Here is a 57,121-nt window from a genome sequence, read left to right on the forward strand (position 1 = left end):
TACAAAACAAAGCATGAGCAGATGAGCTTGGCTATCGAGAAATATTTGCCAGCCAGAGTGAGTGTCATTAGCCAAGCTGCTGGGCTAATGACACTAAAATGGCAACAGGGAATCGATGAACATGAATGGACAAAGCGGGCCGAAGCTCTAGGTATCGTGCTCCGCCCAATGAGTTATTATGAGCATCCTGATTTTCAGACGCGTGATTGGCATGGAGCCGTGTTGGGTTATGGCAATGTCGCGTTGGACCAGATTGATGCACTGATCCAGCAGGTGTCTCAGTTATTTGAAGAATCTGTTTTCTGATAGGGCGTTTCTTATTGTTGAGCCGATGCTTCGCAGGTACTTGATATCACGAAAACCAAATGCGAAATCTTCTGATCGAGCTCTGTTTCAGTTGGCATAGGTTGCATATTGAATACGAGTGGCCATAAGAACAGCCCGTTAAAAATGCTCGTATAGGTGTCGGAAAGTAAATCAATATTGATGTTTCGAATTGCACCGGCTTGCTGCGCCAGCTCAAACCACGTTGTTAGTGCTTTAGAGTGATAAAGCTTAGAAATGATCTGTTGAGCCATTTCTGGTTCGCGCAAAAACTCGATCACAACCACACGGGTAAAAGGTATACCATAATTTTTGTAAAGTATCTCGACTTCTTTATGGGTAATGGTCGTTAGCTGTTCTTGGATGCTTTTATCACCATCAAATGGGTAATCGTGTGTCTCACCGATAGAAGATTTAATCACGCTAAGTACCCATTCAAAAAGCACTTCTTTGCTTTCAAAGTGACGATATAAAGTGCGCTTAGAGACCTCGGCCAATGCACACACACGATCCATGTTTGCTCCAGTAAAGCCGTGCTGAATGAACTCTTCCTTCGCGGCGGTGATGATCGCTAGGCGTTTTTTTTCTACGCGTGTCATGGAGTTCTCCTTTCTTAGACGTTCACAATCTAGCAAACAAAAATAAGTTGGTAAACTTTTGAGTTTACCGTTAACGTAATTACCTTTAAAATAAACTCCAAAGTTTACTTTTGCTTTTGTACGTAATTATTACTTAACAGTGCACCGCTCAAATAGTCGGTCACGTTTTTGGAGTGAAGCAAATATGGTCGTAGTTGAAGTTGGCCACAAGATACTTAAATTGAGTGCAATTTCTGCGCTGCTCGTGTCATCTCTTAGCCTTAGCGGCTGTGGCAGTGAGGCCACACAGTCTTTGGTCGCCCCGATGATTAAGCCGGCACTTACCGAAGTTGTACAAACCCAACACTCTGCAGATTTAAGCTTTAACGGCATTGTACGTGCGGCTGAGCGTGCAGATCTCGCTTTCCAAATCGGTGGTCGATTGACCAATATCGAGGTGAAGGAAGGTGATGAGGTGAAAAAAGGCCAGTTACTCGCTTCTTTAGATGCGAGAGATGCGAAAAATGCGTTGGCGTCAGCCCAACTTGAGCTTGAAAATACCACGCTAGAATATGAGCGTGCTCAAGTGGTATTTAAAAAGAGCCAAGCCATTTCAAGAGCCGATCTTGATGCGATCACCACACGTTACAATTTGGCGCGCAACCGAGTTGATGATGCGAAGCGTCAGCTTGAGTACACGCAGATCTATGCCCCTTTTGATGGCATTGTGGGACGCAAACTGGTTGATAATCATGTGCAAGTGCAAGCGAACGCGCCAATACTGACTGTCCATGATCTCAACGATTTGGAAGTCGTGATCCACATTCCTCATAAAGTGATGCTAACGGGTAACGACAACACACGTGCAATGGCAGAGATCTCTTCCATTCCTGGGCAAACATTCCCACTCACGCTTCGTACCTTTGCAACCGTACCAGACCAGGTTTCGCAAACGTATCCAGTCGTTCTTGGCTTTGAACAACTAAATGGGTTTCATGTATTGCCGGGCATGGCAGTAAAAGTGATCCCTGTGAGCAACAGGAACGAGGCTCAGAAGCAACAAATCACGCTTCCACTGACCGCGATTGTGCCAGATAACCAAGGCAAACAATTTGTGTGGGTGGTAAATAGTGAGAACAAAGCGCAAAAACGTTACGTCCAGATCGGTGCACTTAACAAGGATCGCATCATAGTGACAGACCACCTGTCAAAAGGTGAAAGAGTGATCATTGCAGGCGTTTCTAGTGTGAGAGAGGGCATGGAAGTACGCCCTTACACTGATGACCGCACTGGAGCGTAATGATGGACATTGCACGTTATACCATAGCCAAGCGCACCAGTGTGTGGGTGCTGATCGCGCTAACGCTGATTGGTGGCTATATTAGCTACCTCAAACTCGGGCGCTTTGAAGACCCGGAATTTGTCATTCGTCAGGCGGTGATTGTGACGCCTTATTCTGGTGCCACTGCGCAGGAAGTGTCAGACGAGGTGACCGATGTGATCGAAGGGGCGGTTCAGTCTTTGCAGGAAGTCAAAGAAGTGAAATCCGTCTCGATGCAAGGCATGTCGGAAGTGACGGTTGAGATCAAGTTGGAGTTCGCCGGCAGTACGGCAGAGCTGCAACAGGTGTGGGATAAGCTCCGCCGTAAAGTGACCGATGCTCAGCGTCAGTTACCACCGGGGGCTGGCCCGTCTATCGTCAATGATGACTTTGCCGATGTTTATGCGCTGTTCTTTGCCGTAACGGGTGAAGGCTACAGCGACAAACAGCTGCAAGACTATGTGGATTCACTACGCCGTGAAATCGTCTTGGTGCCTGGCGTTGCCAAAACCGCGACGCTGGCAGAGCAGCAAGAGACCATCTTTGTTGAAATTTCCAGCGAACGTCTGGCTGAGTTTGGTATGTCTGCGGAAAAAGTGTTCCAAGTACTGCAAAAGCAAAACTTGGTCACCGTGGCTGGCAGCATCGAAACGGATGCCATGCGAATTCCGGTTATTCCGAGCTCGAATATTGATTCTGTTGCCGACCTAAAAAATCTGCAAGTCGGCGTGGGCAGCAATAATACTGTGCTTCGCTTAGGTGACATCGCTGACATCACTCGCGGCTACAAAACGCCAGCCACAATGCTGATGCGCTACAATGGCGAGCGTGCGATTGGTTTTGGTATCTCCAACGTATCTGGTGGTAACGTTGTTGATATGGGTGACGCGGTAAAAGTACGTTTGGCTGAACTGGAAAACCAGCGTCCACTTGGCATGGAACTGAACATCATCTCCATGCAGTCGGATTCCGTGCGCGCTTCCGTGGCCAATTTTATCGATAACCTTATTGCTGCTGTAGCGATTGTTTTCGTAGTACTACTGCTGTTTATGGGGGTACGTTCCGGCGTGATCATCGGCTTTGTGTTGTTGCTAACGGTGGCTGGAACACTGTGCATCATGCTGATTGAAGACATTGCCATGCAGCGTATCTCTTTGGGAGCGTTGATCATTGCGCTTGGCATGCTAGTGGATAATGCGATTGTTGTGACGGACGGCATATTGGTTCGACTTCAACAAGATCCGAATGCAGACCGAAAAGAAGTGGTTTCCGATGTGGTGAATGCCACTAAATGGCCATTGCTCGGCGGTACAGTGGTCGGCATCTGTGCGTTTAGTGCCATTGGTCTTTCTCCTTCTGACATGGGTGAATACGCGGGCTCACTGTTTTGGGTAATTCTCTACTCAATGTTCCTGAGCTGGGTATTTGCAGTAACGGTAACCCCAATGCTGTGCCATGACTTCTTGAAGGTGAAGGCGGTTAACGCCGATCAGAAGCCAGGTCGTATGATAAGTGGTTACAAAGCGCTGCTAACCTGGGTACTGAAATATCGCATCATCAGCTGCGCATTATTGCTGGGTATGATGGCTGCTGCTATCTGGGGCGTGAAGTTTGTTCCGCCGGGCTTTATGCCAGAGTCTCAACGACCACAATTTGTGGTGGATGTGTACTTACCACAAGGTTCAGACATTAAACGTACTGAAGCATTGATCGCCAACATTGAGCAAGATGTGAAAGCGAAAGAGGGCGTTACCAGTATCACCAGTTTTATTGGTGGTGGCGGTTTGCGTTTTATGCTGACGTATGCGCCAGAAGCCCGTAACCCGAGCTATGGTCAGCTGCTGATTGATATTGACGATTATACCAAAATTGCACCGCTGCTAGGGGAACTGCAAGGTGAGTTGGAAGCAAAATATCCGGATGCGTCGATTAAAGTGTGGAAATTCATGCTAGGTCGCGGCGGCGGTAAAAAGATTGAAGCCGGTTTCAAAGGCCCAGACAGTGCTGTGTTGCGCCAACTTGCTGAGCAAGCGAAAGCCATCATGCTGGCAGATAGTAATTTAATTGCTGTTCAGGATGACTGGCGTCAGCAGGTGCCTGTGCTTCGCCCGGTTTATTCGGCAGAAGAAGCGCAGCGCTATGGCCTGACAACGCAGGAAATCAACCAATCGATTGCACAAACCCTAACGGGGCGCAATGTTGGTGTGTATCGCGAAGGTGATGATCTGATCCCGATCGTGGTGCGCGCGCCAGAAAGCGAACGTAATCACCAGCGCGCGATTGAAAATACCGAAGTGTTCAGCCCGACGGCAGGTGCTTTTATTCCAGTGAGTCAGGTGGTGGACTCTGTTGATGTGGTGTATCAGGATGCGATCTTGCGCCGTATTGACCGCATGCCAACTATCTTGGTTCAGGCCGATCCTGCGCCGGGTGTGCTGACTGCGGATGCATTTAATCAAGTTCGTAGCCAGATCGAAGCGATTGAACTGCCAGCCGGATATGAGCTGAAGTGGTACGGCGAGTATAAAGCGTCAAAAGATGCTAATGAAGGTCTGGTGATTTCTGCGCCGTATGGTTTTGCTGCAATGATTCTCTCGGTGATCTTTATGTTCAACGCACTGCGCCAGCCATTGGTGATTTGGCTGACCGCACCATTAGCCATTGTCGGGGTGACCGTCGGCTTGGTGATTTTCCAGACGCCGTTTGAATTTATGGCCATCCTCGGTTTCTTAAGCCTGATTGGTATGATGGTGAAAAACGCAATTGTATTGGTGGACCAAGCGGATGTGGAAATTCGCGAAGGCAAAACGCCTTATAGCGCCATTATCGATGCTGCCTTGAGCCGTGCCCGTCCCGTACTATTGGGTGCGTTTACGACGATATTGGGCGTAGCTCCGCTTCTAATTGACCCGTTCTTTAAGAGTATGGCAGTGACCATCATGTTTGGTCTGCTCTTCGCTACCATTCTGACACTGGTCGTTATCCCGTTGTTTTATGCGATGTTCTTCCGCGTGAAGGTAGAAACAGTATAATCAACACCCTTAATCTAAAAAGGAGCCTTGTGGCTCCTTTTGGGTTCAATCCCCCCAAAGCCAACTTAGCAACCCCCCAATTACAGCACCAATAGCAGCACCAACAGCGCCACCGATAACACCCCCAATCACGCCACCCCACATTAGCCCCTCTAGAACACCATTGACAACGCCACAAGTCATCTGTCCAGCACTGTTTACCGCACAAACCGTGGTACCGGTTCTATAACTAACTCCCGTGTCTGAATCTTGATTACCAATGACATCTATATAGGTTGGGATATCTGAAAGAGGCATCTTCCTAAGCGTATCTCTTGAAATGCCCATTTGCTTCGCGAGACTCCGAAGAGCCAAAGCAGAGTCAAATTTTCCTCCAGCTTTGTTAATAGAATCAATATATTCACCAAAGACCATTGTTGAGTCGATACGAGGGTGTTTGATATCTTTCGAAGTGGCATCAAAAATGATCTTAGCAAGCTCTATGACGCTTAATTTAAGAAGTTCCTCTTTATCTATACTTGCTACATTTTCAATCGTCGCCATCACCTTTTCAGTCGACTCATCTGCAAGCTCACTAACCACATCAACAAAATGGCTTGCCTCTCGTGAATGAAATTCTGAACCAAATGATAGAGGCGTAGTAATAAAAGGTGTGTCAAAATCACAGTAAATTGGCCAAAATGGACCAGTGCCCCATGGAAACATTAAATAACCATCAACACATTCTGTTGGGGGCATTCCAGGCCAAAATAGTCGCCTTACAAAGCCGTTATATCCACCAATTCTAGTGCCGTATTTCTCTCCACTTTCGAGTTGTTTTTTGTTCATAGCTCATTCCTTATATAGGCTCGAAGCTAAGAGGCCGCCGCCCACACAATGTAGATACTACTGCTTATTGACTCTTAGATTTGAGCTTTTGAGGCTAATTGACATCACTAAGTTTAGTCTATCTATTCCCTTGGTGCAGATAGGCAGCAAAGTGTGGTAAAGCTTCGGCATGCAAGGCTTTGACTGAGAAAGGCGAGAATATGGCTTAACCCAAGAGATAGACTCAGTTTTGATACCACATTTTGAACACTTGATACGCCGAGTCTGAACGAGTAGCTCAACGGGTATATCTAGTATCATCGCATCTTTGAGCGTTCGCCATTGGGTATCATGAATAGACTCAGAAGCTTGGCCACAAGAACAGGATGGAACTGAGTCTGGAACTAAAGTGATAGAGATCAATGAGTCAGTTTTATTAGACTTTACGAGCTGAAAGCCTTCCCTGAATGACGATAGGAAAGTACTATTTGGAATGAAAACGGTCGTTTTTATTTTCAGTTCCCGCTAACCTGCGATGAACCAAACAAAAGCCTCATGCTAGCGAGGCTTTTTTCATCTTGTAACATAGGCGCTCCACAATTTATTCGACGATCAGATTTGCTGCGTTAAAGAATGAAGTATGAATCACTATTTGACCTAACAAACGTTGGTATGTGGAGGTGTCGATCTCCTGCCGTTGTTTGAATGGCGTCTAACTTGGTCTGGTCACTCAATGAGTCTGCTTTGACTCTTTTTTATCCATTGCTTCCAAGGCAGAGAAAGCACCGCAAAAATAGTAATGGCGTACAACATTGACCAGCCCAAGCAGATAAATACAGCGGTACATAAGAGTAGTGAAATTCCGGCTAGAATCTTGCCTGCTCCTTGCAGCAATCTGTAGGCTGAAAGCATGGCCAGTAGGTAAACCAAAACAAAGATTCCGTTAGCAAGTTTCAGGAAGAACTCCAAATCTAATCCTGAGAGCGAGCCCAATACGCAAGAAACAAGCAAAATTACACCAACCAGAAGCGTCGCATTAGCGGGCACGCCACGAACCGATACGCGTGCAATGGCACTTGTTGGCTTGTACTCCCTTGCCTGTGCCCACACCATGCGAGCTAGGCTTTGGGTGTAGAGGTTGATGCTAGCAAAACATGCTGAGAAACCGACTAGGCTAATTAGCCATTTAGCATGGTCGCCAAAAAGATGCGCACTTAACCAAGGGATAGAAGCGCTGTCGAACTCGGTACTGCCATACGCGCCAAACTTTAGGATCACTACTGAGCATGCCCAGTAGGTTGTGCCAGCGATAAAGCAGCCGACGATAATGGCAATAGGGAAGTCTCGTTGTGGGTTCTTAAATTCCTCTCCCATATGTGCAAAAGCTTCAATGCCAACAAAGCACCAGAACATGACCCCGAGAGCTGCAGCAATCGACCAAGTAGAATCCATGGTGATTGCTGGCATCGTAAGATCGGCATAGCCAACATCGCCTGTCCACAAAAATGCGCTAACCAAAGCAAAAATGCTTAATGCAATAACGGTTTGCAGACGTCCTGATGACTTAGTACCAAGTAAACTAACGAAAACTAAGAGAGCGACCGTGAGAATTTGAGCGAAAAGGTGATTGCTGATTGCCTCTGGTAACAATTGTAGCAAAAAGCCTGCAGCGAGGGCGACCGCAGCAGGAACTCCGACAGGAATCACGCTGACAAACAGCCACGCCACACTACTTTCTAATTTACTGTTGAAGGCTTTACGCACGAAAAAGGCAGTGCCGCCGGCGTTTGGATAGCGTTTTCCAAGTTGTGCAAAGGTGAGGGCGATGGGGCAAATCGCGACGAACAATACAATCCAAGCCCACAGAGAAAAGTGCCCCGCAATGCCAGCAGCAATTGCCGGAATCATAAATAGCCCCGTACCCATTAACGTGGTGGAGAGTTGACCAATCCCTGATATCAGCGTGATGTCTTTTTTAAGTTCTTCCATAACGATCTCTGAATGTCAATGCGCTGCGAGTCACAAGCATAGCCAAATTCTGTACAACAAATTGGTGTTGTCGACCGTCAAAATGACGGTTGTTTTGATGAACGCCTGCAAAATGTCGGTTTTCAATAAGTTGTAATTGAGTAGAATGGAAAAATTAAGGAAAGCTTGGTGAGTTTATGGACAAATTTGATCATCAAATCATAGATCTATTACGTCAAAATGCCCGTGTCTCAATTACGGAGATCGCGGAGCACGTCAGTTTGTCACGCTCAGCGGTGACGGCTCGAATCAAAAAGCTAGAAACTGACCAAGTCATACTCGGTTATCATGCAGATATTGCTACCTCTGAAGAGCCTACTATCTGCGCGTATTTTGCTTTAAAGTTTGATACTTCTGCTTCAAGCCATAATTGCGATGCGTACGCCAATGAACTGTACAAAATCGACGGTGTGAAGTGGTGCCATGCCATTAGCGGTGAAACGGATATGATGCTGTTTGTTGAAGTGCCTAATATTGCCCGTCTTAATGAGATTCGAGATCATATTCAACGCTACCCTGAGCTTCGTAATGTGATGACGCATACTGTCCTAACGGAGTTCTTCAATACGACAGGGAATCAGTTCGTAAAATGACCGAGAAAACGATAGTTTTAAACTTCTGGAAGACAATGGAAAGTAACGACTTCACCGCAGCAGCAGAGTGCCTTTCACCAGACTGTGAGGTGATTTGGCCACTGACCACAGAAGTGATTCGAGGCCGAGCCAACTTTGCTGCCCTTAACTCGGCTTACCCAGCAAAGGGGGTATGGACATTCGACATCGAACGCATTGTTGCAGATGGTGAGCAAGTGGTAACGGATGTGGTCGTCAGTGATGGGGCACGAAAAGACCGAGTCATTACTTTTCACACCGTGCGGGATGGTTTAATTTGCAAGCAAGTTGAATACTGGCCAGAAGAATACGCAGCGGCCAACTGGCGTGCAAAATGGGTCGAGCGTCATTAACCTGAACTCAGGTTAATCGGGTGTATTGACCATTTGAGCTGATATTTTCATCCCATCGTTGGGCATAAAACATTGCCCTTACGTTCTCTTTAATTTCAATTTTTCACCTCTATTGATAGATGAAGGTCAAAGAGGAGAGGTATTTATGACACTGACAGTTTGGTTATCACTTTTTACCGTTTGTTTATTGGGGGCGATGTCACCGGGCCCGAGCTTGGCGATTGTCGCTAAACATTCCTTAGCTGGTGGACGCATTAATGGTTTGGCAACCGCTTGGGCGCATGCATTTGGTATTGGTATTTATGCGTTCGTTACTCTGATTGGCTTGGCGGTTGTTTTGCAACAAAGTCCGTTGCTATTTAAGACTATTAGTCTCGCAGGCGCGGCTTATCTCGCTTACTTGGGGTTTAATGCGCTGCGTTCAAAAGGCGGGGTTGCGGCAAAGTTGGAATCGGGTGAGCAAACGACCGTCATTCAATCGGCACGTGAAGGCTTTTTAATTTCCATGCTGAGTCCGAAAATTGCACTGTTCTTTATCGCACTGTTTAGCCAATTTGTTGCTCTAGGTAACGAGCTAAGTAATCAAATGGTCATCGTAGTGACTCCATTTATTGTGGATGGGTTGTGGTACACCTTTATTACGCTTGTTTTATCTAATTCACGAGTGGTTGATCGTATTCGTTCTAAAGCGGTGCTGATTGATCGACTCTCAGGCATCGTTCTTATGTTGCTTGCTATCCGTGTAGTAGTGACGATTTAGCGATGTAATTAAAGATAAACCCAATAATCAAAGGCGCTCGAAATGGTCGCCTTTGTTGTGTTTGTGATAAAAAAACACCCTATCCAGAATGTTGAGATAGGGTGTCAGCAAGGAATTTTGCTCAGGAACATAGGGAGTGGTTAGCAATCAGCGACGAACTTCTTCAAACTCGCCTTCAATTGCATCGGTTTTGCCCGTATTGAAGTGGTACTCTTCATGCCTTTCTTGTTGCATTTGTTTCACGCGTTTTTCAATACGTTTGCCAGTAATCAGTGCAGCTATGGTCAATGGAATCGCCATGATTAGGCTAAAAACTAAAGTAACAAAGCCGGTAATCAGTGCTAATGCTGTAACGATAATTCGATTCATATTCATGACCTCTCTTTCAATCTATGCGTTCAGATTAGCGCCCTGAACATGAATGAAATATGAACATACCATTCAATTTCACATCGATTTGTCTGAGGAATGTCAAATTGGTCTAAAAACGAAAAAACGCCTGATGGTCACCAGGCGTATAAACGGGGGAAATATTATTAGTAATGCGCGGGGCGCTTATATTAAAACAAATGCTGGGGTATTGCTCGTTACGCAGTGTGGTTAACATTGTGGAGCAAAGTTCACCTATTGAGGGTATGTTTGGTAACGAACACCCATCATTTGTTCCATACAGTGTACAACTTGACAGCTGTAACCAAATTCATTGTCGTACCAGATGTACAGTACGCAGCGCTTGTCTTGTGCAATCGTTGCTTGGCCGTCAACAACGCCCGCATGGCGAGAGCCGACTAAGTCACTAGATACAATCTCCGTTGAATCTGTGTAATCAATCTGCGCAGAAAGCGCTGAATTTAAGGCCATTTCACGCAAGTATTCATTCAATGAGTCACGGTCCACATCTTCGCCTAGGTTTAGGTTTGCGACTGCCATCGATACATTCGGTGTCGGTACACGGATCGCGTTACCCGTTAGCTTACCCGCAAGTTCTGGCAACGCTTTCGCTACCGCTTTTGCGGCGCCAGTTGAGGTAAGAACCATGTTTAAAGAAGCGCCACGGCCACGACGATCGCCCGAGTGGAAATTATCAATCAGGTTTTGGTCATTGGTGTATGAGTGCACCGTTTCAATATGGCCAGATAGGACGCCATATTTGTCATTCAGCGCTTTAAGTACAGGTGTAATGGCGTTGGTTGTACAACTTGCGGCTGAAATGAAGGTGTCGTCTTCTTGAATGACAGATTCGTTTACACCAAATACAACGTTCTTAATGTCGCCTTTACCCGGAGCAGTCAGCAGTACTTTTTCTGCGCCTTTACATGCTACGTGCTGGCTTAGACCTTCAGCATCACGCCATACGCCGGTGTTATCGACAACCAGTGCATTGTTGATACCGTAAACCGAATAGTCGACGTCGCTTGGGCTATTAGCGTAAATGATTTGGATGTAGTTACCATTAACGATCAACGCCTTACGTTCTTCATCAATTAAGATACTGCCGTTGAATTGGCCATGAACGGAATCACGACGCAATAAGCTTGCACGTTTTTCCAGATCACCTTTTTTACCGCCGCGTACCACGATGGCACGTAGTCGAAGCGGGTAGCCAGGGCCACTTTTTTCGATGAGAAGGCGAGTTAACAGTCGACCAATGCGACCAAAACCATAGAGAACGACATCACGCGATTTTAATGGGGCGTCTGCACTATGTGCACCATGAAGAGCGGTATGTAAAAAGTCATCCAGTGCAGATGTATCTTCGTGTGCTTTCCAGTACATCTCGGCAAGCTGGCCAATATCAACACGGCAAGAAGCAATACTCATGTCATTAAGGCTTTGGATGATCGGCATCGTATGTTCAAGAGACAGAGGGTTGCCAGTATAGCGCCTTGCAATACGGTGAGCTTTGAGAATGTCGATAGTCGATGCATTGATAAGTGTCTTACCAAATAGAACCACTTCGATTCCATTTTGACGATATAACTTACCAATTAGAGGGGAGACAGATTCAGCTATTGTTTGGCTCGTTTGCCAGTCTTGGAGATATTTCTCTGGACTCATTGTTGTTTTGGACCTTTCACGTTTTTGGGCTGACCGTACTCATTCGTTTGTGTTGGCAAATACCACGAGCGAGCAAACGGTTTGTGTAATTGTTTTGTAGTAATTATGTGTGCGGATTGTACGTTGCCGTTGGTTATTCTGCTAGGAAAAATAAATCCAGTTTTTCATGTTGGCTAGGGTGCTTTTTACGGCTGATTAATGTGACCAAAGGGGCAGCTTTGACGTGTTGACTTTTGAAAAACAGTGGGCTTTTTTTGTGAAGATAAAGGATGAGTTCAAATTTAACTGTTTATTAAAGTGATAATTACTTAGGTTTCGTGATGTGCGTCGCGTATATGTGGGGATTGTGATGGGGTGGGCATTGTGAAGTGCAACTTTTAATCATTCAGCGTAGATATGACTATTCAATGTTAATTACGACTCATTTTTGTTTTCAAAAATATGTAAGCAATCACAGTTTAAAACGCGAGTAGGCACGCAATGAGCATGGGCTTTACCTAGTCAATTGTCACGCTGTTTGAGGCTCTCCCAAAAAATAGGCGCGGATAGAGAGGCTCGATGAGTTATTTGAGTTGTTTAATGAACTAAAGCTTGTTTAAATCGCGAAAGGAAAGCTGTCCCCCTAGTATAAGAACGGTAATGAAAAGGAAGTAATATGTTCAAACTTGCTGTGATCGGGACCAACTGGATCTCTCAACAATTTGTTCAAGCGGCGATTCAAACCAAAGAATTCTGTCTACATGCCGTGTACTCGCGCGACGTTGATAAAGCCCGTTCGTTTGGTTCACCCTATGGCGCTGAAGCTTACTATGACAGCCTCGACGCTCTCGGAGAGGATGCGGATATTGATGCGGTGTATATCGCCAGTCCAAATTCGCTGCATGCACCACAAGCGATACAAATGCTTAATGCTGGCAAGCATGTACTATGTGAAAAGCCAATGGCGTCAAATTACGCTTTAGCCAAGGCTATGTTCCAATGTGCGGAAGAACACCAAGTGGTGTTGTTTGAGGCATTTATGTCGCCGTATACGCCAAACTTCCAAGTGTTGAAAGAGAGCTTGCCAACTATCGCTCCGCTGCGGCATGCGACAATCAGCTATTGCCAATATTCATCGAGATATCAAAAATACCTCAATGGTGAAAATCCCAATACATTTAATCCAGAGTTTTCTAACGGTTCCATCATGGATATTGGTTATTACTGTGTAGGCTCGGCGATTGAATTGTTTGGGGAACCCAAAAGCATCCAAGCCAGTGCCCATGTACTGCCTTCGGGGGTAGATGGCTGCGGTAGCGTGACATTGGCGTATGATGGTTTTAACGTCAATCTGCTCCACTCTAAAGTGAGTGACTCTTTGATCCCAAGCGAATTTCAAGGAGAGCAAGGTAGTGTGCTGGTGGATATGATTGCTACGGGACGCGGTGTGGAGCGCATCTTGAGAGGGCAAGGTAAAGAAGTGCTCACGCTGCCTCAAACCGAAAATCATATGTTCTATGAAGCACAAGCATTTGCTCAGCAACTTAAACTTGGGTTGATTGATGAAAAAATGAAGCAACGTTCGTTGACGGTTGCCAAAGTGCTGACGGAAGTAAGAAGGCAAACCGGCGTCGCTTTCCCGGCAGATCAACTGACTGTATTTAATTAAAAAACCTCAATCGTGAGGGCGTTATTTTGCTCGTTAAGCAGCGGCTTGCAGCTTTGATAGGTTGTGTATTGTTTTGCGGTAAGTTAGGTAAGCCGCAATGCCCGCGAAAATGTTACCAATACAAGCGCCAATCAATAGCCCCTGGATTCCGCCCAGTTGTGCGCCAACCCACAAGCAAGGTAGGAAGAATAAAAACAGGCGTAGTGCAGAGATGGTTAGTGCGGTGTAGGATTTTCCTAGCGCGTTACAGATAGACACCATCAGAATACATACCCCAAGCGAACCCAAACTGATAGGAACGATCACGAGGTGCATGTTCAAGACTTGCTCCACTTGAACATCACTGGTCATCAATAGCGCGAGTGGTTTAGCAACAATAAAAGTCACAATGGCAATCAACAGTTGGAAGCCGAGTATGAATTTAACCGCGATAGAGACTAAAGAACGAATATCCGTGTAGTTCTTTGCGCCCAGTAAGCGACCCACCATGGGGGGCATTGACATAGTTAAAGCTAACACTGAAACAATGGCAAAAAATTCATAACGAGAGCCTAGCGCCCAAGATGCCACCGCCGCCGTACCAAATCCGGCTAATAGTTTCGTTGCTAGCATCGATGAAAGAGGTGGCAGTAGCTGGCTAATCATTGCAGGTCCCATGATGTTACCGATAGCGGTGACACTTTTCATCACGTTTAGATCTTGCCATTGGAACGTTGCCCAGTGATTTTTCTGTACACGCGGCGAAACGACAACAATACCAACGCCGAATGCGATAATGGTGGCAATGGCCGCGCCATTAATCCCTAAATCAAAGGTGAAAATGAACAAAGGATCGAGAACAAGGTTCACACCACTGGTCACCATCATCATAGAGCCTGGCAGCATCGTATTACCATTTGCACGGCAAATGCTGTAGTAGAAATACAGCACTGCGCCTGTCCAAGAGCTTAATAACCACCAAGGCCAATAGCTGTCGATGATTGGCATGATCGTTTCTGGTGCACTTAAGAGGGAAAGGATAGGGTAACGCAGAAACCAAATGATGAAGCCCAATACAGCCACACCAATCGAGCCAATCATAAGCACTAAGCCACCAAGCTGTTTTGCGTAGTGGACATCGTTAGCTCCTATCGCTTTTGCTATCACAGCCGTAGTCGCGATGCCTAAACCTACTTGAATACCAATGACCACCATTTGCAATGGTAAAGTAAAGCCCTGAGCGGCAAGCGGAAGAACCCCGAGTTGACCAATGAAAGCACTGTCAACGAGCTGGAAGCTCATCAAGGAGAGCACACCAAAAAGCATGGGCCATGTCATAGTAAACAGCTGTTTTGCTAACGTAGGCTGAATGTCAGAAGAAATAGAAGACATAGAAAAGTTGAGTGTTTTCAGAGCGGGGTGTGGTTTTATTGTACACACTGTACAACAAAGTGACAAAAAGAAACCCCGAGCAAGATTGACTTGCTTGGGGTTGAATCTTGAAACTAATTAGGCTTATTTTTTACCGCTAGTTTGCTTGTCTTCTTCAGTCAGTTCGCGAATACGGCGGCTGATGTCACGACGAGCTTTAGAGATCTCAGCGCTCTTGATGATGTGGTCATCAACACGGTCTTCGTAATCCGCTTTCATGTTTTTGATGATCGCAAGGATTTCGTCGTGAGTCATTTCTGGTTTGATGTAGTCTAGTAGGTTCTCTAGAAGGTCTACACGTTTGCGGTTGTCACGAACTTTCTTTTCGTTATCAAGCAGCTCACGTTTTAGTTTGTTTTTACGACGAGCTTGGTTCACGATTTCAAATACGCTACTCATGGTTCCCTTTCCTAATTTGTGAATATCTGATTCGATTAAAACACAACATCTAATGGCATAACAGTCTTTAGATCAAACGTGGTGTTGAGTTGAACATTTATCAATCAATTCTGATGTGCTTTTAACACGCACAACTTGAGTGCTTTGGATTATCGTACACGGAGATGCAACGACTCGTTGTCATCGGTTTGTTGACGCTATATTATCTGCTTCATTCAAGACAATATGATGAAGCTCGAAATGAACTCTGGTAATACTGCGGAGCACGTCGAAAACCAAGAAGTAGAGTCAACCGAAGACTCTTTAGCAGCAAAGCTAAAAGCGGCATATGTTACAGCAAGAACGCAACTCGAAATTATAGAGGTTGAGCTGAACCGTTCTAAGATCATGATGATTGATGAGAATGGAAAAATGACCAAAGTGTCCATTCTATCAGAGCATTAGATTGAACCTGATTCGCAAAGGGTATCAGGTCTATGCGCTATGCTTTAGCCTGATACCCAAATTCAAATGCAAAAATAATAAGGAAATGCATGATGAAAGTTGAGCTAACGGCAATTGAAGCACGAGTAATTGGTTGTTTGATTGAAAAAGAAGTCACAACCCCCGATCAATACCCTCTGAGCCTTAATGCGCTGACTAATGCGTGCAACCAAAAAAGTAATCGTGAGCCGGTAATGTCATTGTCAGAAGGCGATGTAGTCGATGCAGTTGATGCGCTGATTGAACGTCGACTAGTCAGTGATGAAAGTAGCTTTAACAGTCGTGTAAGCAAGTACCAACACCGTTTCTGCAATACTGAATTTGGTGATTTGAAACTGAGTAAACAGGAAAAAGGGATTGTGTGCTGTATGTTACTGCGCGGTGCTCAAACACCAGGCGAAATTCGTACTCGTACTAACCGCCTAGCAAATTTCAATGACGTTAAAGAAGTGGAAATCGTATTGGAACACCTAGCGAGCGATGAAAGAGGCCCGCTGGTGGTTAAGCTTCCGCGCGAGGCAGGTAAGCGGGAATGTCGTTACATGCATTTGTTCTGTGGTGAAGTGGATATGAGTGAGTTGAGCACTTCTGCCTATACACCATCCTCTGTTGATTCTGAGCGTGTGGCACAACTCGAGCAAGAAGTAGCACAACTTCGTGAAGAACTCGATGCACTCAAAGTACAGGTAGAATCACTGCTTTCATGAGTCAGGTTACCGAGCAAAGCTGGTGTGTTTATTTGATCCGCAATAACCGCAATGCATTGTATTGCGGTGTTACGAACGATATAGAAAGACGCTTTAAGCAGCATCAAAGCGGTAAAGGCGCAAAAGCGTTGAAAGGAAAAGGACCACTCATATTAGAGTGGACATCATCGTTTGAAAGCAAGAGCACTGCGATGAAAGTGGAATACTTCATTAAACAATTAACCAAAAGGAAAAAAGAGTTACTTGTCGATGCAGGTGCAGATATCAATGTTGATGAGCATCAAAACCTGATATTTCAAATGCACAGCTAATACACGTTATATACCTAAGTAACCTCAAGATGCTTGGTTCAGTGAGAATGACTTGGTTTGAAGACGCAGCGCCCATGAATTTATAGAATGATAAACGACAAATCGCTTAAAAATGGCGGTTTATTTTTATCTATTTCAGGTATCATTTCGGTCATTGGTAACTCATAATACAGTCATGTCCTACTAGGCTTAATATCAAAGGCATTGATATAAAAAAGGGACATGTTATGGAAGAGATTAATAGAGTAAGGATGACTCGGTTAGGTTATAAAATAGAGACGCTCAATAAAAGCGAAAAGAGCAATAGATGAAAAAAGCGTTATTATTCTCCCTTATTTCGATGGTTGGCATTTCTCCGATGTCACATGCCACTCAAGTGCTGAATGGTTATTGGACATATAAAGAGTTCTTAGAGGAATTCCCTGAACAACAACAACTCACGATGGCATTGTCTGAAGCAGTACGAGAGCGTCCGGTTCACGTAACGGCAAATCAAGCTCGACCACTAAAAATCTCCGTTGTCTATCCAGGTCAGCAGGTTTCTGACTATTGGGTCAGAAATATTAAGGCGTTTGAAAAACGTTTAGATAAGCTGAATATCAGCTATCAAATTAATCAGGTATTTACCCGTCCTAATGCCGACATCAAGCAGCAAAGCTTATCACTGATGGAAGCGCTAGAAAGTAAATCTGATTATTTGATATTTACGCTAGATACCACAAGGCATCGCAAATTTGTGGAGCACGTCTTGGACGCCAAAAAGACCAAGTTGATTCTACAAAATATAACCACCCCTGTGAGAGCGTGGGAGAATCATCAGCCATTCTTGTATGTCGGGTTTGATCATGCCGAAGGCAGCCGTAAGTTAGCCACAGAATTTGGTAAGCACTTCCCTAAGAAGAGTCATTACAGTGTTCTCTATTTTTCTGAAGGTTATATAAGTGATGTAAGAGGCGATACTTTTATCCACCAAGTTAATCGCGACAATGGCTTTGAGCTACAATCCGCGTATTACACCAAGGCAACAAAGCAGTCTGGTTATGATGCAGCAAAGGCAAGCGTAGAAAAATACCCAGATGTTGAGTTCATTTATGCATGCTCAACCGACGTCGCATTAGGAGCTGTAGAAGCTCTCGCAGACCTAGGACGAGATGACATTGTTATCAACGGGTGGGGAGGCGGATCTGCGGAGTTAGATGCAATCCAAAAAGGGGAGTTAGATATCACCGTTATGCGTATGAACGATGATACAGGCATCGCGATGGCGGAGGCCATTAAGTGGGATCTGGAAGGAAAAGCCGTACCAACCATTTACTCCGGTGACTTTGAAATTGTGACCAAAAATGATTCGCCAGAGCGAATTGACACCCTCAAAAAACGTGCCTTTAGATATTCAGATAATTGATGACGACTACATCAAACACAAAAAAGCGTCGCTCACTCGCGACGCTTATTACCAGAATTATTATCCTCGTTCTTGTTCCGATTATTCTCGGGATTTTTATTCAGAGTTACTACTTTTCTAAACAGATTATCTGGCAAGAAGTGGATAGGACCAAGCAGCAAACCTCTGCTTTGATTCGCAATATTTTTGATAGCCACTTTGCTGCCATTCAAATTCATCACGATAGCAACTCAAAAAGTGAAGTTATCCGTGACTTCTATGTGAAACGTAATAATCAAGATGCACTCAACTATTTTTTTCTGAGCATCGATCAAAATGACCCAGCACATACACCAGAATTTCGTTTTTTAGCCGATCACAAAGGCATCATTTGGGATGATGGCAACGCTCACTTCTATGGTGTGAATGATCGCATCTTGGATAACTTAGCCAGCAAAGTAACCTTCAGCGATAATTGGTATAACATTAATGTACAGACCACTATTGGTTCCAAACATATATTGATTCGACGAGTGCCAGTGCTTATGCCAAAAACGGGTGAAGTACTGGGCTTTTCTTATAATGCAGTGGTACTGGATAACAATTTTGCCTTGATGGAGAAACTGAAGAGCGAAAGCAATGTAGACAATGTGCTTCTGATTGCCAACGATGCTATGTTGGCACATTCGTTGAGTGGCGATGAACATTATGATGTGGCTGAGGTTGTGGCGCGCAGAGGTTCACAGAATAAACTTGGTCAGTTGTTGATAACGGAAACGCCAATTAAAGTGAATGCGGCGACTACTGAGTTGCGCCTTGTATCAGTACAAGACAATCAAGGTGTCGTCACGTTGCAAATCCAACATATACTGGCAATGCTCGCTTCTGTTGTTGGGATGATCATGATGGCATTGCTCATTAAGGAATGGATTGGGAGCAGAGTGTCAGAGCAGTTGGAATCACTCATGTCTTATACTCGCTCTGCTAAGGAAGAGAAGGGGTTTGAACGTTTTGATGGTTCCGATATTGAAGAGTTCGATCACATCGGTTCAACGCTAGAAAGCACCTTTGAAGAGCTTGAAGCGCAGAAAAAGTCTTTCCGAGATCTGTTTAACTTTGCGCTATCGCCCATTATGGTGTGGTCAGAGGGAGGGGTTCTGATACAAATCAATCCCGCAGCACGTAAAGAGTTGGCGATTGAAAGTGCACATGAATCCATGCCGATCGTTTTTCAGAGTTTTAAAGATAAACTTAGACCTCACCTGAGCATGGCGGCTCAAGGCGCGACCCTGACTGGGGTAAATGTTCCTATTGGCGACAAAATTTATCGTTGGAACCTCTCTCCAATCGGTGTTGATGGTGATATCAGTGGCATCATTGTTCAGGGACAAGATATTACAACGCTTATTGAGGCTGAAAAGCAGAGTAATCTGGCGCGGCAAGAAGCGGAGAAGTCGGCTCAAGCGCGTGCGGACTTTCTTGCTAAAATGAGCCATGAAATACGAACGCCGATTAATGGCATATTAGGTGTTGCTCAACTGCTGAAGGATACATTAAGCACCCAAGAGCAGAAAAAACAAATAGATGTACTCTGCCATAGCGGTGAACATCTTCTTGGGGTTCTGAATGATATTTTGGATTTCTCTAAGATTGAGCAAGGGAAATTTAACATTCATAAGCACTCGTTCACCTTTGCTGACACAATATCTACGCTAGAGAATATTTACCGACCGATTTGTGCTAATAAAGGTGTGAATTTAAAGATTCAAAATAAGCTCGAACCTAATGCTAAGATTTTTACCGATCAAGTTCGTTTAAACCAGATCCTATTTAATTTAGTCAGCAACGCGGTCAAATTTACTCCTTTTGGCGAGATTTGTTTACGGGCCGAGCTTGAGCAGTTTTACGGGGCAACGGACAGTGTCTTGGTGATCGAGATTACAGATACAGGCATTGGTATTGAGTCTAACAAGCTTGAACAAGTGTTTGAGCCTTTTGTTCAGGAAGAAGCAACCACAACTCGTAAGTATGGAGGCAGTGGTCTGGGTTTGACGATTGTGAAAAATCTGGTGGATATACTAGAAGGTGACGTACAAGTTCGTAGTCGTAAAGGCGATGGCACGACGTTTATCGTAACTCTACCAGTGAAAATGCACCAATGTTCGCTTTACGCCAATGATGTTAACAATCGAGTGCTGCCGGGGGAACTGTTTGATGAAAGTTTAAAAGTATTGTTGGTAGAAGATAACCATACCAATGCCTTTATTCTTCAAGCGTTTTGTAAAAAATATAGGATGCAGGTCGATTGGGCGAAAGATGGTTTGGAAGCGATGGAGTGCCTGAAGGAGGTCTGTTACGATTTGATCTTAATGGATAATCAGCTTCCCCATATTGGTGGGATTGATACGACGTATGAGATCCGCCAACACTTGAAGTTAGGTACGCCAATTTATGCTTGCACCGCAGATACTGCAAAAGAGACCAGTGATGCGTTTATGGCGGCGGGTGCGAATTATGTGCTGCTTAAGCCGATTAAAGAAAAAGTACTTCATGAGGCGTTTGTTGACTTTAAACTTCGATTTATGGTTGAACGAACCTAAAGTGAAAAAGGTGGCATTGATGCCTGTCTCTTATACACAAATCCCTAAGCCACGGCTTGGGGATTTTTTGAACTCATTTTATGTTTCATGATCTGATCATCTAAGCAATGACAAGGATGATTATGATGATCTATATAGAGCCAACCCTTTGGGAACAAAAACAATTCGGTCAAACCCACCTCAATGACCCAAGACGAAAAAAGCGGAGCCAGTTTCCTGATTCCGCTTTGTAAACTTTTTAAGCCTTATGGGTGTTTGTATTTCGATATTTCACAGTTCCCTGTGCGTCTATCTACCTTAAATGAGAATGCTGATGAATGGTACTCTCGACCATCACACCAGATTGTTTCTCCAAAGATTTTGCATAAGTCCAAATCACTGATAGAACCGAACTCTTTAACGTGCCTAACGACTGACAGAAATTTGGCGTTAGTAGCATTAGGACATCCCTTGTTACTTAATCGATTGATAACCATGTTTGTAGCATCATCTCCAGCCAAATATGACTTTTTATTAAATTTTGTTAATGAGCAAAGTATCCAAAAACTGTTCGAAAGTAAAGTATTATTGTGACCAATATCTCTATTATTGGTTTTTTTGATTACTATTTATGCAGTAATGAGAAAGGGAACAATCCCAGTGTTAACAGGCTCAATGAGTTATATTTTGAGTCTGTTTTAAGGTCTCGACCTCTTGATCGTATAAGCCAGCCAATCCTGCGTATTGTAAAGCAAGTTGCGTATAATCTTCAGCGAGAAGGTTTGCGTTTTCTCGATACCACTCCGCACTGATTTGGTTGGCGGTTGCTCCTGATTGTTGACACAGAGCAGCGAGCTTTTGCCATCCATTTGCCGTCCATTTAGACTCCTTGCTGAGCTTTTTAAGTTTCTCTGCTTTACTCCGTAGTTCATCTCTATATTGAATGGAAGCCTGCAACTGGCCGCGGAAAATGTTTTGATTGGCTTTGGACTGCCAGAGTAGGGTGAGTTCTTCGAGGGAAAAGGTCTGGGATAACAGCTTACGTTGCTTGTGCTCATTTAACAGCGTATTGTAAATCGTAACGTATTGATTGTAGTTGGACTCTAACTGGTTGAATTGGGTAAGATTGTCATTCCATGAATTGTGGTCACACTGAACTGCTGCATGCACCGAGAGTGGAAGCAACAGTATTATTAATATCCATTTTGGCTCAATCATCATAGGTTTCGTAGCAGTCCATTCGTTTTGCATGAGTATAGCTGTTTACGACAAAAATAGTGTTAGTTCAATTGCATAAGGATCAAAAGAACATGAAAAAGGTGCTGATCGTATTCGCTATTTTGTTTTTGTTGGGCGGTATTGGTGCCGGGTGCTATTTCGTCTTTATGAAAGAAGAGCAACAAACAACGCAAAATGTGGAAGAACCTTCTGTTACGCCACCGAAAATGAACGACAAAGTACAACCTATCATGGATTTAGAGTCCCGAGTCTCAGAAGTTACGGAATATTATGTGACTGAGCGTCGAGTCAATGTCTATAACCAACCAAATCTTCAAGCGCTCGTCATTGACTCCCTGTACAAAGGGGAAAAAGTCGCAGTGTTAGAAAAAGAAAATGGCTGGTTCCGTCTGTCAGATTATATCCTGTATGAAGAAGGGGGAGAAGAGACTGCGGAGTGGGTAGATTCCAAGGGGTTATCAGATTCAGAACCTGTCATTAAAGAGCAAGAGCGGTTAGAGATTTTGGATGCTTACTTGCAAAAATCTGACGATTTGAAAGCGCATTTAGATGTGTTTCGCAACAAAACTCAGCAACTGTTGGATGATCAGGCTTGCGTCCCAAGTGATTTTGAAGAGTTGGGTGGCTGGGTGCGTTCGGTGACTTACAAGCAGGGTAACATTTATTTTATTTACTGTGGCGGCCTTGAACAAGAGAACAAAATTTACCTAGATGTGGATACAGGCAAAATATTCTCTCGATGAATACGAGGCTCTTTCATGTTGCGGGGCTGAAGCATCAGATCTGGCCGGAACGAAGACAGCTATAGAGATTTAGAACTTTTTAGTTGTGGATAATAACCAATGGGAATACTATCAAAGGGCTGAGTCAAACAATTTGGCTCGTTGTGTTTTAAGCGAGATCCCATGTCTTGGTTTTACGTTAGAAAACTGTTTTTGCTGCTACTTGCAATGGCTTTGTTGCCAGTGCAAGCCTCTGCTGTGCAAAAAGAACAGAAAACTCACGTACTTCACTTATCAAAATTACAGCCCTTCACGACGAGTGACTCTACATCCAGTCCTTCCATCGATTTTTCTGAACTGACGGAAGAAACCGCACCGTCACCTGTTTCTGAAGGACACGCAAGCCAAGACTCACTTGCCATATTTAACTCTCAACGCTGGATATCGCATCTGCGTGAGAACATCGATGACGAACATGTTGATTCGGTCACCGATTTTACAGCTCCTTTCTATGCTGATGCCGGTTATTCTTATCGCTTAATGGACATCAGCTGGCGTCAAAACCAGTCAATTTTTCATCATTTCGTTAATGATCATCGCATTGCGGGTTGGAAAGAAACCAATGCAATGTACGTCGCTCTCAATAGCCAGTTTTCCATTTAAACGCCATCAATCTGCACGCTTCGTGCGTTCTTAACATGACAATCTTTTTTGCAGGGCCTTGACTGCCCTGGGTATTCCGTACCTGAATGTGTTCAGGTGGGTGTGTTGTCGTGTCTTGAATTTAACTAATTGAGTCTTCGCTGAGCAGCGAAGGGATGATGTTTACATGAAGAAAACACCAAAACCACAAAAGACAACAAAAGTGCTGAATCATTACTCAGCATGGAAATACGTCGTCCTTGTTACGACCATCATTATTTTAACGCTAAGTGCAATCCCCACTTGGTTTGGTGAGCAACCATCGATTCAGGTGACGTTTGCGGACCGAAACAACAGTGCGATGTCGGTCGTTCAACTCGATCAACTTCTAAAAAAGCACAACATTCCCGTGTCTAAGATCATTGAGAAAGACGGGAAAACAACCATGGTTTTTGATGGGGAAGATGCACAAAGTAAAGCACGTGCTCTGCTCAATGAAGAATTAGACAAGGGTGACAGCATTACATTTTCATACGTATCGGTCGCACCAGATTGGCTAAACGAAATGGGCTTTAGTCCAATCAAACTCGGTCTAGATCTTCGCGGTGGCGTCCAATTTTTACTTAATGTTGATGTAAATAAGGCCTTTGAAGAGCAACGTGATGCGTTGATCGATGAGATCAAAGCGAACCTACGTGAACAGCGTATCCGTGGTGTGCAGGTACGTGCTGAGTCTGGCAACCATATTGCGGTTAACAGCGATAATGATGATGCTTTGAAAGCGGCTAGCCAATTCATTCGTCAAAATTACCTAGGTTGGCAAATGACGAGCTCAGATCGCGGTTTTGACCTTCAACCTAGTGAGCAGAGTATTCAAGAATTTGAAACCACGACCTTGCAACAAAACGTGAAGATCATGCGTGGTCGTATTGAAGAGCTAGGCATTACGGAAGCCATGGTTCAGCGCCAAGGTAAAGATAGTATACGTATTGAGCTTCCTGGCGTTCAAGATCCTGCACAAGCGAAAAATGTTATTGGTGCAACCGCAAGTTTAGCGTTTTACGAAGTAAAAGATGCGAGTCAAGCTCGCAGTAACCAAGACTTAGTGTTGCAAGATAATGATGACAGAACCGTGATACTGGCCAAGCGTCCATTACTGACGGGTGAGCACATTGTTGATGCGCGTGCTGGTATCGACCAAATGGGCATGTCAGAAGTGAACATCTCTCTAGACCACGCGGGTGGCAAAAAGATGAGTGACTTCTCTGCAACGCATATTGGTAAGCTTATGGCGACAGTATATCGTGAGTACAAAACCAATGACCGCGGTATGACTGAACGTAGTGAGCGCGTGATCAGTGTTGCAACGATTCAATCTCAACTAGGTAGCCAATTCCGTATCACCGGAGCGGGTAGTATGGATGAAGCACAGCAACTTGCATTGTTGCTTCGTGCAGGTTCATTGACTGCGCCAGTTACTATCGTTGAAGAACGTACTATCGGGGCTTCTCTAGGGACCGAAAATATTCAAAATGGTTTTGCAGCGTTGGCGTTAGGTATGGGCCTAACACTTACATTCATGGCGCTTTGGTACCGCCGTTTGGGCTGGGTTGCAAACGTTGCACTGTGTGCAAATATGCTTTGTTTGCTTGGTCTAATCGCGCTACTTCCTGGTGCTGTTTTGACACTTCCTGGTATCGCTGGCTTGGTGCTAACGGTGGGTATGGCGGTAGATACCAACGTAATCATATTTGAACGTATTAAAGACAAGATGCGAGAAGGCCGAAGTTTCGCTCAGGCGATTGACTTAGGTTTTGATAGTGCATTTGTAACCATCCTAGATGCCAACATCACAACCATGATCACTGCAGTGATTTTGTACGCCATCGGTAATGGTCCAATCCAAGGCTTTGCATTAACGCTAGGTTTGGGGCTGATGACCAGTATGTTTACTGGCGTATTCGCTTCTCGTGCAATGATCAATCTAGTTTGGGGCCGTGACGGCCGTCGTGATGTGAGGGTTTAATCATGGTTGAAATGCTAAAACAAAATATTCGTAAACTTCGTTATTTCACTACGGTCATTTCAGTCGCTCTGACGATCGTTTCTTTACTTGCTCTTGGGATGAAAGGGCTACATTTAGGTCTAGATTTCACTGGTGGTATGGTTACCGAAGTGAAAGTCGATAAACAATTAACCAATCCTGACCTGCTCGAAGCATTGCAGCCTAAGTTGGGGGAATCGGCATCGGTAACCCGCTCGGGTGAAGATGGTCGCTGGGTGATTCGTTACTCAGTCCCGGCAGAGGGGCAAACGTTACCAAGCGTGGCAGAGACACTTAAGCCGATCTCACACCAAGTGGAAGTGGTAAGTAACAGTATTGTTGGTGCACAAGTAGGCCAAGATTTGTTTGAACAAGGCGGTTTAGCATTGTTGGTGTCAGTCCTGACCATTCTTGGTTACTTATGTTTCCGGTTCGAATGGCGACTAGCGAGTGGTTCACTGTTCGCATTAGCGCACGATGTGATTTTAGTGTTGGGCTTTTTCGCTATCACGCAAATGGAATTTAACCTTACAGTGTTTGCCGCGATTCTGGCGATTCTCGGTTACTCACTGAACGATTCCATCATCATCGCCGACCGAATCCGTGAATTGCTGGTTGCGAAGCAAAATTGGAAAATTGAGCAGATTAACGATGAAGCTGTTTTGGCGACGTTCTCTCGTACCATGGTGACATCGGGTACTACGTTGATCACTGTTGGTGCACTATGGATTATGGGAGGATCAGCTTTGGCTGGTTTCTCTACGGCAATGTTTATTGGTGTACTGTCTGGAACATGGTCATCTATCTCTATTGGTACGGTTTTGCCAGAATGGTTGAAGCTCGAACCAAGACACTACTTACCAGTCGAGATAGACGCTACGCCATAAGGTTGAGTATTTAAGGTAAAAAAAGTGCAAGCGCCACTCGTTTCGAGTGGCGCTTTTTTATTGTGCACCGAGCATGTTTATTGTGCACCGAGCATGGTGTCAACCTAGGAGGTGAAAGTCCTCTAAGTATCTTGTCGAGCAGGTAGCGTTAGCCGATGCAAGGGTGTCCATCGTGAAGTGGAATCTGAAGGAAGCAAATGGCAAAACATAGCTTTGGCGGACAAAAATCAGATAAGTAAGCATAATCAGCTTGGGTAACCTAGCAACAGATAGAATCGCCCAAAGTCTCGAACAGAAGTGTGATTATGTAAATCAGGTAGAGCGATGGGAAAGGGTGGCATCTTACCTCGGGAGATCTTATCACTTGTCCTTGTGACTAGGCTAGCAGTGATGCTGGATGAAGATTGAGAAGAAGTCAGCAGAGGGCATAGTACCTACGAAGTAGGGAAGGCCTGAACCAAGGTTTAAGGAAACAGTTAGCAGATTCTCAGTGTTTACGGAGTCTCTGTAAAGAATAGGAATCCTACAGCTACGTTAGAAATGGCGGTGAAGTCTGAAACGGAACTGTTACTAACGAAGAGAGACAAGCCACAATGGAGTTGAAGCTAAATAGTGAACTTAAGTTAGCAAAAGTTAGCCCACCTTGGAACGGCCGTATGCGACCCACGCTAGTACGGTAGTGTGAGAGGACGGAGGCGGTGAGGCCTCCGCCTACTTGATTGAGTAAATGTTATTCATAACGGTAGACCAACACGATAATAAATATTTGTATTTGTTACATATTAGTGCGTAATGCACCAAATATAGGCAGGCAATAAATGTTTAATGTATTCATATAATATAGTACAAATGATATATGCGTCTGTTATGTTTGAGGCTACAAATGTAATTACCTAGGATGTTTATCGGTAGTTTAATATAAATATAGTTTATTTGACCGTTTTAAATTATGGGTAAATAATTTAGTTAGAGTATTTACACAAATAAATAATAGTAAGAACTCAAGTCACCAGTTGATGTAACGAATGATTTTTTATTCATAAGCGTCTGAATTTAAAGGTTTATTATTGCATTTGAAGGGGGCCATTTTAAATTTAATCTAATTAGAAACAACGGGTTGGATGTAATTAACATTTCTGTAATATTTCATTGCGAATGAGATCTACATCAATTTTATGCAAAGTGATTAGAGTTTTAATTGATATGTAATATTTTTTGGTTAATTTAAAGCGAAGGGCTGCAAAGGAATTGTTGCCGATAGAATAAAAAACACGTTAGTTGGTAAATTATTTACCTCTGTCCTACTTAGATTAATTATTAATGCTGCAAAGAATGGGGTCTACAATGAAAAAAGTGGCTTTGATCACTGGATCAAAAGGCGGAATTGGTTCTGCTATTACTTCTCAATTAGTCAATGATGGTTTCCGCGTAATTGCAACTTACTCAACTGGAAACTACGAGTCGGCTTCCGAATGGTTTAATGAAAAAGGGTTTGATAAAGATCAAGTACGCCTTTTTGAGTTAGACGTGACGAACACAATCGAATGTTCTGATAAGTTGGTACAGTTACTTCAGGAAGAAGGAACGATTGATGTTGTCATTAACAACGCAGGTATCACTCGAGATGGCGTCTTCAAAAAAATGACCGCTCAAGCGTGGAACGACGTTATCAACACCAACTTAAACAGTTTGTTCAATGTTACTCAACCGGTATTTGCTGCAATGTGCGAGAAAGGCAGTGGTCGTATCATCAATATCTCTTCTGTGAATGGTCTGAAAGGACAGTTCGGACAAGTAAACTACTCAGCAGCGAAAGCTGGCATGATTGGTTTTTCAAAGGCGCTTGCTTATGAAGGTGCGCGTTCCGGCGTTACGGTAAACGTTATTGCACCGGGTTATACCGGCACACCGATGGTCGAGAAAATGAAGCCTGAAGTCTTGGAGTCTATCACCAATCAGATCCCAATGGGGCGTTTGGCTTCGCCGGAAGAAATTGCCGCATCAGTGAGCTTTTTAGTAAGTGACGCAGGCGCGTACATCACCGGCGAAACATTGTCGGTGAATGGCGGCCTATATATGCACTAAGGAGTATCGATGATGGAAAAAGTATTTATTGTTGCTGCGAAACGTACCCCAATTGGTGCATTTGGTGGAAGTTTAAAAAATACCTCAGCAGGTAATCTTGCTGCGGTCGCGATTAAAGGCGCACTTGAGGCTGCCTCACTTTCTGCCGATAAGGTCGATGAAGTGATTGTCGGCAATGTGATTGCCGCTGGCCAAGGCATGGGGGTTGGGCGTCAAGCGGCACTCTATGCAGGTATTCCAGAAACAGTTCCAGCTTATGGCGTGAATATGGTTTGCGGCAGTGGTATGAAAACCGTCATGGATGGCGTTTCTCATATTCGCAGTGGCGATGCAGAAGTCGTTGTAGCTGCAGGCGTTGAGGTGATGTCACAAATCCCATTCATTGTGCCTAGCGTTGTGCGCGATGGTAACAAAATGGGCAACATGGAATTGAAAGACCTTCTTATCGCTGATGGTTTGACGGACGTTTACAACCAATATCACATGGGTGTGACAGCGGAAAACGTAGCAAAAGAAGTCGGTTTATCTCGCCAACAGCAAGATGAGTACGCATTAGCGAGTCAGCAAAAAGCCGTAGCAGCGATTGAAGCAGGCAAATTCAAAGACGAAATTGTACCAGTAGAAGTCACGCAACGTCGCGAAACCGTCGTATTTGATACAGATGAATACCCAAAAGCGAATGCAACGCTAGAAGGTCTGAGTAAGTTGCGCCCTGCGTTTGACCGAGAAGGTACGGTGACAGCAGGGAACGCTTCTGGCATTAACGACGGTGCAAGTGCCATCATTCTAGCATCAGAAAGCGCGGTTCAAGCGCACGGTTTGACACCGATTGCTGAGGTGGTGAGCTACGCTCAATCGGGTTTAGATCCGAAGATTATGGGTCTTGGTCCTGTGGAATCAGTGAATAAGGCGCTGCAAAAAGCTGAGCTGAAAACCAGCGATATCGATGTTTATGAATTGAATGAAGCTTTTGCTGCACAAGCGCTAGGTGTAATTCATAAACTGGCAGAAACTAACCAAGTACCAGTGAGCTCAATTCAAGATAAGGCCAACTTTAATGGTGGTGCTATCGCATTGGGTCACCCACTCGGTGCGTCGGGTAACCGTATTCTGGTTACGCTAGTACACGAACTTCACAAACAAGACGGTCAGTACGGTGTTGCTTCACTTTGTGTGGGCGGCGGTATGGGCACGGCTGTGGTTGTAAAAGCCGTTAAATAGTTATTAAAACGGAAATTTTTAATTCTTTCTTTAGGAGATAAACCATGTACACTGATTTCTTCAAAACTTTTAGTGATCAAACTGAAAAAACGTTTGAACCATACCTGAAGTTCAACAAGCTAGTGACTAAGAACGTTGAAGTTCTGACTGAACTTCAACTGAACGCTATTCGTACTTACAGCGAAGTGGGCTTAAATCAAATGAAATCGGCATCTGAAATCAAAGATGTGACTTCTCTTACCGCATTCAACAGCCAGCAGCTAGCTGTTCTGACTAAGCTTTCTCAGCAAATGATGGATGATAGCAATAAGCTGCAGTCGATCGCAAAAGAGTTCAAAGAAGACGTTGAAAAAATGACTTCGGAAAACCTAAAGACTGTTACTCCTGCGTAATTTGTCAGATTTTCGCCGCCCGTTTTCTGGGCGGCGTTGTTTTTTCCGAGTATAGGAGTAAGACTATGTTTCAACACTTCTTTTCGGACTATCTTGTTAAGCTTCAGGAAACCAATCAACAGTGGTGGCATGATCTCGAACTCAACAAGGCAGCCGTGAACTCTCCTTTGAATAAGGCCATGCAAGAAGTGAATCTTGAAGATACTGCCAAACTCTTCGAGCAAGTGGCGAATCAACCAGCTAAGCTTTTGAACTTGCAAGCGCAATGGTGGGAGCAACAGTTACAGATTTGGCAAAATGTTGCTTTGATTGGTAACCAGAATCAAATTATTGAGGCAGAAAAGGGCGACAAGCGTTTTTCTAATGAAGCTTGGCAAAACGAAGCGATGTATAGCTTCATCAAGCAATCTTATCTTTTATTTAGCAAAACCTATTTAGATACCGTTGAATCGTTAGACGGTTTAGATGAAAAAACAAAAGAACGTATCATTTTCTTTTCTCGTCAGGCGATCAACGCACTGTCTCCTTCGAACTTTATCGCAACCAATCCCGAACTACTTAAGCTTACGCTAGAGCAAAATGGCGAAAACCTTTTAACTGGTTTAGAGCAGTTAAAAGAGGATTTCGAATCGAGTGCGGACATTTTGAAAGTTCGGATGACGAATAATAACGCTTTTCGCCTAGGGGACGATGTTGCGACTACAAAAGGAGACGTGGTATTTAAGAATGATTTATTTGAATTGATTCAGTACCGTCCATTGACGGAGAAGGTCAACGCTACGCCGCTTCTTATCGTACCACCTTTCATTAACAAATATTATATTCTCGATTTGACCGAGAAGAACTCGATGGTGCGTTGGTTGCTTGAGCAGGGGCACAGTGTCTTTATGATGTCATGGCGCAACCCTGGTAAAGCTCAAGCGAATGTTGAGTTTGGAGATTACGTCACCGACGGCGTAGTTAAAGCGGTTGCCGCGATTGAAGACATCACAGGACAAGAGCAAATTAATGCGGCTGGCTATTGTATTGGTGGTACAGTGCTTGCCAGTACTGTGGCGTATTATGCTGCCAAGCGTATGAAAAAGCGCATCAAATCAGCGACCTTCTTTACCACGTTGTTGGATTTCTCTCAGCCGGGTGAAGTCGGTGCTTACATTAACGACACCATTATCAGTGCGGTCGAGGCACAGAATAACGCAAAGGGATACATGGATGGTCGTTCATTGAGTGTGACGTTCAGTCTGCTACGTGAAAACAGTTTGTATTGGAATTACTACGTAGATAATTATCTAAAAGGTAATAGCCCAGTAGATTTCGATTTATTGTATTGGAATAGTGACAGCACCAACGTAAGTGCGGCTTCACACAACTTCCTGCTTCGAGAGCTTTACCTTGAGAATAAGCTCGTTCAAGATAAAGGGGTGAAGATTGGTGGTGTATGGATTGATTTGAATAAGATCAAAATTCCTAGCTATTTTATATCTACGAAAGAAGATCATATTGCGCTTTGGCAGGGTACCTATCGCGGTGCGCTGAATACAGGTGGCAACAAGACATTCGTGCTTGGTCAATCAGGCCATATTGCGGGCATTGTAAACCCTCCAGCAAAGAATAAATATGGCTATTGGCTGAACGATAACCTTGATGATTCTGCAGATGAATGGTTCAGCAACGCAGACTACAAAGAAGGATCTTGGTGGACGCATTGGCATGAATGGCTATTGACATTCAACACGAAAGAGCAAGTTGAGCCTTTCTCTATCGGTTCTGAAAACCACCCTTTGATTGGCCCTGCACCGGGTGAGTACGTTAAGCAGACGCTGCCATTAGAAGGCGCGTAGACAGTTCCCTATAGCAGTAAGTTATTGCGGTCTTTTACGGCCGCTTTTTTATTAGTGGAAGGTATGGAGTTGGTGCTATTAACAAAAACGCCAAGTGGATGCTTGGCGTTTTTCGTCAACAAAATGGGCAAAAAGTTGACTGGTAGAGGCGGTTTAGACCTCTTTATCCTTACCTAGTGAGAGTAGCCATAGAGAGATTGCTGCTACTCCGATAAAGCCGGAAAGAATAATGACTGGCATTGCGCTGTATCCAAGGAAGTGCCAGATAAAGGATTCAAGATTACTCATTGTCTGTATTTCTCCTTATTGCCAGCCTTCAACGCCGTGCATGTCAGGCAGTTTGTGTGCGATACCTTTATGACAATCTACACAAGTTTTGTCGCCTGAAGCCAAAGCGGTTGAGTGTTGGGCCGCAGCACGTTTACCTTGCTGTGAGTAGTCCATGTAATCGAACTGGTGACAGTTACGACATTCCAGAGAATCGTTCTGCTTCATACGCACCCATTCACGTTCTGCTAGGTGTGCACGACGAGCTTGGAATTTCTCCGGCGTATCGATAGTCTTCGTTACGAAGTGTGCAAACAGCTCTTTAGACGCTTGAACTTTACGAACGATCTTATCGGTCCATTCGTGTGGTACGTGACAGTCTGAACAGATTGCACGAACACCAGAGCGGTTCGAGTAGTGAATCGTTTCTTGAATTTCAGCGACAATAGGAGCGTGACAGCCAGAACAAAATTCTTCTGTGTTGGTCGCTTCCATACCCGTGTTGAATGCGCCCCAAAACAGAAGACCACCAGCGAAGCCTAGGAATAAAACTACACCAGCGGCAGCTTTACTTGGGCTCGACAGTCTCTTCCAAAACGCTTTAAGTATTTTCATAAGTAACCTCTTAGTATTCGCGTTTCAATTATTGAAGCGAATCGACTGCCTTAAACTCGTTTTCCACTAGTGGGGTAGCACTGGTTTGTGGAACGTGACATTGCAAACAGAAGTAGCGACGTGGAGACATGTCTGCCAATACTGCGTCTTCTCGGTTAACGTAGTGCGTTACACTGATTTTGGTCGCGCCTGCGTCTTTAGCGTTTTTCCAGCTGTGACAGGCTAGACATTTGTTTGCGTTCAAAGACACTTCGTAGTTACGGATGCTGTGTGGGATCAGTGGCGGCTGATATACATAGCTGTCTGCAACGATTTGGTCTTTTGGAAAGTCTTTGAAATCATCTGCAGGACGAGTGTCTTCAAGTTGCGTGCTGCCACGTAGCGAGTCTAGACCGCCTGTGCCACCTGGATTATCCAGCTCTGCTTGTGCAACGCCTGTCAATAAAGCACCTACAGATAAAAGTGCGATAAGGTATTTTTTCATCATTTCATCTCCGCCTTATGGCTTAAATTCTTTTTAGGCCGCCGAGTAGACGGCCCTTGCATTCGTTGTTTGACGGTTAAGCAATTTTCGTGATTTTGACTGGACACTTCTTAAAGTCTGTCTGTTTAGACAGAGGGTCAGTCGCATCAAGAATCAACTTGTTAATCAAAATACGAGCATCAAAGAACGGTACGAATACCAAGCCTTCAGGTGGACGGTTACGGCCGCGAGTTTCAACGCGAACGCGAACTTCACCACGTTTGTTTGTAATCAGAACTTCTTCACCACGACGTACGTTACGTTTCTTCGCATCAGCAGGATGCATGTAAACCAACGCGTCAGGTACCGCTTTGTATAGTTCTGGTACACGACGAGTCATAGTACCTGTGTGCCAATGCTCAAGAACTCGGCCAGTACATAGCCATAGGTCAAACTCTTCGTTTGGTACTTCTGGTGGCGCTTCGTATGGTGCAGAAATGATCTTCGCTTTACCATCGGCATTGCCGTAGAAGTCCCAACCTGACCCTGCTTTCGCATATGGGTCAGATCCTTCTTTAAAGCGCCATTGTGTTTCTTTTCCATCAACAACTGGCCAGCGCAGACCACGTACAGTGTGGTAAACATCGTATGGTGCCAAATCGTGACCGTGACCACGACCAAACGTCGCGTACTCTTCGAACAGGCCTTTCTGTACGTAGTAGCCGAAGTGGTGAGCATCATCGTTCATCTCACGTGCTTCTTCTATAGGGAATTTGTCGACTTGACCGTTTTTGAACAGCATGTCGTACATAGTCTTACCGCGGTACTCAGGTGCTTTTGCAAGTAGCTCTTCTGGCCACACGTCTTCCATCTTGAAGCGTTTCGAGAATTCCATTACCTGCCATAGATCAGATTTGGCATCACCGATGGTCTCAACTTGTTGGTACCAAGCTTGAGTACGACGCTCTGCGTTACCGTAAGCACCTTCTTTCTCGATCCACATTGCGGTAGGAAGAACAAGGTCAGCTGCTTGCGCGGTTGCTGTTGGGTATGGGTCAGAAACAACGATGAAGTTGTCAGGGTTACGGTAACCTGGAAGACGTTCAGAGTTAATGTTTGGACCCGCTTGCATATTGTTGTTACATTGAACCCAGTAACAGTTCAGCACGCCATCATGCAGCATACGGTCTTGCAGTACTGCGTGGAAACCCGGTTTCGGTGGGATGGTACCTTCTGGTAGTTTCCAGATGTCTTCTGCGATCTTACGGTGTTTAGGGTTAGCAACCACCATGTCTGCTGGTAGACGGTGAGCAAACGTACCAACCTCACGAGCCGTACCACACGCTGATGGCTGACCAGTTAGTGAGAATGGGCTGTTACCCGGAGTCGCAATCTTACCGGTTAGTAGGTGGATGTTGTAAACCAAGTTGTTCATCCATACACCGCGAGTATGTTGGTTCATACCCATCGTCCATAGCGACATCACTTTCGTGTTTGGATCCGCGTATTGCTTCGCAAGCTCGATTAGCTTCTCTTTTTCAACGCCAGAGATTTCAGATGCTTTCTCCACTGTGTATGGCGCAACTGACTTTTTGTATTCTTCGAATGAGATAGGAGTCAGCTTGCCAGAGTTCGGGTTCTTCGCTGCTTTTTGCAGCGGATCGTCGTCACGCAGGCCGTAACCGATGTCTGTATCTGCTTGAGTAAAGTTGGTGTGCTTGTTCACGAAATCCCAGTTCACGGCATCGTTTTCGATGATGTAGTTCGCGATGAAGTTGGCAATCGCAAGGTCAGACTGAGGGGTGAAAATGTAGCCGTGATCTGCCAACTCAAATGAACGATGGTAATAAGTAGAAAGCACATTTACTTTTACGTGAGGATGGCTTAGACGGCGGTCAGTAATGCGAGTCCAAAGCACTGGGTGCATTTCTGCCATGTTTGAACCCCAAAGAACGAAAGAATCTGCGTTCTCGAAGTCATCGTAACAACCCATTGGTTCATCAATACCAAATGCGCGCATGAAGCCCACGACAGCCGATGCCATACAGTGGCGTGCATTCGGGTCGATGTTATTAGAGCGGAAGCCCGCTTTCATCATTTTAGCGGCCGCGTAACCTTCCATTACTGTCCATTGGCCTGAACCAAACATACCAATGCTTGTTGGACCTTTCGTTTCTAGTGATGCTTTCCATTTTTCAGCCATGATGTCGAAAGCGGTATCCCAAGATACAGGCGCGAAGTCGCCGTCTTTGCTGTATTTGCCATCTTTCATACGTAGAAGAGGCTGAGTCAGACGGTCTTGACCGTACATGATCTTAGAAAGGAAGTAACCTTTGATACAGTTAAGGCCTTTGTTTACTGGTGCTTCAGGGTCACCCTGAGTCGCGACCACTTTGCCGTTTTGTGTACCAACAAGAACAGAACAGCCAGTACCACAGAAACGACAAGGCGCTTTGTCCCATGTGATTTTGGTTTGATCAGAGCTTGCAATCAGATTGGTTGCAGAAGCCGGTAGTGTAATACCTGCGACAGCAGCAGCTGATGCAGCTGCGTTTGCTTTTACAAACGCACGTCTTGTCATTTTCATACTTCACCCTCGATTTGGGAATGTTGTGTTCCAGTGTCTTTTTCTTCCGTTTCTTCAAACCCAGTTTCGATTTGGTGATAAACCAGTACTGTGCTCAAAACATCCGGTAAATTATTAATCGCATCGATAGTGTCGGTAATGAAACCTTGGTTCTCGGTTTCTAGCACCACCACGATTTTGCCCTCAGGGCTGTCACCATAAATTTCGGCATTGTCGAACGTTTCGATTTGCGTTTTTATGGCCTCTAAATGTTGAGGGGCGACATGAACCACGATGCTTGAAATGTGCACTTCGTTTAGTGCCATAGTTATCTCTCGCTTTTTGTTGCCTAATTTTGTCCTCTTGGGCATTAGGCGGTTATATTGCTCACATTGATGGCTGACGTAGGGCACACAGAAACACATGCGCCACATCCGTTACATTCATCAAGGTCTAATTTCGGTTGTGCCACCTTGCCCAGTTCTAATTTGAACTTGATTACCATTGACTCACACACGTCACCGCAGCTACGGCACTCGACATTTTGCTTCGCTAAGCAGCTATCTGTAATAGCGGCTTTTGCTAGCCAAGGCTGCTCAGCTTCGGTTAGAAATAGCTTCTCTGGACAGGCATCAACACATTGGTAACAAAAAGTGCATTCATTAATCGCAAAATCGACCGCAGGAAATCCACCGTCGTTTTTAGTGATGATTCTTGTTTCACAAGCTTCAATGCATTTTCCGCAGCGGGTGCAGTCATCCGTAAATTGTGTTGGATTGGCTAACCAAGGAAGGCGTACAGAGTTATCCTGCTGTATTTTCTTTGCAAAGAGTCTTCTTTTCGAAAGGTCTACCACTAAGTTACCTCAACAATTGAAACCCAAATTAAGCATAATCATTTACTTTGTTAATAAACTTTCATTTAAGGACATGAAATTGTAGTTTTTGACATATTTGCATAAATACCTCTAAGGGGTTAATTAGGAGGTAATGTTGTTTTGGATCAATAAATTCAACCGCAGGTGATCACATATTGATAAAGTTAAAAGATAATGCGTGTTGTGAATACGGATGCAAGGTTATCAAATAGGCGGAGTGTCGAGTTGTTTAAAAATGTGAAAAAGTCAGTAACGCGCACAATTGCATCTGCGATGATGCTGATTTTGCTTTTATCTGTTGCAACGACGGGGTTCGCGATTGTTACGTTGGCGTCAAGCTTAAACGATGCTGAAGCCGTAAATGTTGCTGGTTCTATGCGCATGCAGAGTTATCGTTTGGCGCATGATATTCAGAGTGAATCTGTAGACTATGCATCACACATTAACTTATTTGAAGGCTCGATTTATTCGCCTTCGATGCGTGCTCTTCAACATTGGTCTGTACCAAAAGACATCACTAAAGACTATTACCGCCTTATTCTTCGCTGGCATGAGCTAAAGTTGGTATTAGAGAGCCAAGATCGGGCTCAGTATTTGGTGTTAGTTGCGGGGTTTGTGCAGCAAATTGATGAGTTTGTATTTAAGTTACAAAACTACTCAGAACAAAAGTTGATTAACTTAGCGTGGATTGGTGGGCTAGGCCTAGGCGGCATTCTATGTCTAAGTTTGTTTGTTGTGCATTTTGTTCGAATAGAAGTCGTAAGGCCATTACGAGCGTTGGTGTTTGCGAGTGAACAAATTAAGAACCGTTCGTTTGAAGTGACACTTAATGTCTCTAGCGATAATGAGATGGGTATATTAACGCGTACTTTTAATCGTATGGCGATGGACTTAGGTAAGCTGTATCGGGGCTTAGAGCAAGCGGTGGATGAAAAAACACGCAAACTGCAACATGCGAACCAATCGCTGCAAGTGCTGTATGACTCCTCGCAGCAACTAACGGCATCACGTATCAGCCAAGAGAACTTCCAAGCGATTTTGCAACACATTGCCAGCCTAGAAGGCATTCGTGCCGTTATGCTCGAAATCGACCAAATTGGAGAGTCAAATTGGATCTTGACTGAAGGAGAGCAATGCCACTACGGGTGTGATAGTGAATGCCATAGGAAAACACTCACTTTGGATGGAGAGCATTTAGGCTATCTACATTGGAAAGCGGGCTTACCTTGCCCTAATGAAGCACTAATCGATAACTTTGTGCAGATCTTATCTCGTGCGGTATATTACAACCGTGCACAGCGGCAAGCCGAACAACTGTTATTGATGGAAGAGCGTGCGACCATTGCTCGTGAACTGCATGATTCATTGGCACAAGCTTTGTCTTATTTGAAAATCCAGGTAACACTCCTAAAGCGTAATGTAAAGAGTATCCCGGATGAGCGAGCGATAGAACAAACGAATCAAGTCATTACTGAGCTTGATACGGGGCTATCGGCCGCATATACCCAGTTACGCGAACTGTTGACGACTTTCCGCCTAACCATCAAAGAAGGCAGCTTTGGTCAGGCTCTGCAAGAGATGGTTTCTACCTTAGAGGAGCAGACACCGGCTGAAATCTTGCTAAAGAATGAGTTATCTTCGACAGCATTAGATGCACATCAGCAGGTGCACCTATTGCTGTTGGTCAGGGAAGCGACAATTAATGCGATCAAGCATGCCCAAGCAAGATATATTGAAATCCAATGCCTTGAATCTGATGGAAAGATCACTGTGACGGTCACCGATGATGGTATAGGCTTTGAGCAGCAAGACGAAAAATTAAATCATTACGGTATGAGTATTATGCAAGAACGTGCGACAAGGTTGCATGGTAAACTCAGCATCGATGCATCGAAAAATCATGGTTGTATCGTAAGACTAGAATTCCAACATAGTAAGGAAGTAAACATTGGCAATGTGTAAAGTAATGCTGGTGGATGATCACCCACTGATGCGACGTGGTATTCATCAGCTTTTGAGTTTTGAGCCAGAGTTTGAAGTTATTGCAGAGGCCAGTAATGGCGCCGATGCGGTCGCTAAAGCGCATGAGCTCAAGCTGGATTTAATACTTCTTGATCTTAACATGAAAGGCATGTCAGGGTTGGATACGCTAAAAGCGCTACGTGCAGATGGCTGTGAAGCACTAATCGTAATCTTGACCGTCTCTGATAGCCCAACGGATATTGAGGCGATCGTACGCAGCGGTGCAGATGGTTATCTGTTAAAAGACACAGAGCCAGATGAACTTGTTACTTTGTTAAAGCAAGCACATGAAGGCGATAAGACGTACAGTCAAGCGGTAGCGAAGTATCTAAGTGAACGTTCTGAGCAAGAAGATGTATTTGATTCACTGACCGATCGTGAAACTCAAATCCTACAAGAGGTTGCGCGTGGCTTCCGCAATAAACAAATCGCTGACCGTTTGTTCATTTCTGAATCGACAGTCAAAGTACACATGAAAAGTTTGCTCAAGAAGCTCCAAGTGCCATCTCGTACAGCAGCAACAGTCCTGTATTTAGAACGATTTGGTGAAACCAAATAATTTGTTAGCGTTCGCAATAATATCTTTAGGTATTAAAAGAACCGCCAAGCATTGGCGGCTTTTTATTTGTCTGGGCGAATGGAATACAAATCATTGTTGTGTTTTCCGCACTCTAAATAGTAATGGAGTGCCGCTTTTTTATCTTGAGCGACCACTTTCATACTGTGCATTCTCCCCTGTTCAAAGTAGAGGATTTCGTACTCTACGCTCGTATCAAGTTGCTCTGCAGCAGACATGCTACGTCTCCTTAACCAATATTTATTTTATCACGCAAAATTAGTGCCATTTATCACATGGCATTTAGTTTAAATTGTGAGCTAAAATGTGCCCTAATCCACTTTTTTGCCGATAATTGTGATCAAAAAGCTAATTTTAAACTCTATATACTAAAAGGGTGGCAATGATCCGTTGCCCGAAGGGGGTAAGTTTGCCGCTTACAGATTGAGTATAGAACTTAATCGCGAGAAAGGGAGTGTGTAAGTGCCATGAAATTACAGTATTTTTCTAATAAAGTCGGTCGTTATGGCATAATTTTGATGTCTATTCTATTGTTCGTTGGCTGCACAAAGAAATTTTTTTACAGCAACATTGATTGGATTGTCATTGAATATTTAGACAACTATGTCTCTCTTGACGCTGAACAGGAGTCGTTACTGGAAGAGCGAATTTTGTTATTGGCAGATTGGCATAAGAAAGAGGAGTTACCAGTCTATATTGAGCACTTGAAGTCGTTAGAAGTGATACGGAAAAGAGAGGTAACGTTTGATGTGCTGCAAAAAAATCGCGACATGGTACGAGCTCATTACCAACGCCTTGTTTCCAAAGCGGCACCAGACCTTTTCTCCCTCAGCATGCAGCTCACTGAAAAGCAGCAACGAGAGTTTCTTGATAGTGTTAAAGAACGATATGAAGAAAAAGATAATAAATATGCGGGTAAGCCGGAGCAGGAATTAAGAAAAATGGTGCTCGATAATACGGAGGAGTGGATGGAAGAGTGGATAGGGGCATTGTCTAGTGAACAAAGAGCGCGAGCAAAACAACTTTCTGAAGAGGTTCTCATTAATAGCCAATTATGGCGTAACTACCGCTCTTCAATATATCAAGAACTTAAATATCTTTTTGATAATAAATCCAACCGTTCTGTTTATCAGCAAGTCTTCATGCAGTTATTGTTCGAACCGGAAAGTTATTATAGTGAACAATTGAGTAAGAATATTAATCATAATATCGCGCTCACCGATGAATTCACATTGGATATATCTAACTCGATGAGTGATAAGCAGTGGAAATATTTTCATAATAAAGTAAGAGAATGGCGCGAGTTAGCGGAAGAGTTAATGGACTGAATTATTTACAGGGTCCAATAGTTTATAATGATTCATTGTGTTCATATCTACCTTGTGAACTTTCTATACAAAAAATGATTCAAAGCAATTTCTTATTATGCTATGTGCGTAACATGCATGGAGAAAAATGTTAGATAGGCTCATCGTAATACACTGAACAGCGATAGCCTTTACGCCAAAACAATGAGAATTATTATGAAGCATTTAGTTGACCGATTTCTTCGCTACGTCACGTTCGATACCCAATCAAATCCCAATGAAACCGTCTGCCCTAGTAGCCCTGGTCAATCGGTGTTTGCGGAATATTTAAAGAAAGAAATGTTAGAGCTTGGGCTTAGTAGTGTCACGCTCACTGATAACGGCTATCTAATGGCAAAGCTACCATCCAATGTTGACTATGATGTTCCGGCTATTGGTTTCATTGCCCATATGGATACTGCGCCAGATGCTTCTGGGAAAAATGTCACTCCCCAGTTTATAGAAGATTACCATGGCGGTGATATTGCGTTAGGTTTAGGGAATGAAGTGTTATCACCAGTGCAATATCCTGATTTGCATGAGTTACATGGTCACAATCTCATCACCACTGATGGTACGACATTGCTCGGCGCAGATAACAAAGCTGGCATTGCTGAAATTCTATCGGCTATCGCTATGTTGATTGAAAACCCAAGCATCCCACACGGCGATATTTGTGTCGGTTTTACCCCAGATGAAGAGATTGGCCGTGGTGCAGATTTATTTGATGTGGAGAAGTTTGGTGCGAAGTGGGCTTACACTGTCGATGGTGGACCACAAGGTGAGTTGCAATACGAAAACTTCAATGCAGCAAGCGCCGATGTGATTTTTCACGGCGTGAGCGTTCACCCAGGCACAGCAAAAGGTAAATTGGTTAACGCAATGAATTTGGCCGCCAAATTCCAAGTGCAAATGCCAGAAGATCAAACACCAGAGGCGACAGAAGGTTACGAAGGTTTCTTCCACCTCAAATCGGGTGAACTTGGTGTCGCTCGTAGTGAACTAGGCTACATCATCCGCGATTTTGACCGTGAAGGTTTGGAAAGCCGTAAAGCTTTCATACAGAAGCTTGTGGATGAGATGAATGTAGAGCTAAAACACGGTTCGGTTGAATTGAAGCTAACAGATAACTATTACAACATGCGTGAAATGGTTGAGCCGTATCCACACATCATCGATTTAGCGAAACAAGCAATGGAAGCATGTGATGTGGAACCGCTCATTAAGCCTATTCGAGGTGGCACAGATGGTGCGCGTCTGTCGTTTATGGGCTTGCCTTGTCCGAACATTTTCACTGGTGGTTATAACTTTCATGGTATCCACGAGTTTATCTCGGTTGAGATGATGGAAAAATCGGTACAAGTTATTGTGAAAATTGCTGAATTGACGGCGACAAAACAAGCTTAACGAACTTGAGACAAGTAATAAGGCCCAGACATTGTCTGGGCCTTATTACTTTCTAGTCATTGTTTTCTTTGTCAATGATTTGATTAACGGACGTCATTGTCTTCAATCTTATCAATTGGTAACCAGTCAACTTCGACGCCTGCTTGGTCGAACATGTCTTGGCTTACTTGTATCTTATCTGCCCAGCGAGATAAGAAGTCTTCTGATTGTTCCGGGCAATGCACGCGAGAGATCCCCGTTTGGATTATTTTTGCGGCACAGTTTGGGCAAGGGAAGTGCGTAACCCAAATATCACAGCCATCCAAATCACGTTTAGAAAAGAGAATTGCGTTCTCTTCCGCATGTAATGTTTTTAGGTACTTGAGTTCCCGTTCGTCCGTATCCACACTGTCAGAAACGCCATGAGGGTAGCCGTTAAAGCCGACGGAAACAATTCGGTTCTGATTAGTGATCACGGCACCAACTTGTGTCGATGGGTCTTTACTCCAAGAGGCAACCAATTCGGCCATTTGGTAAAAACGTTTCGCCCATTTAGAAATCATACTTATCCTCTCGGTCGAAGGCTTTGAATTAGCTGAATGATAACGTATTTTTTTTAAAAAAATAGGCAAATCGCACTATGTGGCAGAGAAGTTTGCATTTTTTAAAACTTCCGAATCACGCTTTGTATCAAAACTGCTACCTCTACAGTGGAAATCACATCAGTTTCACACTGTAGCAAGAGCCTGTTTCCAAACTATTTGGCTTATAGTATCGCCAATTTATAAGTTGATTATCTGCCTTACACTTTGATACATTTTCCTTTGATTATCTTGAAGTTTTCGGACAAATACCCCTGTATGGTTAAGGTATTTTCAAACGAATCCTGTTCCATAAAGACGGTAAATACATGCAAAAGAAACCACTCGTCGCACTAATGGCGGCAACAGCTATCCTCGCGGGTTGCGGAGAAGCAAATAATGCCCAGAAGGGGTCGCAAGCTCCTCTTGTTGTGACGCAGGATGTCACAATTATTGACTACCAACCGAGTAAGTCTTACATCGGTCGCATTGAAGCTTTAGAAGATACGAATATCACGGCACAAGTCTCCGGCTATCTTGAAGCTCGTCATTTTGACGAAGGTCAGATGGTGGAGAAAGGGCAATTGTTGTACTCCATCGAACCTTCTTCTTTTGCCGCGCAAGTGGCGAGTGCAAAAGCGGCGCTAGCTCAAGCAAAAGCAGCCCTAAAGAAAGCGGAACTCGACCACCAACGTGGCAAGAATTTGTTGCCACGTGGCAGTATCTCTCAATCTGAATTCGACGCCTTGACGGCTACGTTGCTTGGTGCTCGCGCAGAGCTTGAGGCGGCAAACGCTCAGCTCAAGCTTGCAGAAGTAAACCTTTCTTACACCCAAATCCGCGCACCATTTAGCGGTCGTATCAGTGACAGTAAAGTGAGTACCGGTGATCTGCTTTCGCCATCTTCTGGCATTCTGACCACGCTAGTGAGCCTAGACCCAGTACATACTTCATTCAGCGTGAGTGAGCGTGAACGTTTGTCCCTAGGTATGGATGGCATTAAAGGTGACGGCAGTGCAGAGTCGAGCAGTGTCGAGGTGCAGTTAGAGCTAGAAAACGGCGAATACTATACGCATTTAGGACAGTTAGATTTCTTGGGCAACCGAATTAATACCCAAACCGGGACGATTGCGATGCGAGCGCTGGTACCAAACCCAGAACAGCAGCTTCTTCCTGGCCAGCATATTAAAGTCAATTTGCGTGATAAGAATGCGAAAGATGTGCTCGTAGTTCCTCGTCGCGCAGTTCAAACGGATCTTGAAGGTAACTTCGTGATGGTGATGGCTGAGGGCAATATCGCAGAGCGCCGCAATGTTAAATTGGGCTCTCAGGTAGATCAAGGCATCATCATTAGTGAGGGTCTAAAGAAGGATGAAACGGTGATTACGCAGGGTCTACAACGTGTACGTAACGGGGTAGAAGTGCGAGTTCAATCTCCTGACCAAGATAAGAAGTAGGAGGGGCAATGCTAAGTCGTTTCTTTATTCAAAGACCGAAATTCGCACTGGTTATCTCGATCATATTGACGTTGGCAGGAGCCATCTCTTTAGCGATCTTGCCGGTTGCTGAATATCCAAAAATCAGTCCGCCATCGGTGAGTGTGACGGCATTCTACACAGGTGCAAGCGCTGAGGTGGTGGAGCAAGCGATAGCTGACCCAATAGAAACCTCGGTGAACGGCGTAGAAAACATGATCTACATGTCTTCAAAGAGTGCCAATGATGGTTCTTACAGCCTGAACGTAACCTTCGATGTGGGCACTGATCCAGACATGGCTCAGGTTAACGTGCAAAACCGTGTCTCACAAATTGAGTCAAAATTGCCTCAAGAAGTGCGCATGGTAGGTGTTACGGTTAAAAAGCGTTCTCCGGACTTGTTGATGGTTCTGAACTTCTACTCACCAGACGGTAAGTACGATGATAAATTCCTCATCAACTACATCAACCTGAACGTAAAAGACCAGTTGGCGCGCGTCAAAGGTATCAGTGAAGTTAACGTGATCGGTGGTGGTGAATACGCGATGCGTGTTTGGTTAGACCCAGAAAAAATGGCTAACCTGAACCTTACTACGACAGATGTTTACTCAGCATTGGCGGAGCAAAACGTGCAGGTCGCGGCTGGTCGTATCGGAGCTGCGCCGTACAATAACCCTCAAGAAGTTCAGTTCAACCTAGTGACCAAAGGTCGTCTAGAAGGCGTGAACGAGTTTGAGGATGTGGTGCTTCGCGCCAATCCAGATGGCTCTACCGTTTATCTAAAAGACGTTGCACGAGTTGAGCTTGGTAAGAAGTTCTACGACGGTAACGGCAAGTTCCGTGGTCAAGATGCGTCTATCGTAGCGCTGTCACTTCAGTCAGATGCAAACGCATTGGAAAGTGGTCAAGCGGTAATGGCGTTACTCGATCGTTTAAGCTCCAACTTCCCAGAAGGCATGGCTTACGAAACCAGTTACGATACAACCGTGTTCGTTGCAGAATCGATCAAGGGCGTAGTGAAGACGCTGATTGAAGCGATCTTGCTTGTAATCGCGGTGACGTATCTGTTCTTAGGCAGTGCGCGAGCAACCTTGATCCCAGTTGTCGCGATTCCTGTTTCGCTTATCGGTACGTTCGCCATCATGCAGGCAACGGGCTTTACCATAAATACGGTAACCCTGTTCGGCTTGATCCTCGCCATCGGTATCGTAGTAGATGATGCGATTCTGGTTATCGAGAACGTGGATACCACCATGGCGAAAGATCCAACCATTTCTCCGCGTAAAGCAACGTTGCTAGCGATGAAAGAGGTAACGGGCCCAATCATTACCTCGACATTGGTTCTTTTGGCGGTATTCCTACCTGTAGCCATGTTGCCGGGAATTACCGGCATCATGTATCGTCAGTTTGCATTGACGATCTGTATCTCGGTAATGATTTCATCTATCAACGCGCTAACGCTGTCTCCAGCATTGTGTTCGTTGGTGTTGAAGCAGGGCGGTGGCAACACGGCAAGTTGGTTCCAAGCATTCAACCGTGGTCTTGAACGCGTCACAACGCGCTATGGTCAAATCGCGGGCTTTCTAGTGAAGAAGTCGTTGCTAGTGGTTACCTTTTTCTTCGTAGCGGTAGCGGCAGTCACTTTCTTCGCGAAAACAACCTCAACCGCATTCGTACCTCAAGAAGACAAAGGCATCTTGTTGGTGAACGTTCAGCTTCCGGATTCTGCATCACTGTCTCGAACTGAGGAAGTAACCAATAAGCTGATGAAAATGGTTGAACAAGAGCCAGGAGTCGATGGTGTCACGGTGGCGAATGGTTACTCATTCATGACAGGTGCAGCAGCATCGAACGGTGCGTCTCTGTTCATCAAACTGCATGACTGGGATATGCGTAATGGACTAGACGGCGAGCACGCAGCAAATGCGATTGCGAACCGTATTAATGGTCGTGCGGCGATGGAACTGCCACAAGCGATTGTATTCGCTATGGGGCCACCGGCAGTACCTGGTATGGGCGCGGCATCGGGGTTCGAGTTCGTACTAGAGGATACGTTAGGTCGTAGCCGTACTGATTTGTCGATGGTAATGGGTGAGATGATTCAGGCGGCAAACCAAGCGCCAGAAATTGCTTACACCTTCAGTACTTTCCGTGCAAACGTACCACACTACTATGTCGATATTGACCGTGAGAAAGCGCAGCAGTTGGGTATACCACTGTCGTCTATCTTCCAAACATTACAAGGTAATCTTGGCTCACTGTACGTGAACGACTTTACCATGTTTGGTAAGAACTTCCGCGTCACCATGCAAGCGGACAGTGAGCACCGTAGTAGCATGGGAGATCTGGCGCGTTTCCACGTGCGTTCTTCAAGCGGCGATATGGTGCCACTAAGTACACTAGTCAGCTATGAGCAAGTGTTTGAACCCGATGTCGCATGGCGATACAACATGTACCGCAGCGCGATCATTCAAGGTCAACCAGCGCCGGGTTACTCAAGTGGTGACGCAATTTCAGCAATGGAACGTGTTGCGGCTGAAGTGCTACCGCAAGGTTACACGTACGAATGGTCGGGCATGGCTTACCAAGAAGTACTGGCAGGTAACCAAGCCATTTTCGCGTTTGCATTGGCGTTGATCTTTATTTACCTGTTCATGGTGGCGCAGTATGAGAGTTGGAGTATTCCTCTGGCGATCATCCTAGTGGTGCCAGTGGCGACGTTAGGTTCCTTCCTCGCATTGAACTTGACTGGAACACCGCTCAACTTGTACGCACAGATAGGGCTTGTTCTGCTTATAGCGCTCGCGGCGAAGAACGCAATCCTGATTGTAGAATTCGCCAAGCAAGAGCGTGAAGAGAAAGAGGACGAAATTAACAGTGCAGCGGTACAAGGTGGTAAGCTTCGTTTCCGTGCCGTAAACATGACATCTTGGTCATTTATCTTAGGTATCTTTCCATTGATCTTCGCGTCAGGCGCAGGTCATGTGAGCCAGAACTCACTGGGTATCTCCCTCATTGGTGGTCTGCTCTGCGTACTTCTTGCTGGTACTTTCCTGATTCCGAGCTTCTATGCTATGGTGCAGAGAAAACGTGAGAAGATCCACGGTGGTAGCACTAAGCTGATCCCTCTGGATGATGAATAAGTATTGAGTCTACCCATAAAGAAAAGCCCGAAGCATGTGAATGCTTCGGGCTTTTTATTCTCAATTGCTGTCTCTATATCAGATTGGCTAAATCGAACTACACATTACGGGTCTTAAATACGGCAACCGCATTATCCATCTCTTGAGCTTGCGTGGAGACAGAGTTCACTTCATGCAAACACTCTTGCGCAGACTGCATATTGGTTTCTGAAATAACGTTCAATTCGGTGATGGAATCACTCACTTGGTTCATCACAATGCCTTGCTCTTCGATCGCAGAAGCAATACGTTCTGAGTTACCTTGGATGGCGTGCATGTCGGCAATGATTTGCTGCAGACTCGAATCCAGTTGTTCAGATGCTTGCAGAGTTTGTTGACCCTGATCGTTGCATTGGTCGATATCCGCAACCACCATCGACATCTGAGACTGAATGTCAGAGACCACATGCGTGATATCTTCTGTTGATTGATGAGTGCGGCTTGCTAATGCTCGAACTTCATCTGCGACAACCGCAAAGCCACGCCCTTGCTCGCCTGCTCGTGCCGCTTCGATCGCTGCATTTAGCGCAAGAAGATTGGTTTGCTCAGCAATATCTTGGATGATGTTAACTGCGCCACCAATTTTGTCTACGTGCACATTCAAAGAGCGAATGGATTGCTGGCTATTGGAAAGAATGCTCGTCAGTTGACCAACGTTTTTTACCGTTGTTTCAACCACGTCGCGACCTTGTTCAGCGTTGTTTGCGGCTTGATGGACGCCTTCGACTGCCACAGAGGTGCTCTCTGAAATTTCACCAATGGTTGCGACCATTTGCTGAACCGCCGTAGCCATTGAAGAGGTGTGATCGGTTTGAGTATTAAACTGTTCTATTACCCCCTCAAGTTCACGATGCATGTTATCTGTACTTGCAGACAGCTGAGTTGACTTCTCTTTCGTATCATGAATAAGGCACTCTAGCTTATTGAGTAAATCATTTAGATGATGACTGATGTCTCCTAACTCGTCTTTACCTGTTAATTCTGAGCGTAAGCTAATATTGTTACTCACACTGATATTTTGGATAGTGTTTAACAAAACACTGACGCGATTGTTAATTGATCGGGAGATTTGCCAGATAAGTACAACAAGCACAAGTAACACGATGGCCGTGAGTGCTTGTTTGATGATCGCCATTTGTGAATTGCGCTGCTCTGTGGCAGTGCCGATCAAAGAAGAGAAAGTTTTAAACTGTGCTTCTACCGTATGCGATAGGGAGCGAGTTTTGCCGAGCAATCCTTCTTTGTAACTCACACCAATGATTTGTTTTTGTGCTGCGACCTGTTTGGCACTATCCAACAATCCTGCAGCAGATAAACCTTGTAATAAGTTAGCATTCACCTCACCAGATTTGACGGCTGAATCGAACTCAATAAGAGCAAGAAACTGCGGATGAGTGGCACTTTGCTTAGCACGTAGCAATTGTTGTTGGTAATTGCCGATCAAGCCGCTGTCATTGTCGAGTCCGTAACGTTTATATGCTGTGGCTAGGTCTTGAAATCCACCATGGTAAGACAATAAGTCTTGCTTGAATGGCTGACTAGAAGGGAGTTCATAATGGGTTAGGATGTCAGCTAATTCTTTTTCTAAGCCAAGGAAGAGTTCCACATTCGCTTCAAATTTGTCGAGATATTTGAGGTCATTGCGAAGGAGGAAATCTTTCTCATTGCGTCGTAAATTGAGAAGTTGAATCTCCAAGTCACTGACGAGTTTAATCGCATGGTTTAATTCATTGGTCTGTTTGGCAAAGTTTGCTGACAACCCCAACAGAGCCACGATACCCAAAATGGCGATAGTGCCGAGAGAGTACAATTTTTGTCTAATAGTCATTTTTACATCCTGAATAATTGACCAAGGTAAGGAAACCATAGCCGGTCCCAATGCTAGATCTGACGTTTGCTAATGCAGCACTTTTTGGCGTTGCTGCTTTTTTGTCGCTTGCTTGTTTTTACTATCAAGCCTACGACGTTGTGAAGCACGAGTAGGTTTGGTTTTAATACGCTTTTTCTCTTGTCGGGCGGCTGATTGGATCAACGCTTGTAATCGATTAAGTGCGTCTTCTTTATTTTGCTCTTGTGTCCGAAACTGCTGCGCTTTGATGATAATCACCCCTTCCTTCGATATCCGGCTGTCAGAAAGTGCAAGTAATCGCTCTTTATAAAAGTCCGGGAGTGTAGAATGATGTACGTCAAAGCGCAGATGTATCGCAGACGATACCTTATTAACGTTTTGCCCACCATTTCCTTGAGCTCGGATGGGAGATAATTGAATTTCCCAGTCCTGAATTGTGACAGAGTTAGAAATTTTGAGCATAATTACTAGGCGCCATAAGAATTGTTGCGATGGATGATAAATTACCATCAGTGGTATATAAATAGAAGAATAGAGATGAACACAATAGATTTTAGTGCTTATAAGGGACTAATTTTCGATATGGACGGGACGTTGATTGACACTATGCCTGCCCATATGGCTGCATGGCAAGCGACGGCAGACCGATTTAATTTCCCATTTCATCAAGATTGGTTACATAGCCTAGGTGGTATGCCAAGCTTTAAAATTGTGAGTGAAGTGAACCGTGAACATGGCTTATCTCTCGATCCAAAAATCGTATCACGTTTTAAAATGGATACGTTTGCGGAAATGGAGGAGCACGGTGAAATTATCTCATGTACAAATATCGTGTTAGAAAGTTTTTTAGGTAATAAGAAAATCGCAGTAGGCACAGGCAGCCAACGCGATTGCGCTTTGCGCTTACTCGCGAAGGCAGGTATTCTGAGTAAACTTGATGCCGTTGTTACCGCTACGGATGTAGAAAGACATAAACCGTTCCCTGACACATTTTTATTGGCTGCAGAGCAATTGTGTTTAGGCGCTGATGAATGCGTTGTATTTGAGGATACAGAGTTAGGTAAGCAAGCTGCTCATGCCGCGGGAATGGATTGTGTAATGGTGGAAAGCGGCAAGTTAATTTTCCACCCGAAATAATTAAAAATAGAATAAACAAAGGATGCCGTTTAAAATTAAACGGTATTCTTTATTGTTTCATATGACGGTATCTCGATGATTTAAACTAGCCCTAAGAAGTAAGAAGATGATACTGGAAACACCAGTGTTCTTAACGACTCGCAAAGGCAATCAAACTCGCTTTAATTTGGCATTTTAAAATAAAATGGTGCTAGGCGTTGCAGCTGGCCGATACGAAGATGAAATGACGATAAGTTTGATTGCTTACTAGGTTTGGCTTGGTCTTTAGAAACTGGCAATAAAAACGCCGCAATCAATGCGGCGTTTTTGTTGGGCGATTATTGGATTTCCAACAGTTCAATATCAAAGATCAAGACGCTTGCTGGTGGGATTGGCCCCGTTCCGTTCTTACCGTAGCCAAGTGTGCTCGGTACGAATAGGCGGATTTTCTCACCCACGACCATATACTGCACACCTTCTTGCCAGCCTTTGATCACTTGATTAAGGCCAAATGAGATTGGCTCACCACGGTTTACCGAACTGTCAAAGACGGTCCCGTCGATAAGCGTACCATGGTAATGTACTTTTACTTTGCTGTTTGCCGTAGGGTGCAAGTCGGCAGTCCCTTTTTCTAGAACCAGATACTGAAGGCCGCTTTCAGTGGTAATGACGCCTTCTTTTTTACTGTTTTCTAGCAGGAATGCTTGACCCTTAGTAAAGTTTTCGTCAGCAACTTGGTGGTTTGTCCAAGTACGGTAAATGAAAAAACCAGCCAATATAAAAATAATTAGAGGAAACAGAAATTTAGACACATTTACTCCTTGTGTTATTTCGGTTGTTTAAGCAAATAGTTAATGGTTTCAGCCATCGCTTCGACAGTTTCATGTCCACCAGTGATCACTTGGTATTTACCATTGACGATAAAAGCAGGAACAGAATTGACCTGGCCATTAGTTGTGATTTCTTCCGCTTTTACAATATATTCAAACAGTTTGTCTTGCTGTGTCTTGTCGAGCTGATAAGGGCTGATGAGGTTACGAGATTCAAATGCTTTCTCTACCGCTGCTTGGCGTTCGTCTGCCGTCGCGTCTGCACTCATTTGAACGGCAGCGAAAAGATCCGCCATGAACGCTTTATCCGGGGTACCGTCAAGCTGCATTACTGCCGTATAGTAGATAATCGCACTGATTTGAGCGGTTTCATTAAATGTCACGTGTAGTTTTTCCACTTTTTGATCAGTGAGTGATTCGATTTGAGGGACGAAATCTTCCATTGAACGACAATGGCCGCAATTAAGAGAGAATACTTCACTCAGTGGCGCTAGGTTGTATTCTGCAAGAGAAACTGGCAATACCTCGAACTGCTTACCTTGTTGTGGCTGAGAATTGCCGTCATCACAAGCAGACAATGCCACGGTAGCGGCAACTAAGGCAAAAGCTTTGAAAATGGTTTTGAACATAATAACACTCTGAATATAACAGTGGAGGTTAGTTTATCGGTTAATGTGATCAACGAAAACTATTAATACGACTTGTTACACAATTGAATAATGTTTAGTTGAAACATTATCTAGGCGCACTGCCTCATTAGAGAAAGCATAGTGAGAAGCCGACGTTTGTCATTGGCATGATAGCTGCTAGAGAATAGGGAGCAAATGACTAATCATGTTAAAGTAATAACATGTTTGGTCGACATATAAGAATCTATCCTACGTTGGTATCGCTATGAAGCATTGGTTTTTGGTTATTTGTGGCATCTTAGCTGGTTGTGGCAGCATAAATTCAGAAATGGTTCCGGGGGGTAATATGTTAGATACCGCGCCTAGAACGAACTCGGAATTGATGCACCCAGAGTGGGGATACGTGGCAACACCCTACGTAGCATCAAATTGCGAGGTTCAACCCCGAACGACTCCCCAAGAAATGACGCAAGGTGCGACATCGTTAGAAATGTTCTTGAATCGACATCATATCGCTTATGAAGCGGTCAGTGGCGAGCACTTAATGGTGCGTTTAAAAGAGCAGGTTCATTTTCAAACGGGGTCTGCCCAACTTTCGCTGCAATCACAAGATTGGATTCGAAACCTTGGTCATTACTTAGCCGGAAGAAGCGACATAGACGTCGTGATTGATGGTCACACAGACAGCACTGGTCGTGCGATTTTTAATGACAGCTTGTCAGAAAAACGTGCTGAGGAAGTTGAAAAGCAATTGTTGGCGACAAACTTACCGCGTCAGCGTATTTTTTCTCGAGGGTTTGGTGAGTATGTTCCGCAGTGCAGTAACGCGACCTCTACAGGAAAAGCGTGTAACCGCCGTGTTGAACTCATGCTGATTGTTGGGCAGTAGCGAGTAATGTCTAATTCAAAGTATCTTGAACATTGAAAACAGAAAATAGAAAAGAGGCATCGGTAGGTGCCTCTTTTATATCCGCTAATGTTCTAGGGGGAACTAGGAAAATTCTTTTTCAATATAAGTGATGATATCAGAAGACTCATAAAGCCACTGTGTTTGGCCATCTTTTTCAATACGAAGACAAGGAACTTGTATTCGACCGCCACCTTGTTCAAGCTCCGTACGATGCGTTGGGTTGTTTTTAGCATCGCGCAGTTCGATATTGACAGATTGACGTTTCATCGTACGACGGACTTTTACGCAGAATGGACAAGCTTCAAATTGGTAAAGTGAATATTGCTTGGCTTTTTCGTCTATATCTCTCTGTGCGTCTTCAGAGCGTTGAATGCCTCGAGGAGAGAAAACCGCATTGAGCAATAAAATGATTTTTCCCAAAATCCAACGGATAAACTTCATAATGATCCCTTGCTGTTCAGTAGATGAGTGTCCTTATAGCTATGCAACGAGTAATGGTGCTGCACAGAAAGCGTAGTCTATCAGTTGTTTCCCTTTGACAAAACCATGGTTTTTATAGGGAAAAAAGCCGTTTTAGCCAGCCTAATATTCCTTTAGACGGAGCTGAATTTGCTTCCTTCCCTAAGTAGAAACTATGCATTAGATCGGCTCGAAATGCATCCAAATCTATACGTTTGATGATCAGTTCATGGTGCAATGTATGTTGAGTTTGCTCTGCATGGTCATGCGCTAGACTGAAATCCATATTTAGATAGCCTTGAGTGTATAGCCACATATGGGTGATAAGGGTAAGATCTTCCGCAGACTGGTTGGTAAACTTGTCTGCGTGCTCATCGCCCAAAGTATTGCTGAGTACTTGCTGCATCTGCTGGGAAGTGGTCGCGCTTTTTTCATACTGTGCGCTGGCTTCAATATGTGATTTGGTCAGCAGGCCTAACAAGTGTAGGGCAGGGGCGGTATCTGGCTTGTTTTCACATACCTTAGTGAACAAAGGCGCTTGCTCATTTGTCCAACGTCGCCTTGCCGCTTTGTGCTGTTCCATAAAGGGGATGTTCTTAAACCCCATATCTTGGATCAGCTGATTAAGAAGGGTCATGACTTTGCAACTCCTTAACCGTCACTTCGACATGCTGTTCGTTTAAATCAACAAAAATGGAAGAGCCGGTAATCATCACTGAAAGGCTAGAGCCTCGTTCAAGGTGTTGTGAAATAACGTCGATAGCGTCGTAGTCAAAGCTCGCCACGTTAACAGGTAGCATGCCAAACTTGCCCGCCATCTTCTCCCACCAGACAGATGCTTTGGTGTTGTAAGTATAGACTTTAACGTTCTTTGCTAAACGCGTTGCTTTTTTTACTCGTTCAGGTTCTGGTTCACCTATCTCAATCCAGTGCGTAATGCTTTGGTCAGCTTCAACGCACCATAAATCGGGCTCTTCAGTTGTTGAAAGTCCTTTAGTGAACGCCAAATTGTCTTGCGCATTTAGGCAGTATGCAAAAATACGTGCAAGCATACGCTGCGGTTTTTCTGAAGGGTGGAGGGCAATGGTCAGGTTTTTTGAATCGTAATAATCGTTGTTCATATCGGAAATAGCGATACGAAACTTGTAAATTGTCGGTTTAAGAGCCATGGGAAATATCAACAAATTGTAGGCAAAAAAATAGCCAGCTAATTAGCTGGCCATCATATCAAATTCTTTAAAAATTAAAGTACTTTGATTTGCTCTGCTTGAGGACCTTTTTGGCCTTGAGAGATCACGAATTCTACTTTCTGACCTTCAACAAGCGTACGGAAGCCGTCACCAGTGATTGCAGAGAAGTGTGCGAATACGTCAGGACCGTTTTCTTGTTGAATGAAACCAAAGCCTTTAGTTTCGTTGAACCACTTAACTGTACCAGTAGCTGTGTTAGACATATCTAATATCCTAAATATCTAATTTTTTGTGTAATCTTTCGCCTATTCGGCGCTTATAGCGTGGAAAAAATAAATTGCTATTGCGTACCACAGGACGGCGGAATCACAAGTAATCCAACGAAATGTGCAAACAAAGAACTTTCTTTCTAGCCGCGATCGAGTCTAGGTTAAATACGATGAGAGTCAACAGATATTAATGTTGAACGAACAAATATTTGTATTTTGTCACTTTTTACTCTGTATATTTTTGATGGAATTTCAAATAAATGGCGGGTTTGTGAACTTTTGTAGCAAAGCTTGGCATGAGTTCAATGGGTTTGACTAATTTGATGATTTATTATTCATGTGGTTGGACCATTAAGGAGGCTCTATGAAAAGCAAGTTGCCCGATCCTCTGGCAAATGAAATGGCACAAGATTTTGAATCTGGCAGAGGTGAAATTAAAGACAACACGTTGAATGCCGTTGTTACTAGCCCATTATTTAGGAGGAGAGTGGTGAAAATTAAAAAAGGAAAAGGCAGTTTTTCCAGAAAAGAGAAGCATCGAGGTAAAGAGTCCTATTCAAAATGCTCATTAATGTGGATTTTGAATAGGTTTCTTATTTTATCCCCAAGTAAGCTAGCATCTTGAAGTCACTTGGGAATACCCATCGTTATCGCTCAATTTGCGGCGAATAAATGGAATAGGCAGTAATTTGCCCGGCAACAATGGCAGAAAACATAAACAGAGCGGACAGACCAATACTTGGGATCGGTAGGATGGATTGCTCGAATACGGATTGTCCAGCACTGACCAGAACGCGACTGCCAGGTACGAGTATAATAATCCCTTGTATGATATAGATTGAACCGGTCAGTTCCATCTTTTTGGCGATCCAAGTACCATACAAAGTTATAAGAACGGTGGTTACCCAAGTTCCCACCACCCAACCGCTGTCAAAGCCGAGGTAGAGTGGCCCCCACATACCGAGTACTGCAACAGGCAGACCAAGCAAAATATCCACTGGTCGAGCGTTAAATATCACGCCTAAGCAGGCGGAGATGAAGAACAGTCCCCCGACGTGCATCCATGTTGGAACCTCATTGATATAGTCAATAGATTGTGCCTGTCCCCAGATAGATTCACCAATATTGAGCCCAATGGTGATGCCAACAAACAGCTTAATCAATGATAACGCGCACTGCCCCAATAAACTCGTGCCAGAAACCAAGTCGTTAAATGCCAAACATTCTAGCGCATTTGCAATGGATAAGCCTGGCACGAACAAAACAATAGTCGCAATGCATAATGCCCAAACGGGTATCGGCAAGCCTGTGCTTGATAGGTAGGCAACAATGATCCCTGTAAATAACGCGGCAACAAATTCTACCGCAATTGCACGACGATCACGGCAAACTTGCTGACAACCCCAAACCATTAAGCCAAGCAAAAACGCAAAGCCAATTGCTTCTAAGGTACTGCCAACCAACATTAAATATGCGGCCGGAATGCCCATATTTGCAAGAGCAATGATCCAATTTGAGTATGCGGGTGGTTCATGAACGGGTTCACTGCTGGGTTGGCTAATTTGAATGATGGTATTTGCGAGTAAGCTAAGGTTGATTGAAGCTGGCTTCAAACGCTTAAGAACGACAGCGTTGTTGTCATCGGGAAACTGGTAGTTAATCGCCGTTGGCGTGGCTTGAATCATGACATCGACACCATGCTTTTGTGCATAGTGCTGAGTGTATTTCTCTACTTTATACGGAGCACATCCGCTTCTGTGTAGTGTGTCGCCAATCTCGACGATCTTATTAATTCTGTATTGGGAAGGCATAATCTGATCGATAAAAATAATAGGGCCAAAATTGCGAGTAAACTAACAAACCTAAGCGAACTGAGCGAACCTTCAATGTGTTTTTGATTTGGTTTTGTGGACTGTGTCAGGCGTTTCTCGCCTAGGAGCCCTATGCGCAATCGGTGACGATAGATATCTCACGCGAAGCGTAATGTTTTGAGGTTCAATCAGCTTGATTAGAATTTGACTTCAACCTCGTACGACTATGCACATCACTTGCTATACTCATTTGAACTCAATGTTTTTGTTGTTATTTCTTGCTGCTTACTCATTAGCATTTGGCACTGAGGATGGTTATGCGTAAAACGGTTGTTTTTCTAATAAGTTGGTTTTGTTCTTTGACAGTTTACGCAGAAACTGCGTTTGAGATTGTCAAGAAATCCGATCTCGCGATGCGAGGAGATGCCAGTTACAGTGAAGCGACGATGGACATTATTCGTCCAGACTGGACTCGATCTATGAGCATGAAAAGTTGGACTAAAGGAACAGAACTTTCTCTGGTTTTAGTGACTGCTCCAGCGAAAGACAAGGGCAGTGCATCACTAAAGCGTCAGAGAGAGATGTGGAATTGGGTACCAAGTATCGAGCGCGTGATCAAAATTGCACCGTCCATGCTGAGTCAATCTTGGATGGGATCCGATTTCACGAATGATGATTTAATTAATCAGTCTTCTATCGTTGTCGACTATCAGCATGAACTCAAGAGAAAAGACAGTTTCGATGGCGATGCCGTTTGGGTAATAGAAGCGGTTGCGAATCCCGACGCGCCCGTAGTCTGGAGTAAGATAACATTATGGATATCAACATCGACATA

Annotated in this window: 55 protein-coding genes and 1 pseudogene (2 of these 56 running past the window's edge); 30 read left to right on the forward strand and 26 right to left on the reverse strand. The window is 44.4% G+C overall.

Translation table 11 applies throughout. From position 1 onward, the window contains the following. Positions 1–306 (forward strand): annotated as a pseudogene (locus ACVA54_RS07270) (aminotransferase class I/II-fold pyridoxal phosphate-dependent enzyme); its annotated part reaches 189 nt to the left of the window's first position; the annotation flags it as partial. Positions 307–317: 11 nt separating this feature from the next. Here the strand turns inward: ACVA54_RS07270 and ACVA54_RS07275 are convergent. Continuing rightward, positions 318–923, reverse strand: coding sequence for a TetR/AcrR family transcriptional regulator (locus ACVA54_RS07275; protein ID WP_446649493.1), 606 nt, complete (start codon positions 921–923; stop codon positions 318–320). 184 nt (positions 924–1,107) lie between these two features. On the opposite strand from ACVA54_RS07275, the gene ACVA54_RS07280 reads away from it, so the two are divergent. Together ACVA54_RS07280 and ACVA54_RS07285 are read left to right on the forward strand one after the other, a co-directional pair. After that, a complete protein-coding gene (locus tag ACVA54_RS07280) occupies positions 1,108–2,202 on the forward strand; it encodes an efflux RND transporter periplasmic adaptor subunit (protein ID WP_446649494.1) in 1,095 nt (364 codons plus the stop codon). Positions 2,203–2,204: 2 nt separating this feature from the next. Further along, positions 2,205–5,255 (forward strand): efflux RND transporter permease subunit, encoded by a 3,051-nt coding sequence (locus ACVA54_RS07285; protein ID WP_446649505.1) that lies wholly within the window; start codon positions 2,205–2,207, stop codon positions 5,253–5,255. Positions 5,256–5,300: 45 nt separating this feature from the next. Here the strand turns inward: ACVA54_RS07285 and ACVA54_RS07290 are convergent, their stop codons facing one another. The 3 genes from ACVA54_RS07290 to yjeH all read right to left on the reverse strand — a co-directional run bounded on the left by ACVA54_RS07290 (position 5,301) and on the right by yjeH (position 8,051). Next, positions 5,301–6,083: a hypothetical protein gene (locus tag ACVA54_RS07290; RefSeq protein ID WP_119464389.1), complete on the reverse strand. Its 783-nt coding sequence runs from the start codon at positions 6,081–6,083 to the stop codon at positions 5,301–5,303. Positions 6,084–6,140: 57 nt separating this feature from the next. Then, a complete protein-coding gene (locus ACVA54_RS07295; RefSeq protein ID WP_446649495.1) occupies positions 6,141–6,485 on the reverse strand; it encodes a transposase family protein in 345 nt (114 codons plus the stop codon). 303 nt (positions 6,486–6,788) lie between these two features. After that, positions 6,789–8,051, reverse strand: a complete 1,263-nt coding sequence (gene yjeH / locus ACVA54_RS07300) for an L-methionine/branched-chain amino acid transporter (protein WP_446579397.1) — start codon at positions 8,049–8,051, stop codon at positions 6,789–6,791. A 176-nt stretch (positions 8,052–8,227) separates the two neighbouring features. Between yjeH and ACVA54_RS07305 the strand changes: the two genes are divergently transcribed. The 3 genes from ACVA54_RS07305 to ACVA54_RS07315 all read left to right on the forward strand — a co-directional run bounded on the left by ACVA54_RS07305 (position 8,228) and on the right by ACVA54_RS07315 (position 9,814). Next, positions 8,228–8,683: an Lrp/AsnC family transcriptional regulator gene (locus ACVA54_RS07305; RefSeq protein WP_119464391.1), complete on the forward strand. Its 456-nt coding sequence runs from the start codon at positions 8,228–8,230 to the stop codon at positions 8,681–8,683. Beyond that, positions 8,680–9,054 carry a nuclear transport factor 2 family protein gene (locus ACVA54_RS07310; RefSeq protein ID WP_446608371.1) on the forward strand — a complete coding sequence of 125 codons (375 nt, stop codon included), beginning with the start codon at positions 8,680–8,682 and terminating at the stop codon, positions 9,052–9,054. The genes ACVA54_RS07305 and ACVA54_RS07310 overlap by 4 nt, the downstream gene beginning before the upstream one ends. Positions 9,055–9,199: 145 nt before the next feature. After that, a complete protein-coding gene (locus ACVA54_RS07315) occupies positions 9,200–9,814 on the forward strand; it encodes a LysE family translocator (RefSeq protein ID WP_119464393.1) in 615 nt (204 codons plus the stop codon). A 147-nt stretch (positions 9,815–9,961) separates the two neighbouring features. On the opposite strand, the gene ACVA54_RS07320 is transcribed toward ACVA54_RS07315, so the two are convergent. Both ACVA54_RS07320 and ACVA54_RS07325 read right to left on the reverse strand, forming a co-directional pair. Continuing rightward, positions 9,962–10,183 carry a hypothetical protein gene (locus tag ACVA54_RS07320; protein ID WP_099079102.1) on the reverse strand — a complete coding sequence of 74 codons (222 nt, stop codon included), beginning with the start codon at positions 10,181–10,183 and terminating at the stop codon, positions 9,962–9,964. Between the two features lie 255 nt (positions 10,184–10,438). Next, positions 10,439–11,872 carry a glyceraldehyde-3-phosphate dehydrogenase gene (locus ACVA54_RS07325; protein ID WP_119464394.1) on the reverse strand — a complete coding sequence of 478 codons (1,434 nt, stop codon included), beginning with the start codon at positions 11,870–11,872 and terminating at the stop codon, positions 10,439–10,441. A gap of 655 nt (positions 11,873–12,527) precedes the next feature. On the opposite strand from ACVA54_RS07325, the gene ACVA54_RS07330 reads away from it, so the two are divergent. Next, positions 12,528–13,520, forward strand: a complete 993-nt coding sequence (locus ACVA54_RS07330; protein WP_099079068.1) for a Gfo/Idh/MocA family protein — start codon at positions 12,528–12,530, stop codon at positions 13,518–13,520. A gap of 33 nt (positions 13,521–13,553) precedes the next feature. Here the strand turns inward: ACVA54_RS07330 and ACVA54_RS07335 are convergent, their stop codons facing one another. Continuing rightward, positions 13,554–14,891 carry an MATE family efflux transporter gene (locus tag ACVA54_RS07335; RefSeq protein WP_446608372.1) on the reverse strand — a complete coding sequence of 446 codons (1,338 nt, stop codon included), beginning with the start codon at positions 14,889–14,891 and terminating at the stop codon, positions 13,554–13,556. Between the two features lie 123 nt (positions 14,892–15,014). Beyond that, a complete protein-coding gene (locus tag ACVA54_RS07340; RefSeq protein ID WP_005442423.1) occupies positions 15,015–15,329 on the reverse strand; it encodes a DUF496 family protein in 315 nt (104 codons plus the stop codon). A gap of 240 nt (positions 15,330–15,569) precedes the next feature. On the opposite strand from ACVA54_RS07340, the gene ACVA54_RS07345 reads away from it, so the two are divergent. The 5 genes from ACVA54_RS07345 to luxQ all read left to right on the forward strand — a co-directional run bounded on the left by ACVA54_RS07345 (position 15,570) and on the right by luxQ (position 20,814). Continuing rightward, positions 15,570–15,773, forward strand: a complete 204-nt coding sequence (locus ACVA54_RS07345) for a hypothetical protein (protein ID WP_253252674.1) — start codon at positions 15,570–15,572, stop codon at positions 15,771–15,773. Between the two features lie 92 nt (positions 15,774–15,865). Then, on the forward strand, positions 15,866–16,519 hold the full coding sequence (locus ACVA54_RS07350; protein ID WP_099079065.1) for a YceH family protein: 654 nt from the start codon (positions 15,866–15,868) through the stop codon (positions 16,517–16,519). Next, positions 16,516–16,830, forward strand: coding sequence for a GIY-YIG nuclease family protein (locus ACVA54_RS07355; protein WP_099079064.1), 315 nt, complete (start codon positions 16,516–16,518; stop codon positions 16,828–16,830). Before ACVA54_RS07350 ends, ACVA54_RS07355 begins: the two co-directional genes overlap by 4 nt. A gap of 307 nt (positions 16,831–17,137) precedes the next feature. Next, positions 17,138–18,235, forward strand: a complete 1,098-nt coding sequence (locus ACVA54_RS07360) for an autoinducer 2-binding periplasmic protein LuxP (RefSeq protein ID WP_099079063.1) — start codon at positions 17,138–17,140, stop codon at positions 18,233–18,235. Then, positions 18,235–20,814 carry a quorum-sensing autoinducer 2 sensor kinase/phosphatase LuxQ gene (gene luxQ, locus ACVA54_RS07365; RefSeq protein WP_446649496.1) on the forward strand — a complete coding sequence of 860 codons (2,580 nt, stop codon included), beginning with the start codon at positions 18,235–18,237 and terminating at the stop codon, positions 20,812–20,814. Before ACVA54_RS07360 ends, luxQ begins: the two co-directional genes overlap by 1 nt. 651 nt (positions 20,815–21,465) lie before the next feature. Here the strand turns inward: luxQ and ACVA54_RS07370 are convergent. Then, complete coding sequence (locus ACVA54_RS07370; RefSeq protein ID WP_099079101.1) at positions 21,466–22,014, reverse strand: ATPase; 549 nt, start codon at positions 22,012–22,014, stop codon at positions 21,466–21,468. A gap of 89 nt (positions 22,015–22,103) precedes the next feature. Here ACVA54_RS07370 and ACVA54_RS07375 point away from each other — a divergent pair, with 89 nt between their 5' ends. From ACVA54_RS07375 to phaC, 8 genes are all read left to right on the forward strand, one after another. Beyond that, positions 22,104–22,775, forward strand: coding sequence for an SH3 domain-containing protein (locus ACVA54_RS07375; RefSeq protein WP_446579400.1), 672 nt, complete (start codon positions 22,104–22,106; stop codon positions 22,773–22,775). Between the two features lie 162 nt (positions 22,776–22,937). Further along, the gene (locus ACVA54_RS07380) at positions 22,938–23,417 is read left to right on the forward strand and encodes a hypothetical protein (RefSeq protein WP_446579401.1); all 480 of its coding nucleotides are present in this window, start codon (positions 22,938–22,940) and stop codon (positions 23,415–23,417) included. Positions 23,418–23,583: 166 nt separating this feature from the next. Then, positions 23,584–25,422, forward strand: a complete 1,839-nt coding sequence (gene secD, locus ACVA54_RS07385) for a protein translocase subunit SecD (protein WP_446579402.1) — start codon at positions 23,584–23,586, stop codon at positions 25,420–25,422. 2 nt (positions 25,423–25,424) lie between these two features. Further along, positions 25,425–26,327 (forward strand): protein translocase subunit SecF, encoded by a 903-nt coding sequence (gene secF / locus ACVA54_RS07390; RefSeq protein ID WP_119464401.1) that lies wholly within the window; start codon positions 25,425–25,427, stop codon positions 26,325–26,327. A gap of 1,344 nt (positions 26,328–27,671) precedes the next feature. Next, positions 27,672–28,412 (forward strand): SDR family oxidoreductase, encoded by a 741-nt coding sequence (locus tag ACVA54_RS07395; protein WP_119464402.1) that lies wholly within the window; start codon positions 27,672–27,674, stop codon positions 28,410–28,412. 12 nt (positions 28,413–28,424) lie between these two features. Next, positions 28,425–29,633 carry an acetyl-CoA C-acetyltransferase gene (locus ACVA54_RS07400; RefSeq protein ID WP_099079100.1) on the forward strand — a complete coding sequence of 403 codons (1,209 nt, stop codon included), beginning with the start codon at positions 28,425–28,427 and terminating at the stop codon, positions 29,631–29,633. Positions 29,634–29,677: 44 nt separating this feature from the next. After that, a complete protein-coding gene (locus ACVA54_RS07405) occupies positions 29,678–30,025 on the forward strand; it encodes a phasin family protein (RefSeq protein ID WP_099079055.1) in 348 nt (115 codons plus the stop codon). A gap of 65 nt (positions 30,026–30,090) precedes the next feature. Next, positions 30,091–31,866: a class I poly(R)-hydroxyalkanoic acid synthase gene (gene phaC / locus ACVA54_RS07410; RefSeq protein WP_099079054.1), complete on the forward strand. Its 1,776-nt coding sequence runs from the start codon at positions 30,091–30,093 to the stop codon at positions 31,864–31,866. A 153-nt stretch (positions 31,867–32,019) separates the two neighbouring features. Here the strand turns inward: phaC and ACVA54_RS07415 are convergent, their stop codons facing one another. From ACVA54_RS07415 to napF, 6 genes are all read right to left on the reverse strand, one after another. Continuing rightward, positions 32,020–32,154: a TIGR02808 family protein gene (locus ACVA54_RS07415; RefSeq protein WP_009841022.1), complete on the reverse strand. Its 135-nt coding sequence runs from the start codon at positions 32,152–32,154 to the stop codon at positions 32,020–32,022. A gap of 15 nt (positions 32,155–32,169) precedes the next feature. Next, the gene (locus ACVA54_RS07420; RefSeq protein ID WP_099079053.1) at positions 32,170–32,748 is read right to left on the reverse strand and encodes a NapC/NirT family cytochrome c; all 579 of its coding nucleotides are present in this window, start codon (positions 32,746–32,748) and stop codon (positions 32,170–32,172) included. Between the two features lie 28 nt (positions 32,749–32,776). Continuing rightward, on the reverse strand, positions 32,777–33,232 hold the full coding sequence (locus ACVA54_RS07425) for a nitrate reductase cytochrome c-type subunit (protein WP_099079099.1): 456 nt from the start codon (positions 33,230–33,232) through the stop codon (positions 32,777–32,779). A gap of 76 nt (positions 33,233–33,308) precedes the next feature. After that, positions 33,309–35,798 carry a periplasmic nitrate reductase subunit alpha gene (napA, locus tag ACVA54_RS07430; RefSeq protein WP_099079052.1) on the reverse strand — a complete coding sequence of 830 codons (2,490 nt, stop codon included), beginning with the start codon at positions 35,796–35,798 and terminating at the stop codon, positions 33,309–33,311. After that, positions 35,795–36,103 carry a chaperone NapD gene (locus tag ACVA54_RS07435; protein ID WP_099079051.1) on the reverse strand — a complete coding sequence of 103 codons (309 nt, stop codon included), beginning with the start codon at positions 36,101–36,103 and terminating at the stop codon, positions 35,795–35,797. The genes napA and ACVA54_RS07435 overlap by 4 nt, the downstream gene beginning before the upstream one ends. 44 nt (positions 36,104–36,147) lie before the next feature. Next, positions 36,148–36,633, reverse strand: coding sequence for a ferredoxin-type protein NapF (gene napF / locus ACVA54_RS07440; protein WP_099079050.1), 486 nt, complete (start codon positions 36,631–36,633; stop codon positions 36,148–36,150). 246 nt (positions 36,634–36,879) lie between these two features. Here napF and narQ point away from each other — a divergent pair, with 246 nt between their 5' ends. Beyond that, entirely contained in the window at positions 36,880–38,616 is a 1,737-nt protein-coding gene (gene narQ, locus ACVA54_RS07445; protein ID WP_119464405.1) for a nitrate/nitrite two-component system sensor histidine kinase NarQ, read from the forward strand. After that, positions 38,603–39,235, forward strand: coding sequence for a response regulator (locus tag ACVA54_RS07450; protein ID WP_446642074.1), 633 nt, complete (start codon positions 38,603–38,605; stop codon positions 39,233–39,235). The genes narQ and ACVA54_RS07450 overlap by 14 nt, the downstream gene beginning before the upstream one ends. Positions 39,236–39,297: 62 nt before the next feature. Here the strand turns inward: ACVA54_RS07450 and ACVA54_RS07455 are convergent, their stop codons facing one another. Further along, positions 39,298–39,471, reverse strand: a complete 174-nt coding sequence (locus ACVA54_RS07455; RefSeq protein WP_099079047.1) for an RNA helicase — start codon at positions 39,469–39,471, stop codon at positions 39,298–39,300. Between the two features lie 249 nt (positions 39,472–39,720). Here ACVA54_RS07455 and ACVA54_RS07460 point away from each other — a divergent pair, with 249 nt between their 5' ends. Both ACVA54_RS07460 and pepT read left to right on the forward strand, forming a co-directional pair. Further along, positions 39,721–40,581, forward strand: coding sequence for a DUF6279 family lipoprotein (locus tag ACVA54_RS07460; RefSeq protein WP_446579407.1), 861 nt, complete (start codon positions 39,721–39,723; stop codon positions 40,579–40,581). A gap of 195 nt (positions 40,582–40,776) precedes the next feature. After that, positions 40,777–42,006 carry a peptidase T gene (gene pepT, locus ACVA54_RS07465; RefSeq protein WP_446649497.1) on the forward strand — a complete coding sequence of 410 codons (1,230 nt, stop codon included), beginning with the start codon at positions 40,777–40,779 and terminating at the stop codon, positions 42,004–42,006. A gap of 83 nt (positions 42,007–42,089) precedes the next feature. On the opposite strand, the gene ACVA54_RS07470 is transcribed toward pepT, so the two are convergent. After that, positions 42,090–42,548: a dCMP deaminase family protein gene (locus ACVA54_RS07470; RefSeq protein ID WP_099079044.1), complete on the reverse strand. Its 459-nt coding sequence runs from the start codon at positions 42,546–42,548 to the stop codon at positions 42,090–42,092. A gap of 347 nt (positions 42,549–42,895) precedes the next feature. On the opposite strand from ACVA54_RS07470, the gene vmeY reads away from it, so the two are divergent. Then, positions 42,896–44,023: a multidrug efflux RND transporter periplasmic adaptor subunit VmeY gene (gene vmeY / locus ACVA54_RS07475; protein ID WP_099079043.1), complete on the forward strand. Its 1,128-nt coding sequence runs from the start codon at positions 42,896–42,898 to the stop codon at positions 44,021–44,023. An 8-nt stretch (positions 44,024–44,031) separates the two neighbouring features. Beyond that, positions 44,032–47,184, forward strand: coding sequence for a multidrug efflux RND transporter permease subunit VmeZ (gene vmeZ, locus ACVA54_RS07480; RefSeq protein ID WP_119464407.1), 3,153 nt, complete (start codon positions 44,032–44,034; stop codon positions 47,182–47,184). 97 nt (positions 47,185–47,281) lie between these two features. Here vmeZ and ACVA54_RS07485 read toward each other — a convergent pair whose 3' ends face one another. Then, positions 47,282–49,051, reverse strand: coding sequence for a methyl-accepting chemotaxis protein (locus ACVA54_RS07485; RefSeq protein ID WP_099079041.1), 1,770 nt, complete (start codon positions 49,049–49,051; stop codon positions 47,282–47,284). A gap of 69 nt (positions 49,052–49,120) precedes the next feature. Further along, positions 49,121–49,534 carry an alternative ribosome rescue aminoacyl-tRNA hydrolase ArfB gene (gene arfB, locus ACVA54_RS07490; RefSeq protein ID WP_099079040.1) on the reverse strand — a complete coding sequence of 138 codons (414 nt, stop codon included), beginning with the start codon at positions 49,532–49,534 and terminating at the stop codon, positions 49,121–49,123. 75 nt (positions 49,535–49,609) lie between these two features. Between arfB and ACVA54_RS07495 the strand changes: the two genes are divergently transcribed. Further along, a complete protein-coding gene (locus ACVA54_RS07495) occupies positions 49,610–50,209 on the forward strand; it encodes a beta-phosphoglucomutase family hydrolase (RefSeq protein WP_099079039.1) in 600 nt (199 codons plus the stop codon). A gap of 317 nt (positions 50,210–50,526) precedes the next feature. On the opposite strand, the gene ACVA54_RS07500 is transcribed toward ACVA54_RS07495, so the two are convergent. After that, entirely contained in the window at positions 50,527–51,000 is a 474-nt protein-coding gene (locus ACVA54_RS07500; protein ID WP_446649498.1) for an FKBP-type peptidyl-prolyl cis-trans isomerase, read from the reverse strand. Between the two features lie 14 nt (positions 51,001–51,014). Continuing rightward, the gene (locus ACVA54_RS07505) at positions 51,015–51,647 is read right to left on the reverse strand and encodes a thiol:disulfide interchange protein DsbA/DsbL (RefSeq protein WP_119464409.1); all 633 of its coding nucleotides are present in this window, start codon (positions 51,645–51,647) and stop codon (positions 51,015–51,017) included. A 265-nt stretch (positions 51,648–51,912) separates the two neighbouring features. On the opposite strand from ACVA54_RS07505, the gene ACVA54_RS07510 reads away from it, so the two are divergent. Continuing rightward, entirely contained in the window at positions 51,913–52,536 is a 624-nt protein-coding gene (locus tag ACVA54_RS07510; protein ID WP_099079036.1) for an OmpA family protein, read from the forward strand. Positions 52,537–52,638: 102 nt separating this feature from the next. Here ACVA54_RS07510 and ACVA54_RS07515 read toward each other — a convergent pair whose 3' ends face one another. From ACVA54_RS07515 to ACVA54_RS07530, 4 genes are all read right to left on the reverse strand, one after another. Then, positions 52,639–52,998: a glutaredoxin family protein gene (locus ACVA54_RS07515; RefSeq protein WP_099079035.1), complete on the reverse strand. Its 360-nt coding sequence runs from the start codon at positions 52,996–52,998 to the stop codon at positions 52,639–52,641. Positions 52,999–53,110: 112 nt separating this feature from the next. Continuing rightward, on the reverse strand, positions 53,111–53,653 hold the full coding sequence (locus tag ACVA54_RS07520) for a hypothetical protein (RefSeq protein ID WP_099079034.1): 543 nt from the start codon (positions 53,651–53,653) through the stop codon (positions 53,111–53,113). Then, entirely contained in the window at positions 53,640–54,185 is a 546-nt protein-coding gene (locus ACVA54_RS07525) for a YaeQ family protein (protein WP_099079033.1), read from the reverse strand. The genes ACVA54_RS07520 and ACVA54_RS07525 overlap by 14 nt, the downstream gene beginning before the upstream one ends. Before the next feature lie 74 nt (positions 54,186–54,259). Further along, positions 54,260–54,469, reverse strand: a complete 210-nt coding sequence (locus ACVA54_RS07530; protein WP_005375625.1) for a cold-shock protein — start codon at positions 54,467–54,469, stop codon at positions 54,260–54,262. A gap of 370 nt (positions 54,470–54,839) precedes the next feature. On the opposite strand from ACVA54_RS07530, the gene ACVA54_RS07535 reads away from it, so the two are divergent. Next, positions 54,840–55,100, forward strand: coding sequence for an alternative ribosome-rescue factor A (locus tag ACVA54_RS07535; protein WP_099079032.1), 261 nt, complete (start codon positions 54,840–54,842; stop codon positions 55,098–55,100). A 22-nt stretch (positions 55,101–55,122) separates the two neighbouring features. On the opposite strand, the gene ACVA54_RS07540 is transcribed toward ACVA54_RS07535, so the two are convergent. Then, entirely contained in the window at positions 55,123–56,286 is a 1,164-nt protein-coding gene (locus tag ACVA54_RS07540) for a threonine/serine exporter family protein (protein WP_446596436.1), read from the reverse strand. A 317-nt stretch (positions 56,287–56,603) separates the two neighbouring features. Here ACVA54_RS07540 and ACVA54_RS07545 point away from each other — a divergent pair, with 317 nt between their 5' ends. Continuing rightward, positions 56,604–57,121 carry the 5' portion of an outer membrane lipoprotein-sorting protein gene (locus tag ACVA54_RS07545; protein WP_099079098.1) on the forward strand. Its footprint extends 229 nt past the window's final position, so only the first 518 of its 747 coding nucleotides appear in the window; it begins with the start codon at positions 56,604–56,606; its stop codon lies off the right edge, out of view.

Source organism: Vibrio sp. PNB23_22_6, assembly GCF_052877535.1.

Excerpts from the sequence above, each read along its gene's own strand:
- ACVA54_RS07470 (WP_099079044.1), bottom strand. The coding sequence starts at position 42,548 with ATGATTTCTAAATGGGCGAAACGTTTTTACCAAATGGCCGAATTGGTT.
- ACVA54_RS07540 (WP_446596436.1), bottom strand. The coding sequence starts at position 56,286 with ATGCCTTCCCAATACAGAATTAATAAGATCGTCGAGATTGGCGACACA.
- ACVA54_RS07530 (WP_005375625.1), bottom strand. The coding sequence starts at position 54,469 with ATGTCTAACACAGCTACTGGTACAGTTAAGTGGTTCAACGAAACTAAA.
- ACVA54_RS07420 (WP_099079053.1), bottom strand. The coding sequence starts at position 32,748 with ATGAAAATACTTAAAGCGTTTTGGAAGAGACTGTCGAGCCCAAGTAAA.
- ACVA54_RS07280 (WP_446649494.1), top strand. The coding sequence starts at position 1,108 with ATGGTCGTAGTTGAAGTTGGCCACAAGATACTTAAATTGAGTGCAATT.
- ACVA54_RS07485 (WP_099079041.1), bottom strand. The coding sequence starts at position 49,051 with ATGACTATTAGACAAAAATTGTACTCTCTCGGCACTATCGCCATTTTG.
- ACVA54_RS07455 (WP_099079047.1), bottom strand. The coding sequence starts at position 39,471 with ATGTCTGCTGCAGAGCAACTTGATACGAGCGTAGAGTACGAAATCCTC.
- ACVA54_RS07400 (WP_099079100.1), top strand. The coding sequence starts at position 28,425 with ATGGAAAAAGTATTTATTGTTGCTGCGAAACGTACCCCAATTGGTGCA.
- ACVA54_RS07340 (WP_005442423.1), bottom strand. The coding sequence starts at position 15,329 with ATGAGTAGCGTATTTGAAATCGTGAACCAAGCTCGTCGTAAAAACAAA.
- ACVA54_RS07320 (WP_099079102.1), bottom strand. The coding sequence starts at position 10,183 with ATGAATCGAATTATCGTTACAGCATTAGCACTGATTACCGGCTTTGTT.
- ACVA54_RS07520 (WP_099079034.1), bottom strand. The coding sequence starts at position 53,653 with ATGACCCTTCTTAATCAGCTGATCCAAGATATGGGGTTTAAGAACATC.
- ACVA54_RS07515 (WP_099079035.1), bottom strand. The coding sequence starts at position 52,998 with ATGAAGTTTATCCGTTGGATTTTGGGAAAAATCATTTTATTGCTCAAT.
- yjeH (WP_446579397.1), bottom strand. The coding sequence starts at position 8,051 with ATGGAAGAACTTAAAAAAGACATCACGCTGATATCAGGGATTGGTCAA.
- phaC (WP_099079054.1), top strand. The coding sequence starts at position 30,091 with ATGTTTCAACACTTCTTTTCGGACTATCTTGTTAAGCTTCAGGAAACC.
- ACVA54_RS07535 (WP_099079032.1), top strand. The coding sequence starts at position 54,840 with ATGAAAAGCAAGTTGCCCGATCCTCTGGCAAATGAAATGGCACAAGAT.
- vmeZ (WP_119464407.1), top strand. The coding sequence starts at position 44,032 with ATGCTAAGTCGTTTCTTTATTCAAAGACCGAAATTCGCACTGGTTATC.
- ACVA54_RS07345 (WP_253252674.1), top strand. The coding sequence starts at position 15,570 with ATGAACTCTGGTAATACTGCGGAGCACGTCGAAAACCAAGAAGTAGAG.
- ACVA54_RS07335 (WP_446608372.1), bottom strand. The coding sequence starts at position 14,891 with ATGTCTTCTATTTCTTCTGACATTCAGCCTACGTTAGCAAAACAGCTG.
- ACVA54_RS07305 (WP_119464391.1), top strand. The coding sequence starts at position 8,228 with ATGGACAAATTTGATCATCAAATCATAGATCTATTACGTCAAAATGCC.
- ACVA54_RS07405 (WP_099079055.1), top strand. The coding sequence starts at position 29,678 with ATGTACACTGATTTCTTCAAAACTTTTAGTGATCAAACTGAAAAAACG.
- ACVA54_RS07505 (WP_119464409.1), bottom strand. The coding sequence starts at position 51,647 with ATGTTCAAAACCATTTTCAAAGCTTTTGCCTTAGTTGCCGCTACCGTG.
- ACVA54_RS07395 (WP_119464402.1), top strand. The coding sequence starts at position 27,672 with ATGAAAAAAGTGGCTTTGATCACTGGATCAAAAGGCGGAATTGGTTCT.
- ACVA54_RS07325 (WP_119464394.1), bottom strand. The coding sequence starts at position 11,872 with ATGAGTCCAGAGAAATATCTCCAAGACTGGCAAACGAGCCAAACAATA.
- ACVA54_RS07315 (WP_119464393.1), top strand. The coding sequence starts at position 9,200 with ATGACACTGACAGTTTGGTTATCACTTTTTACCGTTTGTTTATTGGGG.
- ACVA54_RS07460 (WP_446579407.1), top strand. The coding sequence starts at position 39,721 with ATGAAATTACAGTATTTTTCTAATAAAGTCGGTCGTTATGGCATAATT.
- ACVA54_RS07495 (WP_099079039.1), top strand. The coding sequence starts at position 49,610 with ATGAACACAATAGATTTTAGTGCTTATAAGGGACTAATTTTCGATATG.
- ACVA54_RS07275 (WP_446649493.1), bottom strand. The coding sequence starts at position 923 with ATGACACGCGTAGAAAAAAAACGCCTAGCGATCATCACCGCCGCGAAG.
- ACVA54_RS07290 (WP_119464389.1), bottom strand. The coding sequence starts at position 6,083 with ATGAACAAAAAACAACTCGAAAGTGGAGAGAAATACGGCACTAGAATT.
- ACVA54_RS07435 (WP_099079051.1), bottom strand. The coding sequence starts at position 36,103 with ATGGCACTAAACGAAGTGCACATTTCAAGCATCGTGGTTCATGTCGCC.
- luxQ (WP_446649496.1), top strand. The coding sequence starts at position 18,235 with ATGACGACTACATCAAACACAAAAAAGCGTCGCTCACTCGCGACGCTT.
- ACVA54_RS07350 (WP_099079065.1), top strand. The coding sequence starts at position 15,866 with ATGAAAGTTGAGCTAACGGCAATTGAAGCACGAGTAATTGGTTGTTTG.
- ACVA54_RS07285 (WP_446649505.1), top strand. The coding sequence starts at position 2,205 with ATGGACATTGCACGTTATACCATAGCCAAGCGCACCAGTGTGTGGGTG.
- secF (WP_119464401.1), top strand. The coding sequence starts at position 25,425 with ATGGTTGAAATGCTAAAACAAAATATTCGTAAACTTCGTTATTTCACT.
- ACVA54_RS07330 (WP_099079068.1), top strand. The coding sequence starts at position 12,528 with ATGTTCAAACTTGCTGTGATCGGGACCAACTGGATCTCTCAACAATTT.
- secD (WP_446579402.1), top strand. The coding sequence starts at position 23,584 with ATGAAGAAAACACCAAAACCACAAAAGACAACAAAAGTGCTGAATCAT.
- pepT (WP_446649497.1), top strand. The coding sequence starts at position 40,777 with ATGAAGCATTTAGTTGACCGATTTCTTCGCTACGTCACGTTCGATACC.
- ACVA54_RS07370 (WP_099079101.1), bottom strand. The coding sequence starts at position 22,014 with ATGATGATTGAGCCAAAATGGATATTAATAATACTGTTGCTTCCACTC.
- arfB (WP_099079040.1), bottom strand. The coding sequence starts at position 49,534 with ATGCTCAAAATTTCTAACTCTGTCACAATTCAGGACTGGGAAATTCAA.
- ACVA54_RS07510 (WP_099079036.1), top strand. The coding sequence starts at position 51,913 with ATGAAGCATTGGTTTTTGGTTATTTGTGGCATCTTAGCTGGTTGTGGC.
- ACVA54_RS07425 (WP_099079099.1), bottom strand. The coding sequence starts at position 33,232 with ATGAAAAAATACCTTATCGCACTTTTATCTGTAGGTGCTTTATTGACA.
- ACVA54_RS07355 (WP_099079064.1), top strand. The coding sequence starts at position 16,516 with ATGAGTCAGGTTACCGAGCAAAGCTGGTGTGTTTATTTGATCCGCAAT.
- vmeY (WP_099079043.1), top strand. The coding sequence starts at position 42,896 with ATGCAAAAGAAACCACTCGTCGCACTAATGGCGGCAACAGCTATCCTC.
- ACVA54_RS07375 (WP_446579400.1), top strand. The coding sequence starts at position 22,104 with ATGAAAAAGGTGCTGATCGTATTCGCTATTTTGTTTTTGTTGGGCGGT.
- ACVA54_RS07310 (WP_446608371.1), top strand. The coding sequence starts at position 8,680 with ATGACCGAGAAAACGATAGTTTTAAACTTCTGGAAGACAATGGAAAGT.
- napA (WP_099079052.1), bottom strand. The coding sequence starts at position 35,798 with ATGAAAATGACAAGACGTGCGTTTGTAAAAGCAAACGCAGCTGCATCA.
- ACVA54_RS07415 (WP_009841022.1), bottom strand. The coding sequence starts at position 32,154 with ATGAGTAATCTTGAATCCTTTATCTGGCACTTCCTTGGATACAGCGCA.
- ACVA54_RS07525 (WP_099079033.1), bottom strand. The coding sequence starts at position 54,185 with ATGGCTCTTAAACCGACAATTTACAAGTTTCGTATCGCTATTTCCGAT.
- ACVA54_RS07360 (WP_099079063.1), top strand. The coding sequence starts at position 17,138 with ATGAAAAAAGCGTTATTATTCTCCCTTATTTCGATGGTTGGCATTTCT.
- ACVA54_RS07380 (WP_446579401.1), top strand. The coding sequence starts at position 22,938 with ATGTCTTGGTTTTACGTTAGAAAACTGTTTTTGCTGCTACTTGCAATG.